This is a genomic window from Nonomuraea sp. NPDC050663 (genome assembly GCF_044456985.1).
Lineage (GTDB): Bacteria > Actinomycetota > Actinomycetes > Streptosporangiales > Streptosporangiaceae > Nonomuraea.
Window position 1 is genome coordinate 109,279 of the sequence record NZ_JBITGL010000015.1, and the last position, 55,612, is coordinate 164,890.

General features: G+C 69.7%; 53 protein-coding genes and 1 pseudogene (2 of these 54 running past the window's edge). 34 read left to right on the plus strand and 20 right to left on the minus strand.

The genetic code is table 11. The features are described 5' to 3' along the window. The 3 genes in view from ACIBH1_RS36015 to ACIBH1_RS36025 are tightly spaced (at most 10 nt apart) and all read right to left on the minus strand, a layout consistent with a single transcriptional unit that may run on beyond the window. On the minus strand, positions 1-194 hold the 5' end (the start) of the coding sequence (locus tag ACIBH1_RS36015; protein WP_397318490.1) for an aminoglycoside phosphotransferase family protein. 715 nt of this gene lie to the left of the window's left edge; the window shows 194 of its 909 coding nt (coding positions 1-194); the start codon lies at positions 192-194; the stop codon falls past the left edge of the window. Further along, positions 194-1,072, minus strand: a complete 879-nt coding sequence (locus tag ACIBH1_RS36020) for a 1,4-dihydroxy-2-naphthoyl-CoA synthase (protein ID WP_397318491.1) — start codon at positions 1,070-1,072, stop codon at positions 194-196. The genes ACIBH1_RS36015 and ACIBH1_RS36020 overlap by 1 nt, the downstream gene beginning before the upstream one ends. 10 nt (positions 1,073-1,082) lie before the next feature. Further along, the gene (locus ACIBH1_RS36025; protein WP_397318492.1) at positions 1,083-1,595 is read right to left on the minus strand and encodes a PadR family transcriptional regulator; all 513 of its coding nucleotides are present in this window, start codon (positions 1,593-1,595) and stop codon (positions 1,083-1,085) included. Positions 1,596-1,667: 72 nt separating this feature from the next. On the opposite strand from ACIBH1_RS36025, the gene ACIBH1_RS36030 reads away from it, so the two are divergent. After that, complete coding sequence (locus ACIBH1_RS36030; protein WP_397318493.1) at positions 1,668-2,939, plus strand: carotenoid oxygenase family protein; 1,272 nt, start codon at positions 1,668-1,670, stop codon at positions 2,937-2,939. A 3-nt stretch (positions 2,940-2,942) separates the two neighbouring features. On the opposite strand, the gene ACIBH1_RS36035 is transcribed toward ACIBH1_RS36030, so the two are convergent. After that, positions 2,943-3,278 (minus strand): helix-turn-helix transcriptional regulator, encoded by a 336-nt coding sequence (locus ACIBH1_RS36035; RefSeq protein ID WP_181610704.1) that lies wholly within the window; start codon positions 3,276-3,278, stop codon positions 2,943-2,945. 85 nt (positions 3,279-3,363) lie between these two features. Here ACIBH1_RS36035 and ACIBH1_RS36040 point away from each other — a divergent pair, with 85 nt between their 5' ends. After that, positions 3,364-3,534: a DUF3073 domain-containing protein gene (locus ACIBH1_RS36040; RefSeq protein ID WP_181610705.1), complete on the plus strand. Its 171-nt coding sequence runs from the start codon at positions 3,364-3,366 to the stop codon at positions 3,532-3,534. Positions 3,535-3,684: 150 nt separating this feature from the next. Continuing rightward, positions 3,685-5,451 carry a thiamine pyrophosphate-dependent enzyme gene (locus ACIBH1_RS36045; protein WP_397318494.1) on the plus strand — a complete coding sequence of 589 codons (1,767 nt, stop codon included), beginning with the start codon at positions 3,685-3,687 and terminating at the stop codon, positions 5,449-5,451. On the opposite strand, the gene ACIBH1_RS36050 is transcribed toward ACIBH1_RS36045, so the two are convergent. The 3 genes from ACIBH1_RS36050 to ACIBH1_RS36060 are packed head-to-tail and all read right to left on the minus strand — an operon-like array spanning position 5,442 to position 7,449. After that, the gene (locus ACIBH1_RS36050) at positions 5,442-5,948 is read right to left on the minus strand and encodes a DUF1269 domain-containing protein (RefSeq protein ID WP_397318495.1); all 507 of its coding nucleotides are present in this window, start codon (positions 5,946-5,948) and stop codon (positions 5,442-5,444) included. The two genes, ACIBH1_RS36045 and ACIBH1_RS36050, sit on opposite strands and share 10 nt — an antisense overlap. A 36-nt stretch (positions 5,949-5,984) precedes the next feature. After that, positions 5,985-6,383 (minus strand): hypothetical protein, encoded by a 399-nt coding sequence (locus tag ACIBH1_RS36055; protein WP_397318496.1) that lies wholly within the window; start codon positions 6,381-6,383, stop codon positions 5,985-5,987. 40 nt (positions 6,384-6,423) lie between these two features. Further along, positions 6,424-7,449, minus strand: coding sequence for an AI-2E family transporter (locus ACIBH1_RS36060; RefSeq protein ID WP_397318497.1), 1,026 nt, complete (start codon positions 7,447-7,449; stop codon positions 6,424-6,426). An 84-nt stretch (positions 7,450-7,533) separates the two neighbouring features. Here ACIBH1_RS36060 and ACIBH1_RS36065 point away from each other — a divergent pair, with 84 nt between their 5' ends. The 7 genes from ACIBH1_RS36065 to ACIBH1_RS36095 all read left to right on the plus strand — a co-directional run bounded on the left by ACIBH1_RS36065 (position 7,534) and on the right by ACIBH1_RS36095 (position 15,272). Continuing rightward, the gene (locus ACIBH1_RS36065; protein ID WP_397318498.1) at positions 7,534-7,707 is read left to right on the plus strand and encodes a hypothetical protein; all 174 of its coding nucleotides are present in this window, start codon (positions 7,534-7,536) and stop codon (positions 7,705-7,707) included. A gap of 151 nt (positions 7,708-7,858) precedes the next feature. Further along, entirely contained in the window at positions 7,859-8,185 is a 327-nt protein-coding gene (locus ACIBH1_RS36070) for a helix-turn-helix transcriptional regulator (RefSeq protein ID WP_181610711.1), read from the plus strand. After that, positions 8,182-9,033, plus strand: coding sequence for an SRPBCC domain-containing protein (locus tag ACIBH1_RS36075; RefSeq protein ID WP_397318499.1), 852 nt, complete (start codon positions 8,182-8,184; stop codon positions 9,031-9,033). Before ACIBH1_RS36070 ends, ACIBH1_RS36075 begins: the two co-directional genes overlap by 4 nt. Before the next feature lie 20 nt (positions 9,034-9,053). After that, positions 9,054-10,424 carry a TrkH family potassium uptake protein gene (locus tag ACIBH1_RS36080; protein WP_397318500.1) on the plus strand — a complete coding sequence of 457 codons (1,371 nt, stop codon included), beginning with the start codon at positions 9,054-9,056 and terminating at the stop codon, positions 10,422-10,424. Then, entirely contained in the window at positions 10,417-11,079 is a 663-nt protein-coding gene (locus ACIBH1_RS36085) for a potassium channel family protein (RefSeq protein ID WP_397318501.1), read from the plus strand. Before ACIBH1_RS36080 ends, ACIBH1_RS36085 begins: the two co-directional genes overlap by 8 nt. A 9-nt stretch (positions 11,080-11,088) precedes the next feature. Next, positions 11,089-12,930, plus strand: a complete 1,842-nt coding sequence (locus ACIBH1_RS36090) for a propionyl-CoA synthetase (protein WP_397318502.1) — start codon at positions 11,089-11,091, stop codon at positions 12,928-12,930. Further along, a complete protein-coding gene (locus ACIBH1_RS36095; RefSeq protein WP_397318503.1) occupies positions 12,927-15,272 on the plus strand; it encodes a LuxR C-terminal-related transcriptional regulator in 2,346 nt (781 codons plus the stop codon). Before ACIBH1_RS36090 ends, ACIBH1_RS36095 begins: the two co-directional genes overlap by 4 nt. On the opposite strand, the gene ACIBH1_RS36100 is transcribed toward ACIBH1_RS36095, so the two are convergent. After that, the gene (locus tag ACIBH1_RS36100; protein ID WP_397318504.1) at positions 15,269-15,793 is read right to left on the minus strand and encodes an LURP-one-related/scramblase family protein; all 525 of its coding nucleotides are present in this window, start codon (positions 15,791-15,793) and stop codon (positions 15,269-15,271) included. The genes ACIBH1_RS36095 and ACIBH1_RS36100 overlap by 4 nt on opposite strands. A gap of 72 nt (positions 15,794-15,865) precedes the next feature. Between ACIBH1_RS36100 and ACIBH1_RS36105 the strand changes: the two genes are divergently transcribed. From ACIBH1_RS36105 to ACIBH1_RS36115, 3 genes are read left to right on the plus strand one after another with little or no spacing between them, the layout of a single operon-like run. Further along, the gene (locus ACIBH1_RS36105) at positions 15,866-16,801 is read left to right on the plus strand and encodes a S8 family peptidase (protein WP_397318505.1); all 936 of its coding nucleotides are present in this window, start codon (positions 15,866-15,868) and stop codon (positions 16,799-16,801) included. Next, on the plus strand, positions 16,798-18,054 hold the full coding sequence (locus ACIBH1_RS36110) for an ion channel protein (protein WP_397318506.1): 1,257 nt from the start codon (positions 16,798-16,800) through the stop codon (positions 18,052-18,054). Before ACIBH1_RS36105 ends, ACIBH1_RS36110 begins: the two co-directional genes overlap by 4 nt. A gap of 10 nt (positions 18,055-18,064) precedes the next feature. Further along, on the plus strand, positions 18,065-20,068 hold the full coding sequence (locus ACIBH1_RS36115) for a polysaccharide lyase 8 family protein (RefSeq protein WP_397318508.1): 2,004 nt from the start codon (positions 18,065-18,067) through the stop codon (positions 20,066-20,068). On the opposite strand, the gene ACIBH1_RS36120 is transcribed toward ACIBH1_RS36115, so the two are convergent. Beyond that, positions 20,065-21,225, minus strand: coding sequence for an AI-2E family transporter (locus ACIBH1_RS36120; RefSeq protein ID WP_397318509.1), 1,161 nt, complete (start codon positions 21,223-21,225; stop codon positions 20,065-20,067). The genes ACIBH1_RS36115 and ACIBH1_RS36120 overlap by 4 nt on opposite strands. 58 nt (positions 21,226-21,283) lie before the next feature. On the opposite strand from ACIBH1_RS36120, the gene ACIBH1_RS36125 reads away from it, so the two are divergent. The 5 genes from ACIBH1_RS36125 to ACIBH1_RS36145 all read left to right on the plus strand — a co-directional run bounded on the left by ACIBH1_RS36125 (position 21,284) and on the right by ACIBH1_RS36145 (position 25,207). Beyond that, positions 21,284-22,051, plus strand: coding sequence for a hypothetical protein (locus ACIBH1_RS36125; RefSeq protein ID WP_397318510.1), 768 nt, complete (start codon positions 21,284-21,286; stop codon positions 22,049-22,051). Positions 22,052-22,069: 18 nt separating this feature from the next. Continuing rightward, a complete protein-coding gene (locus ACIBH1_RS36130) occupies positions 22,070-22,543 on the plus strand; it encodes a hemerythrin domain-containing protein (RefSeq protein ID WP_397318512.1) in 474 nt (157 codons plus the stop codon). 51 nt (positions 22,544-22,594) lie between these two features. Continuing rightward, on the plus strand, positions 22,595-23,011 hold the full coding sequence (locus ACIBH1_RS36135) for a CBS domain-containing protein (RefSeq protein ID WP_397318513.1): 417 nt from the start codon (positions 22,595-22,597) through the stop codon (positions 23,009-23,011). Between the two features lie 98 nt (positions 23,012-23,109). Beyond that, complete coding sequence (locus ACIBH1_RS36140; RefSeq protein WP_397318514.1) at positions 23,110-24,399, plus strand: alpha-glucosidase/alpha-galactosidase; 1,290 nt, start codon at positions 23,110-23,112, stop codon at positions 24,397-24,399. Between the two features lie 25 nt (positions 24,400-24,424). After that, positions 24,425-25,207: a DeoR/GlpR family DNA-binding transcription regulator gene (locus tag ACIBH1_RS36145; protein ID WP_397318515.1), complete on the plus strand. Its 783-nt coding sequence runs from the start codon at positions 24,425-24,427 to the stop codon at positions 25,205-25,207. Here the strand turns inward: ACIBH1_RS36145 and ACIBH1_RS36150 are convergent. Further along, a complete protein-coding gene (locus tag ACIBH1_RS36150) occupies positions 25,187-26,455 on the minus strand; it encodes an alpha-glucosidase/alpha-galactosidase (protein WP_397318516.1) in 1,269 nt (422 codons plus the stop codon). The two genes, ACIBH1_RS36145 and ACIBH1_RS36150, sit on opposite strands and share 21 nt — an antisense overlap. Further along, positions 26,452-27,351, minus strand: a complete 900-nt coding sequence (locus ACIBH1_RS36155) for a carbohydrate kinase family protein (protein ID WP_397318517.1) — start codon at positions 27,349-27,351, stop codon at positions 26,452-26,454. Before ACIBH1_RS36155 ends, ACIBH1_RS36150 begins: the two co-directional genes overlap by 4 nt. Positions 27,352-27,466: 115 nt before the next feature. Between ACIBH1_RS36155 and ACIBH1_RS36160 the strand changes: the two genes are divergently transcribed. From ACIBH1_RS36160 to ACIBH1_RS36170, 3 genes are read left to right on the plus strand one after another with little or no spacing between them, the layout of a single operon-like run. Then, a complete protein-coding gene (locus tag ACIBH1_RS36160; protein ID WP_397318518.1) occupies positions 27,467-28,357 on the plus strand; it encodes a carbohydrate ABC transporter permease in 891 nt (296 codons plus the stop codon). Continuing rightward, on the plus strand, positions 28,354-29,211 hold the full coding sequence (locus ACIBH1_RS36165) for a carbohydrate ABC transporter permease (RefSeq protein WP_397318519.1): 858 nt from the start codon (positions 28,354-28,356) through the stop codon (positions 29,209-29,211). Before ACIBH1_RS36160 ends, ACIBH1_RS36165 begins: the two co-directional genes overlap by 4 nt. Before the next feature lie 3 nt (positions 29,212-29,214). Then, positions 29,215-30,531 carry an ABC transporter substrate-binding protein gene (locus tag ACIBH1_RS36170; RefSeq protein WP_397318520.1) on the plus strand — a complete coding sequence of 439 codons (1,317 nt, stop codon included), beginning with the start codon at positions 29,215-29,217 and terminating at the stop codon, positions 30,529-30,531. A gap of 491 nt (positions 30,532-31,022) precedes the next feature. Here ACIBH1_RS36170 and ACIBH1_RS36175 read toward each other — a convergent pair whose 3' ends face one another. Both ACIBH1_RS36175 and ACIBH1_RS36180 read right to left on the minus strand, forming a co-directional pair. Beyond that, on the minus strand, positions 31,023-32,384 hold the full coding sequence (locus tag ACIBH1_RS36175; RefSeq protein ID WP_397318521.1) for a carotenoid oxygenase family protein: 1,362 nt from the start codon (positions 32,382-32,384) through the stop codon (positions 31,023-31,025). 144 nt (positions 32,385-32,528) lie between these two features. Then, positions 32,529-33,134, minus strand: coding sequence for a TetR/AcrR family transcriptional regulator (locus ACIBH1_RS36180; RefSeq protein WP_397318522.1), 606 nt, complete (start codon positions 33,132-33,134; stop codon positions 32,529-32,531). 82 nt (positions 33,135-33,216) lie between these two features. Between ACIBH1_RS36180 and ACIBH1_RS36185 the strand changes: the two genes are divergently transcribed. The 3 genes and pseudogenes from ACIBH1_RS36185 (at position 33,217) to ACIBH1_RS36195 (ending at position 35,248) form a co-directional block, all read left to right on the plus strand. Next, a complete protein-coding gene (locus tag ACIBH1_RS36185) occupies positions 33,217-33,954 on the plus strand; it encodes an SDR family oxidoreductase (RefSeq protein ID WP_397318524.1) in 738 nt (245 codons plus the stop codon). A 326-nt stretch (positions 33,955-34,280) separates the two neighbouring features. Next, complete coding sequence (locus ACIBH1_RS36190; protein WP_397318525.1) at positions 34,281-34,859, plus strand: TOPRIM nucleotidyl transferase/hydrolase domain-containing protein; 579 nt, start codon at positions 34,281-34,283, stop codon at positions 34,857-34,859. Continuing rightward, positions 34,856-35,248 (plus strand): annotated as a pseudogene (locus ACIBH1_RS36195) (hypothetical protein). Before ACIBH1_RS36190 ends, ACIBH1_RS36195 begins: the two are co-directional and overlap by 4 nt. Before the next feature lie 9 nt (positions 35,249-35,257). On the opposite strand, the gene ACIBH1_RS36200 reads toward ACIBH1_RS36195, so the two are convergent. The 4 genes from ACIBH1_RS36200 to ACIBH1_RS36215 form a co-directional block, all read right to left on the minus strand. Continuing rightward, positions 35,258-36,175 carry a glycosyltransferase family 2 protein gene (locus ACIBH1_RS36200; protein WP_397318526.1) on the minus strand — a complete coding sequence of 306 codons (918 nt, stop codon included), beginning with the start codon at positions 36,173-36,175 and terminating at the stop codon, positions 35,258-35,260. Positions 36,176-36,292: 117 nt separating this feature from the next. After that, entirely contained in the window at positions 36,293-37,450 is a 1,158-nt protein-coding gene (locus ACIBH1_RS36205) for a glycosyltransferase (protein ID WP_397318527.1), read from the minus strand. A gap of 137 nt (positions 37,451-37,587) precedes the next feature. Beyond that, positions 37,588-38,145, minus strand: coding sequence for a vitamin K epoxide reductase family protein (locus tag ACIBH1_RS36210; RefSeq protein ID WP_397318528.1), 558 nt, complete (start codon positions 38,143-38,145; stop codon positions 37,588-37,590). Next, positions 38,126-38,821 (minus strand): DsbA family protein, encoded by a 696-nt coding sequence (locus ACIBH1_RS36215; RefSeq protein ID WP_397318529.1) that lies wholly within the window; start codon positions 38,819-38,821, stop codon positions 38,126-38,128. Before ACIBH1_RS36215 ends, ACIBH1_RS36210 begins: the two co-directional genes overlap by 20 nt. Before the next feature lie 49 nt (positions 38,822-38,870). Between ACIBH1_RS36215 and ACIBH1_RS36220 the strand changes: the two genes are divergently transcribed. After that, positions 38,871-39,236 (plus strand): BlaI/MecI/CopY family transcriptional regulator, encoded by a 366-nt coding sequence (locus ACIBH1_RS36220; protein WP_397318530.1) that lies wholly within the window; start codon positions 38,871-38,873, stop codon positions 39,234-39,236. After that, positions 39,233-40,222: a M56 family metallopeptidase gene (locus tag ACIBH1_RS36225; RefSeq protein ID WP_397318531.1), complete on the plus strand. Its 990-nt coding sequence runs from the start codon at positions 39,233-39,235 to the stop codon at positions 40,220-40,222. Before ACIBH1_RS36220 ends, ACIBH1_RS36225 begins: the two co-directional genes overlap by 4 nt. 11 nt (positions 40,223-40,233) lie before the next feature. Here ACIBH1_RS36225 and ACIBH1_RS36230 read toward each other — a convergent pair whose 3' ends face one another. Continuing rightward, the gene (locus tag ACIBH1_RS36230; RefSeq protein ID WP_397318532.1) at positions 40,234-41,259 is read right to left on the minus strand and encodes a hypothetical protein; all 1,026 of its coding nucleotides are present in this window, start codon (positions 41,257-41,259) and stop codon (positions 40,234-40,236) included. Between the two features lie 134 nt (positions 41,260-41,393). Here ACIBH1_RS36230 and ACIBH1_RS36235 point away from each other — a divergent pair, with 134 nt between their 5' ends. Both ACIBH1_RS36235 and ACIBH1_RS36240 read left to right on the plus strand, forming a co-directional pair. Beyond that, positions 41,394-42,248 (plus strand): hypothetical protein, encoded by an 855-nt coding sequence (locus tag ACIBH1_RS36235; RefSeq protein ID WP_397318533.1) that lies wholly within the window; start codon positions 41,394-41,396, stop codon positions 42,246-42,248. Positions 42,249-42,251: 3 nt separating this feature from the next. Beyond that, positions 42,252-46,625 carry a hypothetical protein gene (locus tag ACIBH1_RS36240; protein ID WP_397318534.1) on the plus strand — a complete coding sequence of 1,458 codons (4,374 nt, stop codon included), beginning with the start codon at positions 42,252-42,254 and terminating at the stop codon, positions 46,623-46,625. On the opposite strand, the gene ACIBH1_RS36245 is transcribed toward ACIBH1_RS36240, so the two are convergent. Continuing rightward, positions 46,598-48,166, minus strand: a complete 1,569-nt coding sequence (locus ACIBH1_RS36245) for an ABC-F family ATP-binding cassette domain-containing protein (protein WP_397318535.1) — start codon at positions 48,164-48,166, stop codon at positions 46,598-46,600. The genes ACIBH1_RS36240 and ACIBH1_RS36245 overlap by 28 nt on opposite strands. A gap of 166 nt (positions 48,167-48,332) precedes the next feature. On the opposite strand from ACIBH1_RS36245, the gene ACIBH1_RS36250 reads away from it, so the two are divergent. Together ACIBH1_RS36250 and ACIBH1_RS36255 are read left to right on the plus strand one after the other, a co-directional pair. After that, entirely contained in the window at positions 48,333-49,280 is a 948-nt protein-coding gene (locus tag ACIBH1_RS36250; protein ID WP_397318536.1) for an ATP-binding cassette domain-containing protein, read from the plus strand. Further along, a complete protein-coding gene (locus ACIBH1_RS36255) occupies positions 49,277-50,110 on the plus strand; it encodes an ABC transporter permease (RefSeq protein ID WP_397318537.1) in 834 nt (277 codons plus the stop codon). The genes ACIBH1_RS36250 and ACIBH1_RS36255 overlap by 4 nt, the downstream gene beginning before the upstream one ends. A gap of 3 nt (positions 50,111-50,113) precedes the next feature. On the opposite strand, the gene ACIBH1_RS36260 is transcribed toward ACIBH1_RS36255, so the two are convergent. After that, positions 50,114-53,101 (minus strand): BTAD domain-containing putative transcriptional regulator, encoded by a 2,988-nt coding sequence (locus tag ACIBH1_RS36260; protein ID WP_397318538.1) that lies wholly within the window; start codon positions 53,099-53,101, stop codon positions 50,114-50,116. Between the two features lie 36 nt (positions 53,102-53,137). Between ACIBH1_RS36260 and ACIBH1_RS36265 the strand changes: the two genes are divergently transcribed. The 4 genes from ACIBH1_RS36265 to ACIBH1_RS36280 all read left to right on the plus strand — a co-directional run. Continuing rightward, complete coding sequence (locus tag ACIBH1_RS36265; protein WP_397318540.1) at positions 53,138-53,872, plus strand: LuxR C-terminal-related transcriptional regulator; 735 nt, start codon at positions 53,138-53,140, stop codon at positions 53,870-53,872. Positions 53,873-53,948: 76 nt separating this feature from the next. Further along, positions 53,949-54,518: a hypothetical protein gene (locus ACIBH1_RS36270; protein WP_397318541.1), complete on the plus strand. Its 570-nt coding sequence runs from the start codon at positions 53,949-53,951 to the stop codon at positions 54,516-54,518. Beyond that, positions 54,515-55,360 (plus strand): NAD-dependent epimerase/dehydratase family protein, encoded by an 846-nt coding sequence (locus ACIBH1_RS36275; RefSeq protein ID WP_397318542.1) that lies wholly within the window; start codon positions 54,515-54,517, stop codon positions 55,358-55,360. Before ACIBH1_RS36270 ends, ACIBH1_RS36275 begins: the two co-directional genes overlap by 4 nt. Positions 55,361-55,440: 80 nt before the next feature. Next, a protein-coding gene (locus ACIBH1_RS36280; RefSeq protein ID WP_397318543.1) for an NAD(P)/FAD-dependent oxidoreductase crosses the window boundary here: on the plus strand, positions 55,441-55,612 show its start. It continues 983 nt past the right edge of the window; only the first 172 of its 1,155 coding nucleotides appear in the window; its start codon is at positions 55,441-55,443; its stop codon lies beyond the right edge, outside the window.

Genomic DNA, 55,612 nt, shown 5'->3' on the forward strand with positions numbered 1-55,612 from the left:
GCCCGCGTGCCGTCGGCCTGGAGGACCGGGACGACCAGGGAGACCACGCCGTGCATGGGCTCGCCGTCGAGGCGCAGGTCCCACGCGGAGACGAACTCGGTGACGAGCCGTGGCAGCGCGGCGGTCCAGTCGGGCCCGGACTCGTGGGCGTACTTGAGGTGGTACTCCGCGAGCCGGGGCGGGACGACGATCATCAGAAGTGCCAGGGGTAGGGCGACCAGTCGGGCTCGCGCTTCTGCAGGAAGGAGTCGCGTCCCTCGGCCGCCTCGTCGGTCATGTAGGCCAGGCGGGTCGCCTCGCCGGCGAACACCTGCTGTCCGACGAGCCCGTCGTCGATGAGGTTGAAGGCGAACTTCAGCATGCGCTGGGCGGTGGGCGACTTGGCGTTGATCTTGCCTGCCCATTCCAGCGCGACCTTCTCCAGGTCGGCGTGGTCGACCACGGCGTTGACCATGCCCATGCGGTGGGCGTCGTCCGCGGAGTAGGTGTCGCCGAGGAAGAAGATCTCGCGGGCGAACTTCTGCCCGACCTGGCGGGCGAGGTAGGCCGAGCCGAAGCCGCCGTCGAAGGAGGCCACGTCGGCGTCGGTCTGCTTGAACTGCGCGTGCTCGCGCGAGGCCAGCGTCAGGTCGGCGACGACGTGCAGCGAGTGGCCGCCGCCCGCCGCCCAGCCCGGCACCACGCAGATGACGACCTTGCCCATGAACCGGATGAGCCGCTGCACCTCGAGGATGTGCAGGCGGCCGGTGGAGGCGGAGCCGTCGGCGTACTGGTAGCCGTCCTTGCCGCGGATGCGCTGGTCGCCGCCGGAGCAGAAGGCCCAGCCTCCGTCCTTCGGCGAGGGACCGTTGCCGGTCAGCAGCACGACGCCGACGTCGGTCTGCTGGCGCGCGTGGTCGAAGGCGCGATACAGCTCGTCGACGGTCTGGGGGCGGAAGGCGTTGCGCACCTCGGGCCGGTTGAAGGCGATGCGCACGGTCCCCTGGTCGACCGCCCGGTGGTAGGTGATGTCGGTGAAATCGAAGCCCTCGACGTCGGTCCAGGCCTTGGGGTCGAACAGCTCGGAAACCATGCGGAAGAGCCTAACGGATCTGCTCCTCGGCCCACTGGGCCCACTCCACCTGGGTTCTGTGCAGGCGAAGGCCGTACTCAAGCGCGAGCCTGCCGTAGACCGACAGGTTCTCCGTGCCCGACTCGACGAACTCCTGGATGCCCTCCAGCTCCTCGAGCCCCTTGGCCGCGACCTCGCCCAGGTGGCGCAGGTAGGAGCGGGCCGCCGGGCCGGTGATCTGGCCGAGGAAGAACACCCGCAGCAGCATGTCGCTGCGATGCACCTGCTGGGGCGGCACCTCGGTCATCCAGTGGCGCAGCTCCGCGAGTCCCGACTCGGTGATGCCGTACTCCTTGCGCCCGCGCGCGCCCTCGGCGACGACTTCGATCAGCCCGGAGCCGGCGAGCTTGTTCAGCTCGGTGTAGAGCTGGCTCTGCGTGGCCGGCCACACGTTGGCGAGGGAGATCTCGAAGCTCTTGAGGAGGTCGTAGCCGCTCGCGGGGCCTTCTGCCAGCAGCCCGAGCAGTCCGTGTCGGAGACTCATATTCCTATATTGACACATCGTCGGAGGACGTTCTAGTTTTGACATGTCTACATAGGAAGGTTGGTTCGTGTCGTGAACGCATACCTGGAAGGCCACCTCGCTCCCGTCCCCGACGAGATCAGCGCCGTCGACCTGACCGTCGAGGGCACGCTCCCCGAAGAGCTCTCGGGCCGCTACTTCCGCAACGGCCCCAACCCCCGGCCCGGTGAGGATCCGGGGCACTGGTTCACCGGCCACGGCATGATCCACGGCGTCCGCATCCGCGACGGCCGCGCCGAGTGGTACCGCAACCGCTGGGTCAGGACGAACCTGTTCACCGACGGCGCCGCCTTCCTCACCGACAAGGGCTTCGACCGGAGCGCCGTGCAGGCCAACACCCACGTCATCCACCACGCCGACAAGATCCTCGCCCTGGTCGAGGTCGGCCTGCCGTACGAGTTGGACCGCGAGCTGAACACGGTGGGCGCCTGCGACTTCGGCGGGCGCCTCACCACCAGCGGCATGACCGCCCACCCCAAGGAGCTCGACGGGGAGCTGCACTTCTTCGGGTACGGCTTCGGGCCGCCGTACCTGACCTACCACCGCCTTGACGCCAAGGGCGAGCTCGTGGAGAGCCGGGTCATCGACGTGCCGGGGCCGACGATGATGCACGACTTCGCGGTCACCGAGAACTACGTGATCTGGCTCGACCTGCCGGTCGTCTTCGACTTCGACAAAATCGGCAGGACCATGCCGTACAGCTGGAACGACTCCTACGGCGCGCGCCTGGGCGTCATGAAGCGCACCGGCGAGGTCACCTGGTTCGACGTCGACCCCTGCTACGTCTTCCACGTGGGCAACGCCCGCGAGGACGCCTCGGGGCGCGTCGTGCTCGACGGCGTGCGCTACACGCCCGAGTCGTTCAACAGCACCTGGGAGCAGATCGGCGGCGAGCGCAACCCGGCCGCGCACCTGGTCGGCGCGTCGCTCCACCGCTGGACCCTCGACCTGGCGACGGGCCGGGCCACCGAGCGGCAGCTCGACGACCGCGCCGTCGAGTTCCCGACCTTCAACGAGGACCGGCTGGGCCGCTCCAGCCGCTACCTGTACGCGGTCACCGAGGGAGAGGTCGTGAAGTACGACATCGAATCGGGCGCCAGCCTGGCCGCGCCGGTCGGCGGGCACGCCGGAGAGGCCGTGTTCGTGCCCGCGTTCGACGCGCGTGCCGAGGACGACGGCTGGCTGATGTCGATCGTCGACGACCGCCTGCTGGTGCAGGAGGCCGCGGGGTTGGAGACCGTCGCGACCGTACGGCTGCCGCGCAGGGTGCCGGCCGGTTTCCACGGCTCCTGGATCGCCGATTAACGATTAACTTCGGGCTTCCGCCCGCAACTCCGCCAACAGCTCTTCCTGGTCCACCAACATGTCGGTGAGTATCCGGCGCGCGTCCGTCAGGAGGTGGGCCACGTCTGGACTGGACAGGGCGTAGACGACGCTCCCGGCTTCACGGCTTGCGCTGACGATTCCCGCGCGGCGCAGGACGGCCAGTTGCTGGGAGAGGCTCGACGCCTCGATCTCGATCTCCGCCAGGAGATCCCGGACCGGCAGTGGCCCCTTCTGCAAGAGCTCCAGGACCTGAATCCGGGCTGGATGCCCGAGAGTCCTGAAGAAATCTGCCTTGGCCTGGTACAGCGGAACGGGCATGACGACAGTGTAATATAGCGACTTGCATAATTCTTCAAGTCGTAACGGCGTTGGCTAGGATGACGGACGGGACGAGGGAGTAGCCATGGGCCGAGGAAGAGCGAAGGCGAAGCAGACGAAGGTCGCTCGTGAGCTGAAGTATGCCCACCACGATCTCGACGTGGAGAGGCTGACCAAGGAGCTGGGAGGGTCTTCGTCGCGCGACGACATCCCCCCGGCCTCCTCGCACGAGCCGGAGTCCGAGCCCGCCCACTGACGACGGGGACAGCGGGGTCCGTACGACTCCGCTGGACGTCGGTAAAGCCGTAGGTCTGGGCCAGTTCCGCCACCCTGGCGGTCACTGGCCACCTGCGGGTCCTCCAGCGGGGGAGTCATGGCCGCGGGCCATGCGGGTAGGGGCCTGCCCATGTCTGGTATCGCCGCGGAAGTACTGATCGAACGGCTCGCCGCATGGGGAGTCGACACCGTCTTCGGCCTGCCCGGCGACGGCATCAACGGCATCATGGAAGGCCTGCGCAGGCATGCCGACAAGGTGCGCTTCGTGCTGGTCCACCACGAGGAGGCGGCCGCCTTCATGGCCGCGGGCCACGCCAAGGCGACCGGCACGATCGGCGTCTGCCTGGCCACGTCGGGGCCCGGCGGCATCCACCTGCTCAACGGCCTCTACGACGCCAAGCTCGACCACGTCCCCGTGCTCGCCATCACCGGCATGCAGGAGACCGCCGTGCTGGGCACCGCCTACCAGCAGGAGGTGCGCCTCGACCGGCTCTTCGACGACGTGGCCGAGTACAACCAGGTCGTCACGAACCCGGTGCAGCTGCCCTCGCTGGTCGACATCGCCATCCGCACGGCCCTGGCCAGGCGCGGGGTGGCCCACCTGACGATCCCCAACGACGTGCAGGTGGCCGACGCCGACGCCGATCCCTGGCAGCACGTGGCTCCCGCGCGCCCGCCGCAGACCGCGCCGGTCTACCTGCCGGCGCCCGGCCTGCCGCGCCAGGAGGACCTGGTGCGGGCGGCCGAGGTGCTCAACGCCGCCGAGCGGCCCGCCCTGCTCGTGGGCGCCGGTGCGCTGCACGCGCGCGAGGAGGTCCTGGCCGTCGCGGAGCGGCTCAAGGCGCCGGTGATCAAGACGTTGCCCGGCAAGGCCGTGGTCCCCGACGACTCGCCGTACACCACCGGTGGGCTCGGGCTCCTGGGCACCCGGCCGAGCGAGGAGCTCGTCGACGAGGTCGACGTGCTGTTCATGATCGGCACGAACTTCCCCTACACCAAGCACCTGCCGGAGCCGGGCAAGACGAGGTTCGTGCAGCTGGAGGCCGATCCGGCGCGGGCGGGGACCCGGGTGCCGACCGACGTGCCCGTGGTGGGCGACGCCCGTGAAGGGCTGCGGGCGCTGCTGCCGCTGCTCGACGAGCGGTCCGACGAGTCGTTCCTGCGGAAGTACCGTGAGAAGAGCGACAAGTGGCGTGGCGAGATGCTCGCCCTGGCCGGGGCCGACCGCGACCCGATCGCACCCCAGTACGCGGTCTCGGTCCTCGACGATCTGGCCGCCGACGACGCGATCCTGACCTGCGACAGCGGCACGGTCGCCACCTGGGCGGCCAGGCACTGGACCATCCGCGACGGGCGCGAGTTCTACCTGTCGGGCAACCTGGCCTCGATGGCGCCCGGCCTGCCGTACGGCATCGCCATGCAGCTGGCCTTCCCGGGGCGGCAGGTCATCGCCTACGTGGGCGACGGCGGGTTCGCGATGCTGATGGCGGAGTTCCTCACCGCCGTGCGTCACCACCTGCCGGTCAAGGTCGTGGTGAACAACAACAACTCGCTCGGCATGATCCTGTGGGAGCAGATGGTGCTGGGTTATCCCGAGCACGGGGTGCGCTTCGCCGAGCCGTACGCCGACTTCGCCGCCTGGGCGACGGCCTGCGGAGGGTTCGGGGCCAAGGTCACCAAGTCGGGCGACCTGCGACCGGCCGTGGAGCGGGCGCTCGCCTTCGACGGGCCTGCGCTGGTGGACGTCGAGGTGGACCCGCACGAACCTCCGATGCCGGGCAAGGTCGAATACGACCAGGCCAAGAAGTTCGCGCAGGCCTTCCTCAAAGGACAGCCGCACCGGGCGGCGATCGCCACGACCCTGTTCAAGGACAGGATCAGGAAATTTCAGGACTGAACGTGGCTTCCCCGCGCGGCCTGGACCGCCTCGCGGAGCTGCTCCTCCTGCTCGTGGGAGAGCGAGGTCTGCATGATGTCGCCGCCGAACGGGGCGATCTGCGGGATGACCTTGTCCGGGGTGCTCCTGGCGATCAGCAGGAAGAGGGCCGCGGAACCCGGCTCCAGCCGGTCGGCGACCTCCTTCATGAACTTGTCGTCGACGCCGATGTCGGTCATCGCGCCGCCCGCCGCGCCGCCCGCCGCGCCCAGTGCCATGCCCAGCAGGGGCATCAGGAAGATGAGGCCGATGAGGCCGCCCCAGAGCGCGCCGCTGGCCGCTCCGAAGCCGACCGTGCTGGTCATCTGGTGGAGCTTGATCTTGCCGTCCTGCTTGCGCTCGACGACGGCGGCGTCCTCGAGCGTGATGAGCTGCTGCTTCTGCAGTTCGAGGAGTTTGTCGCGGACCGAGCTGGCGGTGGCGACGTCGGGGTAGGAAATGGCGATGAGATTGCTCATGTCCGGCCCTGTCCCCTCCTTCAGGTATCCGGAAAGTCAGTATTCCCTCATGGCTTCGGCTTCCTTGCCGTGCACGATGAGGGCGTAGAGCACGAGTACGTCGACCGCGATGACGACCAGCGACCACCACGGGTTGACCATGATCCAGGTGAGCTGCGTCAGCGCGTTGAGCATGACGAGGATGACCGCGATCAGCCTGGCCCAGCCCTTGCCGACGCTGACCGCGATGCCGGTGACCAGCAGCAGGACGCCGAGGATCAGGTGGACCCAGCCCCAGCCGGTCAGGTCGAAGAGCAGCAGGCCCTTCCTGGTGGTGACGTAGAGCTCGTCGTCGATGATCGCGTAGATGCCGGAAACCAGATTGAAGAGGCCGGCGAGGATGATCATCATGCCCGCGAACCAGATCCAACCAACCCAGCCGGTGACCTTTGCCATGCCCCGGAGTTACCCCCGGCAGGTTCAAGATGATCTCAGCTCAGTCTGAAGACTTCCCCGACACCAGGGGTGTCGCCCACCTGGTGGCCGGGTCGGAGTCCAGCAGGATCGCCCTGACGAACGCGCTCAGCGGCACCGCCAGGATCGCGCCTAGCGCCCCCAGCGCCCACGTCCACACCAGCAGCGACAGGATCGTGATCGTGACGGACAGCCCGGCGGACTCGCCCACGAACTTCGGCTGGATAACCGACTGGATGACGAAGTTCAGCACGCAGTAGATGACGATCACCCAGACCATCGTGGCGAAGCCCGAGTCCAGCAGGGCCAGCAGCGCGGGCGGCACCAGGCCGATGATGAAGCCGACGTTCGGGATGTAGTTGGTGATGAAGGCCAGCAGCCCCCACAGGAGCGGCAGCGGCACGCCCAGGATCCACAACGCCCACGTGTCGAACACCGCGACGATGAGCCCGAAGAGCGTGGAGACCAGCAGGTACTTGCAGGTCTGCTGGGCGAAGGTGGTCAGCGCCTCGACGACCTGGCTGCGGGAGGCGACCAGGCCGCGCAGCTGCTCGGCCAGCGCGGGGGCGTCCATGCACATGCCGTACAGCAGCAGGACGATGACCACCACGGCCGAGGCGGTGCCCAGCAGGCCGGAGAGGAACTCGCCCGCGGCCCGCACCAGCTGGCCGGGGTCGATGCTGCTGAACAGCTGGGTGGCCTGCGTGGAGGTGATGCCCACCTTCTCCAGGTATCCCTGCACCTCGGCGACGAGCTGCTGGAACTGGGCGGCGTACTGCGGGATCAGGGCGGAGAACCGGACGACCGACACGACGACCGCCGCGCCCAGGGCGCCCAGCACCAGCAGGACGACCAGCAGGGGCACCAGGATCACCACCCAGGCCGGCGCGCCCCGGTCGGCCAGGCGCTTCCTGAGGGGGCCGACCGCGATGACCAGGGTCAGGGACAGGAAGGCGGGACCGACGATGTCGCTCAGCGCCTGGACTCCTGCCAGCACGATCAGCGCGGCTGCGAGCCCGACCAGGATGCGAAGGCCGCGGGAGAGCATGGCGGCCACGGTATCCAGGGGAGTGTGTGACAAACGGTCAAAGACGCATAAACTACGCGCAACCTTTGGTCAAGAGGAGGCGCCATGCACAAGGTCGTCCACGTCCGCCCGGTCGACGACATGATCGGCCATGAGGAGTCGGCCTTCTGCGTGTGCGGCCCCGTGGGGAAGCAGGCTCCGTCCGATCTCGGGCTGATCTTCCAGCATCACGCGCTGCTTCCCTGCCACGAGTGGGAGGCCTCTGGCCAGGCGGAGTGAGGTCGAGCGGCTGCCACTCGCCCACGGCTCGCGCCGGTCGAGCGTGCGTGGCGCGTGCCGTACCGACCATCGGGTAGCCGTGCATCCATGCCGGGGTAACTGCCCGCTGCTTGACGGGGTCTGCGGCGGCCCTATATAAAACTCACTGGTTATGAAACTAGAAGGTTATGAATTGGACAGCGTCTTCGCCGCGCTGGCCGACCCCACCCGCCGGGCGATCCTGACCCGGCTCAAGGCGGGCGAGGCCACCGTGACGGAGCTCGCCGAGCCGTTCCAGATGAGCCAGCCGGCCATCTCCAAGCATCTCAAGGTGCTGGAGCGCGCCGGGCTGATCACCCGGGGCCGCGACGCCCAGCGGCGGCCCTGCCGGCTGCGCGCCGAGCCGCTGAAGGCGGCCACCGACTGGCTGGAGCGCTACCGGCAGGACTGGGAGGTGAGTTTCCGACGTCTGGACGGCCTGCTCGACGAACTGAAGTGACGACCCCGACCGACCGGTCGATCGTCATCACGCGAGCCTTCGACGCGCCCAGGGCACTCGTCTTCGACGCCTGGACCAAGCCCGACCTGCTCATGCGGTGGTACGGCGCCGACGGCTGGCGCCTGGTGGAGTGTGAGATCGACCTGCGGCCCGGTGGGCGCTGGCGCTACTACTCGATCGGCCCCGGCGGCCAGGGTATGGGCAGCAGCGGCGTCTACCGCGAGGTGGTGCCCGGCGAGCGCCTGGTCACGACCGAGGTCTTCGACGAGCAGTCGTACCCCGGCGAGGCGCTCAACACCATCGAGTTCACCGAGGACACGATGGTGACCATCACTCTCCGATACGACTCGCGGGCGATCCGCGACATCCAGCTGCGCTACCCGATGGAGCGCGGCATCACCCAAGCCTTCAGACGATTGGACCGCGTCCTCATGAACTGGACCCTCGAAGTGGTCGTCGTCCCGGTCTCCGACGTGGACCGGGCCAAGGAGTTCTACGCCGGCACGCTCGGCTTCAAGGTCGACCACGACACCGACACCGGCACCGGTACCCGGTTCGTGCAGCTCACGCCGCCCGGCTCCGGCTGCTCGATCGTCATCGGCCAGGGGACGGGCAACACCATGGCGCCGGGCTCGCTCCAGGGCCTGCAACTGGTGGTCAACGACCTCCATGCGGCGCGGGCCGAACTGGTGGGGCGCGGGATGGAGCTGGGGGAGGTCCAGGTCTTCGGCGCCGAGGGCCCGCGAGCCGCCCAGGAGGGCGACGACCTCAACAACGTCGGCTTCCTCTTCTTCAGCGACCCCGACGGCAACGGCTGGGCGATCCAGCAGATCACCTCGCGACCCTAGGGAGTACGATTCCGTCCGGTATGAATCCCCTGACCGGGCGGACTCGCTGGACCACGGCGATCCTGTCACGCTTCCATCACCCGACCCAGATCGTGGTGGTCGCCTTCGCGCTGGCCGTCGCCCTGGGCACGGTCCTGCTGCTCCAGCCGGTCGCCACCGAGGGGCCCCAGACCGCGACCTTCACCGACGCCCTGTTCACGGCCACCTCGGCGGTGACCGTGACCGGGCTGGCGACCGTCGACACCAGCGCCCACTGGTCCACCTTCGGTGAGGTGACCATCGCGGTCCTGGTGCAGATCGGCGGTCTGGGAATCATGACCGTCGCCACGCTGCTGGCGATCCTGGTCGGCGGCAAGATGGGGCTGCGCTTCCGGCTGCTGGCCCAGGCCGAGACGAGCATGCTCAGCCTGGCCGACGTGCGCAACATCGCGCGGAAGGTCGTGGTCTTCAGCCTGGTCGGCGAGGCCATCGTGGCGGCCGTGCTGGCCGGCCGATTCATGATCGGCTACGGCTACGCGTTCGGCGAGGCCGTCTACTACGGCGTCTTCCACTCGATCATGGCCTTCAACCACGCCGGATTCGCGTTGTGGCCCGACAGCCTCATGCAGTTCGTCAGCGATCCGTGGATCAACCTGTCGATCGCCGCCGCCGTCATCTTCAGCGGCCTGGGCTTCCCGGTCGTCTTCGAGCAGGTGCGCAACTGGCGTCACCCGAGCCGCTGGTCGATCATGACCAAGCTCACGATGTGGGTCTCGCTCGTCCTGCTGGTGCTGGGGACGCTGCTGTTCCTGCTCACCGAGTGGCGCAACCCCGCCACCCTGGGGCCGCTCGACGACGGGCAGAAGTTGCTGGCCGCCTTCTTCGCCTCGGTCAACACCCGCTCGAGCGGCTTCAACGCGATCGACATCGCGCAGATGCACGAGTCGAGCTGGCTGGTCTCCGACCTGCTGATGTTCATCGGCGGCGGCAGCGCGAGCACCGCGGGCGGCATCAAGGTCACCACCTTCGGGATCCTGCTGTTCGTCATCCTGGCCGAGCTGCGCGGCGAGTCGCGCGTCAACATCGGCAACCGGCGCATCCCCGAGACCGTGCAGCGCCAGGCCCTCACGGTCGGGCTGCTCAGCGTCGCTCTCATCGCCGTCTCGACCTACGTGCTGCTGGTGATGACCGAGTTCACGCTCGACAAGATCCTTTTCGAGGCCATCTCGGCCTTCTCCACCACGGGCCTGTCCACGGGCATCCTCTACGAGATGCCGCCCGCCGGGCACGTCGTCCTGGTGGTCCTCATGTTCGTGGGCAGAATCGGACTGCTCACCTTCGGCTCTGCGCTCGCCCTGAAGGACCGCGGGCTGCGCTACGAACTACCCGAGGAGCGGATCATCGTTGGCTGACAAGAATCGCGACCCCGTCGTGGTCATCGGACTGGGCCGCTTCGGCACCGCGCTGGCGCTGGAGCTGACCAGGCGCGGCACGGAGGTCCTGGCCATCGACAACAGCCGCAAGACCGTGCAGCAGCTGTCGGGGCAGATCACCCACGTCGCCCAGGCCGACTCCACCGACATGGAGGCGCTGCGCCAGCTCGGCGTGCCCGACTTCTACCGCGCGGTGGTGGCCATCGGCACCGATCTGGAGGCCTCCATCCTGACCGCCGCCCTGCTGGCGGAGCTGGAGATCGAGGACATCTGGGCCAAGGCCATCAGCAAGCAGCACGGCCAGATCCTGAACCGCATCGGCGTGCACCACGTGGTCTTCCCCGAGCACGACATGGGCGAGCGCGTCGCGCACCTGGTCAGCGGGCGCATGCTCGACTACATGGAGGTCGAGGAGAACTTCGCGATGGCCAAGACGCGGCCGCCGAAGGAGTACGTCGGCGTGCCGCTGGGCCGCTCCAACCTGCGGCGCAAGCACGGCGTCACGATCGTCGCGGTCAAGAGCCCCGGCGTCGACTTCACCTACGCCACCGCCGACACCGAGCTGTCCTACGGCGACGTGATCATCGTGTCCGGCAGCGTCGAAGCTGTTGAACGTTTCGCCGAGCTGCCCTAAGAATCGAGCATGGCTCGATACGACGAGATCCACCGCCGCAGCCTCGACGACCCCGACGGCTTCTGGCGTGAGGCCGCGGAAGGCATCGACTGGCACACTCCCTTCGAGACGGTCTTCGACGGTTCGCGGTGGTTCGCCGGCGGTGAGCTCAACACCTGCCACAACGCGCTCGACCGGCACGACCCGGATCGGACCGCGCTGATCTACGTCAGTCCCGTGACGGGGACGGAGCGCGCCTACACCTACGGCGAGCTGCTCGACGAGACGGCCCGTACGGCGGGGCTGCTGCGTCAGCTCGGCGTGGGCAGGGGCGACACGGTCGTGATCTACATGCCGATGATCCCCGAGGCCGTGATCGCGATGCTGGCCTGCGCCCGCATCGGGGCGGTGCACTCGGTGGTCTTCGGCGGCTTCGCCGCGCCCGAGCTGGCCGCGCGCATCGACCACGCCCGGCCGAAGGTGGTCCTCAGCGCCTCGTGCGGCATCGAGCCGGGGCGGATCGTGGAGTACAAGCCGCTGCTGGACGCCGCGCTCGCCCAGGCCGGCCACCAGCCGTCCCGTTGCGTCATCGTGCAGCGCCCGCAGGCCGTGGCCGAGATGGGCGAGCGCGACCTCGACTGGGCGGAGCAGGTGGCCAAGGCGCCCTGGGCCGAGTGCGAGTGGGTGTCGGCCACCGACCCGCTCTACATCCTCTACACCTCGGGCACGACCGGTCTGCCCAAGGGCATCGTCCGCGACAACGGCGGGCACGCGGTGGCGTTGCACTGGTCGATGAAGAATATCTACGACATGTCGCCTGGCGAGGTCTTCTGGGCGGCCTCCGACGTCGGCTGGGTCGTCGGGCACTCCTACATCGTCTACGGCCCGCTGCTGGCCGGCTGCACCAGCGTGCTCTACGAGGGCAAGCCCGTAGGCACGCCCGACGCCGGCATGTTCTGGCGCGTGGCCGCCGACAACAACGTCAAGGCGCTGTTCACCGCGCCCACCGCGATCCGCGCGATCAAGAAGGAGGACCCCTCGGGCCGCCTGATGCAGGGGCACGGGCTGAAGTACCTCTTCCTCGCCGGGGAGCGCCTCGACCCCGACACCTACCACTGGGCGCGCGACCTGCTCGGCGTGCCCGTCATCGACCACTGGTGGCAGACCGAGACCGGCTGGCCCGTCGCCGCCAACTGCATGGGCATCGAGCCGCTGGCGACCAAGCCGGGCTCGCCCACGGTGCCCGTGCCCGGTTACGACGTGCGGGTCCTCGACGAGGACGGCGTCGAGTGCCCTCCCGGCGTCGACGGCAACATCGTCGTACGGCTGCCGCTGCCGCCCGGCTGCTCTCCCACCCTCTACCGCGACCACGCCCGCTACGAGCAGGCCTACCTGTCCCGCTTCCCCGGCCACTACCTCACCGGCGACGGCGGCCACCTCGACGACGACGGCTACCTGTTCGTCATGGGCCGCACCGACGACGTCATCAACGTCGCAGGTCATCGGCTGTCCACGGGTGCCATGGAGGAGGTCATCGCCACCCACCCCGACGTCGCCGAGTGCGCGGTCATCGGCGTCGCCGACGAGCTGAAGGGGCAGCTGCCCGCCGGGTTCGTCGTGCTCAAGAGCGGCGTGACCCGTTCCGCCGAGGAGATCTCCACCGACCTGGTCAGGCTCGTGCGCGAGCGCATCGGCCCGGTGGCGGCGTTCAAGCAGGTGAGCGTGGTGGCCAGGCTGCCCAAGACGCGGTCGGGCAAGATCCTTCGTTCCACGATGAGGGCGATCGCCGACGGCAAGGACTACCGGCCTCCCTCGACGATCGAGGATCCGGCCGCGCTCGACGAGATCGCCGAGGTCATCCGTCCCGCATGACGACACACTTCGACTCGATCGTCGCCGGCGCCAGGGAAGGGCGCAGCGCCGCCCTCGTCCTCAGGGGTGAGCGGGGAACCGGCGACTGTCCACAGCCTGTGGATATCTCCGTGTTGCGCTGCAGCGGCGTCGAGAGCGAGATGGAGCTGCCCTTCGCCGCGCTGCAACTGCTGCTCAGGCCGTTGACGAAGGACCTCGACCTGCTGCCCGAGCCGCAACGCGAGGCCATGAAGGCGGCGTTCGGGCTGGCCAGGGGAGCTGTGCCGGACCGGTTCCTGATCGGGCTGGCCACCCTGACCCTGCTGGCCGAGCACGGGCCGCTGCTGTGCCTGGTCGACGACGCGCAATGGCTGGACCGCGCCTCGACCGAGGCACTGGTCTTCGCGGCGCGGCGGCTCGACGCCGAGGGGGTGGTGCTGATCTTCGCGACCCGCTCGCTGGAGCGCGACCTGCTGTCGGTGCTGCCCGAGGTCCGCACCGACGAGGCGGGAGCGGATCCCGCTCGGCTGCGGGAGGGCTACGAGCGGCAGGTCGCGGGGCTGCCCGCGCCGACGCGGCGGGCGCTGCTGGCCCTGGCGGCCGAGGCCGACCTCGACGCCGTGCTCCGGGCGACCGGGCTGACGGCCGAGGCGCTGGCGCCCGCGGAACGGGCGGGACTGATCGAGGTGGGCGCCGCCCTGGCGGAGGACGGCAGGGGGCTGGCCTCGCCTCATCGAAGCGCCTATCGCAGCGTCGGCTTCCGTCACGCTCTCGTCAGGGCGGTCGCCTACGAGGGCGCGCCCTTCGCCGAGCGCGCCGCCGTCCACCTCGCGCTCGCCAAGACGGTCGACCCCGAGCGGCGGGCCTGGCATCTGGCGGCCGCCGCCACCGGCCCCGACGAATACGTGGCCGCGGAGCTCGAGAAGGCCGCGGGCCTCGCACGCGAGCAGGCCGGCTACGCGGAGGCGGGCGCCGCGCTCGAACGGGCGGCGCGGCTGTCCCCCGATCCAGGGGAGCGGGCCAGGCGCCTGGCGGGCGCGGCGGTGCTGGCGGCCGACTCGGGGCAGAGCGAGCGGGCGATGGCGCTGATCGAGCAGTCGGCGCGGCGCGGAGAGGTGAGCCCCGAGCTGGTGCGGCTGCGGGCGCGCATCGAGTTCGAGCACGGCTCGCCGCAGGAGGCCTGGCGGCTGCTGCTGGGCGCGGGCCCCGAGCTGGTGATCGAGGCGGCGAGGGTCGCCTGGCTGGTGGGCGACGTCGCCGGGCTGCGCGCCGCGCGGGAGCGGGTGAGCGGCGACGGACGCGAGCCCCTGCTGACCGGGGCGGTCGAGCTGCTGGCGGGAGACCCGGCACGCGGGCTGGAGCTGATCAGGGCCAACCACGCCGACGCCGGTGAGCGCGGGCTGCGGATCGGCGAGACCTCGCTGGCGCTGCTGGAGGGCGACTACCACCTGGCCAGGCAGGGACTGCTGGCGGTGGCGGCGGATCTGCGGGCACGCGGGGCCATCGGCTGGCTGCCGGGCGTGCTGGCGATCCTGGCCGAGACGGAGACGCTGCTGGGAGGCGACGCCCGGCCGTGGGCGAGCGAGGCGCTGCGCATGGCCGAGGACACCGGCCAGGTACGGCACGCGGCGCACGCCAGGGGGCTGCTGGCGTTCGACACGGCGATCAGGGGCGAGCACGTCACGGCGGACGGCGACTGGGCCGAGCGGGCCAGGGCGCTGCTCGACCTCGGCGACGGCCACTTCGACGCCGCGCTGGAACGGCTCGAAGCGCTCCAGCACCGCCCCTACGCGCTCCACTTCCTCCCCGACCAGATCGAGGCGGCCGTCAGGGCGGGACATCGTGACCGGGCGCCGCTCGGCCGGTTCGAGGCGTGGGCGCGGACGGCGAACCGGCCGTGGGCGCTCGCGGCCGCCCACCGGTGCAGGGCACTGCTGGCCGAGCAGCCCGAGGAGCACTTCGAGCAGGCCGTCCATTGTGCGGATCTGCCGTGGCAGCAGGCCAGGAGCCGGCTGGTCTACGGCGAGTGGCTGCGCAGGGAGCGGCGCAAGAACGAGGCGCGTGCGCAGTTGCGCGAGGCGTTGGAGTCGTTCGAGAAGGCGGGCGCCAGGCCCTGGGCCGACCACGCCAGGGCCGAGCTGCGGGCGGCGGGCGAGTCGGTGACGCCGGCCGCCGGAGACCTGCGGGCCGCGCTGACCCCGCAGGAGCTGCAGATCGTCAGGCTGGCGGCCACCGGCGCGACCAACAAGGAGATCGGGGCGCAGCTCTTCCTCAGCCCGAAGACCGTCGGGCACCACCTCTACCGGGCCTTCCCGAAGCTCGGGGTGTCGAACAGGACGGAGCTGGCGCGCCTGATGGGCTAACGCGTCTCGTGGCTCATCGCGTCGATGCAGACGCAGACCGCCAGGATGAGCGGGATGTCCGCGTCCTGCACGATCGAGATGCCGTAGGTGTCGCGCACCCGCATCCACCGCTTGGACACCTCGGCGAGCTCCACGTCGTCCCGCCAGATCTTGTACTCGTGGTCCAGGAAGTTGCCCCTGGCGAACATCTCGCCGCGTTCCCCGAGGTCGATGTCGAACCGGTCGCGGAAGCCGATCAGGTGCTTGTGCAGCGTCGCGACGGTCTCGTCGCCGCGCTCGATCACCATGGTGTCGCGCAGGCGCAGGACGCGGCCGGCGATCTTCAGCAGCTCGTTGCCCTGGGCGTCCTCCAGGACGAACGTCTTGCGGACGTGCAGCACCTTGCCGTCGACCTTGTAGACCTTCTGGCCCAGCCCGTTCTCGATCCAGAAGTCGTCGCCGAACGACACCATCTTCTGCTGCATCTGGAACATCGCCGTCGCGGGCGGAGCTTCGTCGTGCTTGTTGCGGAACAGACCCATGTCTGAGTCCTGCCCGGCCATGGTTCATATCAGGGGGTGCTCTTGACCTTCTTGGAGAAAAGAACCTCCAGTGTGAGGAAGACGTTCATCTGCGGCCTGGCACTCCTGATGACCGGATGCAGCTCGGCGGAGGTCGATCCGTTGCGTCCCCAGCAGTGGGGGGTCGACGCGCTCAAGCTCCCTTCGGCGTGGGAGCAGCAGAAGGGCGACGACGTGGTCATCGCCATCGTGGACACGGGGGTGGACACCGAGCACCCCGACCTCGAGGACAAGATCGTCGACGGGTACGACTTCGTCACCAACGACGACGACCCCAAGGACCAGAACGGCCACGGCACCCACGTGGCGGGCATCGCCGCGGCGGTCACCGACAACGGGGTCGGCATCGCGGGCGCCGCGCCCGGGGCGAAGATCATGCCGATCCGGGTGCTGAACACGGTCGGCTCCGGCGACCAGAACGTCATCGCCAAGGGCATCATCTGGGCCGCCGACCACGGCGCCAAAGTGATCAACCTGTCGCTCGGGGAGAGCGGGCTGCTCTCGCGCCTGCTCAAGGGCGGGGTGCTCAACCCGGCCATGCAGCACGCCTTCAGCAAGGGCGCCATCATCGTGGCCGCCGCCGGCAACGACGGCACGGCCAAGCAGAACTACCAGCCGCCCACCCAGGTCCTCGTTGTCGGGGCGAGCGACCGCCAGGGGCAGCCGGCGAGCTTCTCCAACTTCGGGGCGCAAGGGGCGGTCTGCGCGCCGGGCGTCAAGATCATCTCTACGCTGCCGACCTACGCCACTCCCGAGACGCTCAAGAACACCACCGGCTACGGAGTGCTCGACGGCACCTCGATGGCCTCGCCGTACGTCGCCGGGGTCGCCGCCCTGCTCATCGGCCAGGGCAAGACGCCCGCGCAGGCGATGGAGGCGATCAGGAGCACGGCGGTCAACCCGACCAAGGACCTGCGCCTCGGCCTGGGCAACGTCGATGCCAAGGCCGCGCTGGCCGCCGCCGGATGAGCGCACTGGTCGCGGGTCCGGCCCGCAGGCTGCTGCCCCTGGTCGTGCCCGCGCTCGTGGTCGGCGCGGCATGCAGCCTGATCCTCCTGGCGATCGACCTCGTCGCCGAGAAGCTGCAGGAAGTGTTGTGGGAAGGGCTGCCGGGCTCGCTCGGCGTGGAGCACGACACGTGGTGGTGGACGCTGCTGGTCCTGACGGTCGTCGGCGTGGCCGTCGGCCTGGTGATCTGGCTGATCCCGACAGGACCCGACCCGGCGACCGAGGGGCTGGTCGCCCCGCCCCTGCCGCCGCGGGTGGTGCCGGGCACGCTCCTGGCGGCGGTCCTGTGCCTGGCGGGCGGGGTGAGCCTGGGGCCCGAGAACCCGATCATCCTGGCCAACGTCGCGCTGGCCGTGGCGCTCGGCGCCCGGTTCCTCTCCGCCGTCCCGGCCCCGATGTGGGTGGGACTGGCGGTGGCGGGAACGGTCGGCGCGTTGTTCGGCACCCCCGTGGCCGCCGCCCTCCTGCTGTCGGAGGTGGCGATGGGGCCGAAGGACGTGCCGCTCTGGGACCGGCTCTTCGCCCCGCTCGTGGCCGCCGGCGCCGGGTCCGCGGTGACGGTGATCATCTCTCATCCGGTCTTCGCGCTGGACGTGCCCGACTACAGCCTGCACTGGGGCGACCTGATCATCGGTTCGTGCATCGCGGCCGTCGGCGCCCTGCTCGGCCTGGCGGCCGTCTACGCCTTCCCGCACTTCCACCGGATCTTCCGCCACGTCGGTCACCCCCTGGCCCGGCTGACACTCGGCGGACTGGTCCTCGGTGTCCTGGGCGCGATCGGCGGGCAGATCACCCTGTTCAAGGGGCTGGCCCAGATGAAGGAGCTGACCGCCGAGGCGGCCCTCTACACGGCGGCCGGGCTGCTGCTGATCGTCGTGGTGAAGGTGCTCGCGCTGCTCGTCTCGGCGACGTCGGGGTTCATCGGCGGGCGCATCTTCCCCGCGGTGTTCGTCGGCGCGGCCCTGGGCCTGCTGGCCCACTCGCTCTTCCCCGGCATCGCGCCCGCCCTGGCGATCGCCTCCGGCGTGCTCGGCGTCGTGCTGGCCATCACGCAGCAGGGCTGGATCAGCCTGTTCACCGCGGCGGCCATGATCGCCGACGCCGAGCTGCTGCCGGTGTTGTGCCTGGCCATCCTGCCCGCCTGGCTGCTGGTCACCGGCAAGCCGCCCATGCAGGTCGAGGAGGCGGAGGCGGGCACCGCGCGCGCCGGGTGATAATCCTGGCGTGATCTCGCGGCGGACTGCTCTGACGCTCGGCGCGGCGACGCTGGCCGGGCTGGCCGCCGGCGACGCGGTGCTGCCCGAGATCCGGCAGGCGGGTCCCCGGGTGACGGAGCACTTCGTGGCGCTGCGGCGGCGCTGGCGCGAGGTCACCGCCGTGCCGTACGGGATCGGGGTGGCGGCGCGGTACCGCGACAGCATGAGCCCGACGCGCGACGGGCTCTGGCCCGACCAGCCCTTCCCCTCCCACGTGCGGACGCCGGCCCGCCTGGTGACCATGGCCAGGGCGCACGCCCTGTCGGGCGAGCCGGGCCTGGCGGAGGCGGTGGCGGCCGGTGTCGAGCACTACCGCCGGCACGTCTACCACCGCGACGCCGACCAGGTCGGCAACTGGTGGCACTGGCAGATCGGGATGCCCAAGGCCCTGCTCGACGCCGCCACGCTGATCGGGCTCAGGGACGAGGCCCTGGCGGCGGCGGTCGACCGGTTCGTGCCCGCCAGACGGCTGCTCGTCTACAGCGGCAACAGCACCGCGGCCAACCGGGTGGACCTGTGCACGGTCATGCTCCTGCGCTCGCTGCTGACCGACGACCACCGCAGGGCGGAACTGGCCGCCTCGGCGCTCGCCCCGGTCTTCCGCCACGTCGACGAGGGCGACGGCTTCCACCGCGACGGCTCGTTCATCCAGCACACGACCATCCCGTACCAGGGCAGCTACGGCATCGTGCTCCTGTCGGGCCTGGCGACCCTCTTCGCGGTGCTCCAAGGCTCGATCTGGCAGGTCGACGACCCGATGGTCTACGAGGCGGTCGAGCGCACGTTCGCCCCGTTCGTGCACGACGGGTTCGTCATGGACCTGGTCCGCGGGCGCGCGGTGGACCGCCACCCCTTCGACGACCACCGCAAGGGCCAGGAACTGGCGAGCGCGATCCTGCTGCTGGGCCGTACGGCGGCGCCGGAGCAGCGGGAGCGGTGGCGCGGCATGGTCAAGGGCTGGCTGACCCGCAGCGCCGTGGAGCCGGAGGCGCGCTTCCGCCCGTTGCTGGAGGACCGTTCCGTCGAGGCGCTCGCCGAGCCGGTGGGGCACCGGCTGTTCCCGATGAGCGCGCGTGCCGTCCACCGGCGGCCCGGCTGGTGCGCGGCGCTCAGCATGGCCTCGCGCACGATCGGGCACTACGAGTACGGCAACGGCGAGAACCTCAAGGGCTGGCACACCGGGTCGGGCATGCTCTACTGGTGGGCCGACGGGCATGGCACGCAGTACTCCGACCGGACCGGGATGGACCCCTACCGGTTGCCAGGGACGACCGTCTCGACCGCGCGCCTGCCCGACGGGGCCGGGGGAGCGTGGGGTGACACGCGGGCGAAGTGGCGCTGGGTGGGCGGGGCGAGCGACGGCGTGCGCGCGACCGTCGGGCAGCACCTGAGCGGGCTGAAGAGCTCGCTGGAGGCGTTCAAGTCGTGGGTCTTCCTCGACGACGCGGTGATCTGCCTCGGGGCGGGGATCACCTGCGGCGACGGGGTCGCGGTCGAGACGATCGTCGACAACCGGCGGGCGTCGGGGCTGGTCGTGGGCGACGGCTGGGCGCACATCCCCGGGCACGGCGGCTATGCCGCCGCCTCCCTGAAGAGCCAGGAGTCAGGGGGATACGTGACCCTGTGGCTCGACCACGGCGTGGATCCCGAGAACGCGGGATACGTCTATGCCCTGCTTCCCGGAGCCTCGCCGGCCAGGACCCGGCTCACCGGATGGTTCACCGTCGTGGCCAACACCGGCGCGCAGCAGGGCGTGCACGTGCCCTCGCACGGGCTCACCGCGGTCAACTTCTGGCAGCCCGGCACCGTCGGCGACCTGTCGGCCTCGGCGCCCTGCGCGGTGCTGGTCACCGAGCGGGGGCTGAGCGTCTCCGACCCGCTCGACGAGGCCGAGGAGCTGATCGTCACCTGGCGGGGACGCCGGTTCGGCTTCTCCCGTCCGGGCGTGGAGACCACCACCGTGCTGCTCTAGTGCCGCTCCTGCCTCGGCAGGACCACCTCCTGCATGAGCAGCAGGATCGCCGCCGCCACGGGGATCGCCAGCAGCGCGCCGACCAGGCCCAGCAGCGCGCCGCCGACGAGCGCCGCCGCGACGGTGACGACCGCGGGCACCTGCACGTTGGCCTGCATCACGCGCGGTGCGATCCAGAAGTTCTCCACCTGCTGGTAGACGACGAAGAAGATCAGGCACGCGATGCCCACGGGCAGGCTGGTGAACAGGCCGACCAGGGTGACGATCGTCGCGCCGATGGCCGCGCCGACCAGCGGGATCAGGTCGGTGATCGCTACCAGCAACGCCAGCGCCAGCGCGTACGGCACGCCGGCGATGACCAGGAAGATGTAGGTCACCACACCCGCGATGAGCGAGACGATCAGGTTGCCGGCCACGTAGCCGCCGATGCGCTTGATCACCTCGTCGCCGAGCAGCTGCACCCGGTCGCGGCGCGAGCGCGGCACCAGGCGGTAGGTCCACGTCATGATCGAGGGCAGCGAGGCCAGGAAGTACAACGTCAGGATCAGCACGGTGAGCGCGGTGAACACGGCGTTGATGACCGTGGTCGCCACGCCCAGCAGGCCGCCGAACACCTGGCTGCCCATGCCGCCGCTGGTGATGTACTGCTGCAGCCGCTCGATCAGCTGGAACCGCTCGTCGAGCCCCCGGACGGTGGGGTTGTTCTGCAACTGCTGGAGGTAGTCGGGCAGCTTGGCGAAGAAGTCGCCCATCTGGGTGGTCAGCGGGGGCACGATCGCCAGGCCGAACAGCACGAAGAAGACGATCACGGCGATGAACACCACCGTGACCGACCACGTGCGGGACAGGCCGCGCCGTTCCAGCATCTCCACGCCGGGGTTGAGCCCGACCGCCAGGAAGAGGCTGACCACGATGATGATCAGCGCCGAGGCGACGGAGTTCAGGGCCTGCAGCAGGATCCAGGCGGTCAGCACGCCCAGCGCGGCGGTGAAGCCGAAGACGAAGGGATGCGAGCCGAACGAGCGGCCCGGGCGGCCGAAGGGCTGGAGGTCGGCGGTGTCCCGGTCCCGGCGCGGCCGGTCGAGAGCGGCGGTATCGGTAGAGCGCGTCGAATCCGCGCTTTCTTGATCTTTAACGTGAGGGGGGTGGTTTTCCACGAGCCCGCCACTACCCTGCACACCACGCGATAGACCAGGCATCTCGTAGGGTGTTCCCATGCGGCCCGAGCTGGAGATCGCGTGCGACGAGTCCGGCGCCGAGGGGGAGAACCTCATCGGAGGGGTGACCGACGTGTTCGCCCACGCGGGGGTCGTCCTCGATCTCGCCGTCGCGGAGGCGTGCGTCCTGGAGGTCCGTGACCGCATCCGCTCGCCCGCCTCGGAGTACAAAGCCGTCCACCTGCTGCGTGGCAAGCACCGCGCGGTCCTCGAATGGCTGCTCGGCACCGGCGGACCGCTGTACGGCAACGCCACGGTCTTCCTGGCCGAGAAGACCTACTACTTCATCGCCAAGCTGATGGGGGAGCAGGCCAGGACCGTCTACGACGAGGGCCCGGCCATCCTCGGCGAGGAGCGCTGGAACACCTTCCTGAGGTCCTACAACGAGCTGATGCGCGGCACCAGGCTCGTCCCCGAGCTCGACCCGCTCCTGCCCGCCATCGTGCGCCTGGTCGAACGCTGGAGCGAGGGCGGCCACGCCGTCTCCATCGTGCACGACCGGCAGACCGCGCTGAACGAGGAGCGTGTCGCCCGGCTGAAGGAGCTCTACGCCGACAGCGGCAAGCTCGCGGGGCTGCGCCTGGTCGCCGCCCGCTCCGACGTCCGCGTCCAGGTCGCCGACTTCCTCGCCGGGGTGGCCAGGAAGATCGCCTCCGACGAGCTCAACGGCCGCGGCGACGAGGTGCTCACCGGGCTGCTCAAGCCGTACGTCGATCCCGCCTCGGTCTGGGGTGACCTGCGCAGTTGGGGACTGCTGGGGCGTTAGCCGGGTAGAGAGGCCCGCATGGACGCCATCGTGTTGCTCAAAGAAGACCACAAGGTGGTCGAGAAGCTCTTCAAGAAGTTCGAGAAGGCCGGAGACAAGGCCTACAAGGACAAGCGCAAGCTCGTCGACAGGATCATCTTCGAGCTCACCACCCACACCTACATCGAAGAGGAGATCTTCTACCCGGCCGCGCGCAAGCGGGTCCCCGAGACCACCGACCACGTGCTCGAAAGCGTCGAGGAGCACCACGTGGTGGTCTGGATGCTCAACGAGCTCAAGAACCTCGACCCCAAGGACGAGCGCTTCGACGCCAAGGTGACCGTGCTGATGGAGAACGTGCGTCACCACGTCGAGGAGGAGGAGAAGGAGTGGTTCCCGCAGGTGCGCAAGTCCATGGGGCGCAAGCAGCTGCAGGAGCTCGGCGAGCGCATGGAGAAGGCCAAGACCGACGCGCCCGCCAGCCCGCTGGCCGTGAAGAGCGCCAAGCAGTAGTTTGCGGACGGGCGCTTGGGTAGCTGAGGTCTCCCAAGCGAAGGAGAGGCCATGCCGACCGCACGAGAGATCATGACCCCCCATGCCGAGTGCGTGAACGTCGACGAGAGCATCACCGAGGCCGCCGAGAAGATGGCCCGTCTCGACGTCGGCTCGCTGCCGATCTGCGGCACGGACAACAGGCTCAAGGGCATGCTCACCGACCGCGACATCGTGGTGAAGGTGCTGGCCAAGGGCAAGGATCCCAAGTCCTGCCTGGCCGGGGAGTTCGCCGAGGGCAAGCCCGTCACCATCGGGGCCGACGACGACGCCGCCGAGATCCTGCGCACCATGGGCCGCCACAAGGTCCGCCGGCTGCCGGTCATCGACGGCCATGACCTCATCGGCATCGTCGCCCTGGCCGAGGTGGCAAGGGCGCTGCCGGACTCGCGTGTCGGGGACCTGCTCGACGCCCTCACCACCGACTGACCGTGTGCGTGATGGTGTCCGGGGGGCGCGTATCCGTGGCTGAGTACGCGCCCCCTTCTCCGTTGAAGTAACCTTCCGGCACGTGCGGGAGGTGAAAAGTGCGGCGGATCGTCTTCATCGGGCTCGGTGACGTCGAGATCGTCCGCCGCGTGCTGTCCGACCTGCTGCTCAACCCGGCTCTCCACGGCACGCTGGAGATCCGCCTGCACGACACCGATCCAGGCCTCATGGCGACCGCCGAGGCGCTGGCCGGTTCGCTCGACGCGGAGGCGGGAGCGGGGTCGCGCGTGAGCGCCTGCCCCGACCTCAGACGCGCCCTCGACGGCGCCGAGTTCGTCGTCGCCAATATCGACGTCGGCGGCTTCGAGGCCACGCTCAAGGACTTCGAGATCCCGCATCGGTACGGCCTGCGCCAGACGATCGGCGACACGATCGGCATCGGCGGCATCTTCCGCGGCCTGCGCAGCATCCCCGTCTTCGTGGAGCTGGCCCGCGAGATGGCCAGGCTGTGCCCCGACGCCTGGCTGCTGAGCTGCAGCGACCCGATGGCGATGACCGGCATGGCCGTACGGCTCGGCACCGGCTTCCCGCGCTTCGCCGGCATGTGCCACGCGGTCTGCGACACCCACATCTACCTCGCCGACATGGTGGGCAGGGCGGTCTCCGAGATCGACTTCCTCACCGCCGGGCTGAACCACCAGTCGTTCGTGCTGCGCTTCGAGGCCGGGGGCCGCGACCTCTACCCCGAGCTCGAGGCGGCGCTGGCCGACGACCTGTCGCACGTGCGCGTCGAGATCTATCGCACCTTCGGCTACTTCCCGACGCAGTCCAGCGAGCACGCCGCCGAGTACGTGCCGTGGATCATGCGCCACAGCGGCGAGACCGCCAGACTCGGCGTCCAGGTGGAGGAGTACCTCCGTCGCAGTGGCCAGAACCTCCACCGCTACGAGGAGACCAGGCGCGCGTTGTCGTCGGGCCGCTCGCTGCTGATCCGCTGGCAGCACCAGGAGCCGGTCGCCGCCGCGCTCCAGGCGATGCTGACCGGCGAGCGCGGCGAGGTCTACGTCAACGTGCCCAACGCCGGGCTGATCGCCAACCTGCCGTCCGAGGCCTGCGTCGAGGTGCCCGCCGACGTCGACGCCACCGGCATCCACCCGCGCGAGGTCGGCGAGCTGCCGATCCAGCTCGTCGCCCTCAACCGCACCTTCCTCAACGTCGTCGAGCTCACCGTGCGCGCGGTGCTCGACGAGGACCCGCGACACGTGCTGCACGCCGCGCTGGTCGACCCGAACACCGCCGCCACGCTGCCGCTGCCCGCCATCCAGGCGTTGTGCGACGAACTGATCGCGGCCCACCGCCACCTGCTGCCCGAGGCCATAGCGCGATGATCTGCACACCGCCCGCCGAGGCGCGATGACCGAGTCGATGCCCACCGAGGTACGCCGCGAACGCATGCTCGGCCTGCTGATGGAGCAGGAGTTCGCCCGCGTGGCCGAGCTGGCCGAGGCCTTCGGCGTCTCCACGGTCACCGTCAGGGCCGACCTCGACGCGCTCGAGGAGCAGGGGCGGGTGCGCCGGGTGCGAGGCGGCGCCGTCGCGGCGGCCCCGGCCGGCGAGCCCTCCTACGAGCTGTCGCTGGGCAGCGCGGCCGTGGAGAAGGCACGCATCGCCAAGGTCGCCGCCGCGCTGATCCGGTCGGGGGAGAGCGTGCTCATGGGGGCGGGCAGCACCACCGGCTACGTCGCTCGCGAGCTCGTGGCCAGGCCCGAGCTGGCCGATGTCACCGTCTTCACCAACGGCCTGCGCACCGCGCTGGAGCTCGAACCCGCGCTGCCGCGCTTCGCCGTCGTGGTGACCGGCGGCAGCCTGCGCCGCGCCCAGCACTCCCTGGTCGACCCGCTCGGCGGCAAGCTGCTGGAGGGCATCAGGGCCAACACCGTCATCCTCGGATGCGGCGGCGTGCATCCCGAGGCCGGATTCACCAACGTCAACCTGCCCGACGCCGAGATGAAGCAGCGCATGCTCAGGGCGGCGACCAGGCGCATCATGGTCGCCGACTCCTCCAAGCTCGGCGTGATCGAGATGGCGCCCATCTGCGAGCTGGCCGGGATCGACCTGCTCGTCACCGGCGAGCAGGCCGACCCCGACACCGTCAAGGCGCTGAGGGACGGCGGGCTAGAGATCCAGCTGGCGTAGCGAGCGTGGCAGCAGGTCCCAGTGGGCCCTGGTCAGGTCGTCGGCCAGGCTCCAGATCTGCGGCAGCGTCAGCGAGGCCGAGGTGTTCGGATCCACCATGAGCGCGTGCCGTACATGCTCGGGCCTGCCCTCCAGCGCGGCCCTGACGGTCAGCTCGTTGACGCTGACGTAGGCCTGGTTGAGCGCGGCGCACTGCGGCGGCAGCGCGCCGACACGGGTCGGCTGCACGCCGTTGGCGTCGACGACGCACGGCACCTCGACCACGCAGCCCGCGGGCAGGTTGGAGATCAGGCCGTCGTTGACCACGTTGCCGTAGATCACGCGCGGGGTGCCGGTGACCATGCTGTGGATGATCTGCGGCGCGTACTCCCCGGTGCCCTGCGGGGCCAGGTCGCCGCCGTGCCGTACGGCGTCGCGGGTGCGCTTGTATTCGCGCAGGTTCTCCTCGCTGATGCGCACGTACTCGCCGACGGGGATGCGCAAGCGCTCGATCTCGCTGTCGTGGTGCATCAGCCAGGGGATGTACTCGGCCGAGTGCTCGCTGGTCTCGGTCGGGTAGTAGCCCAGGCGGCGGCACATGTCGACGCGCACGCGGCGGCTCAGCTCGGGATCGGCCAGGTCGAGCCGGTCGTAGAGGTTCTCGCCCTCGCGCTCGAAGCGCAGCACCCAGGCCTGGTGGTTGACGCCCGCCGCCAGGTAGGAGACCTCCTCGTACGGCACGCCGACCAGCGCCGCCAGGTCGTGCATGGTCCAGTAGACCGAGTGGCACAGCCCGACGACGTTGCGCACCTTGCCCGACAGGTACCAGACGTTCATGGCCATCGGGTTGGTGTAGTTGAGCAGCCAGGCGTCGGGGCACAGCTCGGCGATGTCGGCGGCCAGCGCGTCGAGCACCGGGAAGGTGCGCAGCGCGCGGAAGACGCCACCGGCGCCGATCGTGTCGGCGATCGTCTGGCGCAGCCCGTAGCGGGCCGGGATCTCGAAGTCGGTGACCGTGGCCTCGTACCCGCCCACCTGGATCATGTTGATCACGAAGTCGGCGCCGTCGAGGGCCTTCCTGCGGTCGAGCGTGGCGCTGACGTCGGCGACGCCGATGCGCCTGGCGACCGCCTCGGCGACCTCCAGCCGCTCGGCGGCGATGTCGTGCAGGGCGATGTGGGCGCCGCGCAGCTCGGGATAGGCCACCAGGTCGGTCAGCAGGCCCTGGGTGAACACGACGCTGCCGGCCCCGACGAACACGATCTTCATGAGGACGCTTCCTCCCACGTTGGCTGCGCCGCCGTACCCCCCGCGGCTCGGGTGGACAGGGTTCCGGCCGCGGCCGCGACCCGCAGGCTCTGCCGTACGGCGAGGCCACGGGACCGGGCGGCGAGGAAGCCCGCGTTGAAGCTGTCGCCCGCTCCGACGGTGTCGACGACCGTCGTCTCCCGGGCGGGCACCCTGACCGGGCCGTCGTCCGTCCAGGCGAGTGCGCCGTCGCCGCCGCGCTTGATCACGGGCGTGGTGCCCATGGCCCTGAGCCTGCGAGCGGCTTCCTCGACGTCGTCCGCGCCTGTGATGGCCAGCGCCTCCCTGTCGTTCGGGAGGAAGTAGGTCGTCCTGGCGAGCACCTCGTCGAGGCCCTTCCACGCCCCGGCGGGGTCGTCGTTGGTGTCGAGCGAGGTGGTGGCGTCGAGGCTTTCCAGATAGCCGGGCAGCCCGGCGGCCAGGCCCGGCTGGAGGAAGAACGACGCGACGTGCACGTGCGACGCGCGCAGGTGGGGCGGGATGTCGGCGACGGTCAGCCGGTCGAGGCAGCCGGTCGCGGTGAGGATCGCCCGGTCGGCGCCATCCTTGTCAGTGAGCACCACGGTCAGCGCGGTCCCCGCCTCGTGGTCGATGACGCAGCCGGAGACGTCGACGCCGCGGTTGACCAGCTCGTCCAGGACGAACCTGCCCGCGGCGTCGTCGCCCACCCGCCCCACGAAGGCGGTGCGCAGGCCCAGCCGGGCGGCGCCGCACGCGGTGATCGCTCCCGAACCACCGAGCGCCAGCTTTCCCGCCTCCACGAGCTCCTCGCGCTGGCCCCACGCGGGAGCTCTGGGCGCGCCTGCCACGATCACGTCCGGATTGGCGTCACCGAGGACGAGAAGGTCGAAATCCATGCCCTGGACGGTCGCAGGACCTTCGCTGTCTTGTCAATGCTTTCGTTTCTGGGGGGCATTGACAAGTTTTCGAAAGTCGCCAAGATTGGCTCCAACGCTCGACACGGAGGTGGGCATGACCGCGACGACGCGCAACCGCGGTGACGGCCGGGTGGCCCTGGTCTTCCTCGCGCCCGCGTTAGTGGGGTTCGGGGTGTTCTACCTCTACCCGGCGGCACGAGGCGCCTGGTTCTCGATGACCGACTGGAACATGCTCTCCGAGCCCGGCTTCGTCGGCCTCGACAACTACGAGCGGCTGGTCGCCGACCCGCTGTTCTGGAACGCCCTCAAGGTCACCGGGGCGTACGTGCTGATGTCGGTGGCTGTGCAGATGGGCGTCGGCCTGCTGCTGGCGGCCGTACTGCACCGGCTGACTCGCTCGCTGCTGGTCAGAACCCTGCTGGTGGTGCCGTGGCTGGTGCCGGGGGTGACCACCGCGCTGCTGTGGATGTGGCTGCTCGACGCCAACCTCGGCTTCGTCAACCACCTGCTGGTCGGGATGGGGCAGCCGAATCAGGGCTTCCTGACCTCGCCCGACCTGGCGCTGCCGAGCGTCTCGCTGATCAACTCCTGGAGCGGCACCGGCTACACCGCCCTGCTGCTGTACGCGGGGATGTTGCTGATCCCCAAACAGATCTACGAGGCGAGCGCCATCGACGGCGCGGGGGAACTGCGGCTGTTCTTCGGGGTCACCCTGCCCCTGCTGCGGCCGATCCTGGCGTTCGTCCTGGTCGTCTCGCTGATCTCGGCGGTGCAGCTCTTCGACACCGTCGCCGTCGCCACCAACCCGGCCGGCGGGCCCGTCAACGCCACCCGGGTGATCTACTTCTACATCTACCAGCGGGCCTTCACCAACTTCCAGATGGGCTACGCCTCGGCCATGGCGCTGACGCTCGTGCTCATCCTCGGTGTGCTGACCTTCATCCAGATGCGCCTGCTGCGCGCCTCCACCTCGGACCTGTCATGAGACGTGCACTCGCCTGGGCCTGCCTGATCGCGGCCGTCGTCATCTCGCTCTTCCCGCTCTACTGGATGGTCAGGACCGCCATGACCCCCGGGCGGGAGCTGGCGGGCGACAACGCCTCGCTGCTGCCTGCCAACCCCACCCTCCTGAACTTCGGCAGGGTCCTCGGCATCGAGGACTCCAGGGCCCACGGCGGGTCGGGCGCCAGCCTCGACTTCTTCCTCTACCTGCGCAACTCCATCGTCTACACCGGCCTGATCACCGTGTGCCAGACCGTGTTCTGCGCCATGGCCGGATACGCCTTCGCCCGGCTGCGCTTCTTCGGGCGCGACGTGCTGTTCGGGCTCTTCGTAGCCGCGCTCATGGTGCCGCCGATCTTCACGCTGCTGCCCAACTTCGTGCTGGTCAAGGAGCTCGGGCTGCTCGACACCATGGCGGGGCTGGTCGCGCCCAGCCTCCTCATGACGCCGTTCGCCGTCTTCTTCCTGCGGCAGTTCTTCCTGGGCTTCCCGCACGAGGTCGAGCAGGCGGCGCTGATCGACGGCGCGAGCAAATGGACGATCTTCTGGCGGGTGGTCCTTCCGATGACCAAGGGGCCGCTGTTCACCCTGGCCCTGACCACCGCGGTCTGGACCTGGAACGACTACCTGTGGCCGCTGCTGGTCGCACCGGGCGAGGAGACGCGCGTGCTGACGGCCGCGCTCGGGATCTTCCTGAAGCAGTCGCCCAACACCCACCCCGACTGGACCGGCCTGATGGCGGGCTCGGTGTTGTCGGTGATCCCCGTGCTGCTGCTGGTGATCTTCTTCGGCCGCCGCCTGGTGGATTCCATCCAGTTCTCCGGAATGAAGGGATAGATCATGAAGCGGGCCCTCTTGGTGCTTGCGCTGCTCGCGGCGGGCTGCGGGGGCGGCCAGACCGCCTCCTCGGGGAAGACGACCCTGACCTACGGGCTCTGGGACGACATCCAGCAGCCTGCCTATCAGAAGTGCGCGGACGCGTTCACCGCCGCAAATCCCGATATCTCCATCAAAATCACCCAGCACGCCTGGGACCAGTACTGGCAGAACCTCACCACCCAGATGGTCGCCGGCGGAGCACCCGACGTCATCACCATGCAGGCCTCCTACTACCCGCAGTTCGTCGCCAACGGACAACTCATGGACCTGCAGCCCATGATCGACGCCGACAAGGTCGACCTGTCGATCTACCGGCCCGGCCTGGCCGAATCGTGGGTGAAGGACGGCAAGAGGTACGGCCTGCCCAAGGACTGGGACACGATGGCGATCATCTACAACCAGACCCTGGCCGAGCACGCCGGAGTCGACCTGACGAACCTCACCTGGAACCCCGCCGACGGCGGCACCTTCGAAAAGGCCATCGCCCGGCTCACCGTCGACAAGAACGGCAAGCGCGGCGACGAAGCCGGATTCGACAAGACCAAGGTCGACGTCCACGGCATCGTGCCCGAACTCAACGACGGGTCACTGGGACAGAACAGCTGGGGCAACCTCGCCGTCTCCAACGGCTTCAGCTACATCGACAAGAACCCGTTCGGCACCAAGTACTCCTACGACAGCCCCAAGCTCGCCGAGACCGCCGCCTGGTTCAGGCGCCTCATCGAGAAGGGGTACGCCGCGCCCTACGACAAGACCAGCTCGCTGGGCACCGACGCCGTGCTCAACTCCGGCAAGGGCGCCCTCGGCATGACCGGCTCCTGGATGATCACCACCTACCTGGGCTCCACCGAGCAGAAATTCGCCTTCGCCCCCCTGCCCACCGGGCCCCAAGGCCGCAAATCCGCCTTCAACGGCCTGGCCGACGTGATCTACGCGGGGACCAAGCACAAGGACGCCGCCTGGAAGTGGGTCAAGTTCCTCGGCTCCGCCGCCTGCCAGGACATCGTCGCCGAATCCGCCGTGGTCTTCCCCGCCGTCACCACCTCGTCCGACAAGGCGCTCAAGGCCCACGAAGCCGCGGGCCGCGACGTGAAGCTCTTCGTCGACCAGGCCAACGCCGCCGACGGCACCTACCTCCTGCCCGTCAGCGACCACGGCGACCAGATCAACGAGATCGTCGGCACCGCGCTCGAGGAGGTGTGGCTCGGCAACAAGGACGCCCAAACCTCACTCACCGCCGCCAACACCCAGGTCAACGCCCTCTTCGGAACAAGCTGACCCGGCCCACCCATCACGGCTCGGTCCCCCCCGGCTAGCGGGCACTTCGTGCCGGGCGCGGTCGGGGCAGTGACACTGGGGCTCCGCCCCAGACCCCGCACGGGGGGCCTACCGGCCCCCCGGCACCCCCCGCCCACCCGTGACGCGCTTCCGGGGTCACCCGCTTGGATCCCACCCGGGTCAGTGGTCCTCGCGCTCCGCGCTCGGGCGCCCTGCCTTGGCCCGGGCTGCGCCCGGGCAACCCATGGTGGGGCGGTGTCGTGGCGTGGTGACGGGTGCTCGATGCGTCTTGGCGTGGAGGCTCGCGCCGATCTACGAACGCTCGTCGGTCTTTGGTCGGCGGTCCGCTCCGGCCTGCTGCTCCCGGACCCGCCAGCTGATCTCGTACATCAGCCGATCTTCGCTCCGCTGAGGCGGCCGCCCGGGCCCTCTGCTCCGGGCGGCTGCGGTTCCGGCCGCGTCCCTCGCCGCGAGTTCCCCGTTGAAGCCGCTCAGCTGTCAGGAACCCAGTTCCCGTGCAGCCCGATCGGAATGCGAGCAGGCAAGTGCACCCGCGCGACGGGTTCCCCGGCGAAGTCCTGCGCAGCCAAGATCACCAGGTCAGCGCTCCCACGCCCCGGATCATGCACGTAAGCCATGAGATACCCATCGTCCTCGGCCGAGTCCGGTCGCGATGGGACGAACACGGCCTCTCCAGCGGTCGCGTCGCGCCCGAAATCGTGCGACTCCTCGGCCCGGGTGAGAAAGTCGTACCGAAGCAGCACGTTCTTGAAGGCATCGTCTGACAGCTTGCCATCCAGCGTCGGCTGCATCCCGTCGTTGATGACCGCGCTGTAGCCGTACCGGTGGCGAGCCCCCACCAGGCGCTCGTCGATGCGCGGGAACTCCTGCAGCCGGTCGTTCAGCGGCTCGTGCCGTACGGTCCCGTCAGCAGGGTCGATCGTGTACCTGCTGAGCGTCAGCGCCCCGCCCCGCAGGCTCGCCAGGTCGTAGGCCCCGTCGTAGCGCACGACGTCCAGCACGACCTTCCCTGCTTCCTCGTAGGCGTTGAACGTGTGATACACGAAGCACGGCTCGATGCCGAACCATCGCACCTCGCCCCCGCCGTCGCGCGGCAGCAGGCCCAGGCGCGGCGGGTGGTCGGGGTTCCACCGGTAGGGCAGCGGATCTCCGGCCATGGCGCGGTCCATGGAGAAGGTGATCGGCAGGTCCATCAGCACCACGTACGACGGCGTGAGCGCGAAGTCGTGCATCATCGGGCCGTCGGGCACGGGCACGTCGGTGGTGCTCTTCACCTTGCCGTCGGTGCCGACGACTATGTGCTGGACGTGGTCGTTCCACGCCCAGTAGTAGGCCACGGCGTGCAGATCGCCGGTGGCGGTGTCGATCTTGGTGTGGGCGGCGAAGTCTCCCGGCAGCGTGCCCCCGAAGTCGCACGGGCCGACCGTCCGCAGATCCGGCGTTATTTCGTACGGCAAAGCGCCTGCCTCGACGGTCGCCAGCAGCTTCCCCGCGTGGTGCAGGATGTGCGTGTTGGCCGCGAAATCGTTGCCGTCGAAGTCGGGTCCGCCGGGCCAGGTCTCCTTCAGCTCCTGCGATACCGCACGTGAGCGCACCCAGCGGTTGCGATACCACTCGGCCTTGCCGTCGCGCAGCCTGACGCCGTGCAGCATCCCTGGCCCGGTGAACCAGTGGCCGTAGCCGGGGTCGTCGAGGTTGATCGGGTTCGGGCCGTTACGCAGGTACCTGCCGTTCAACTCCGGCGGGATCCTGCCGGTCACCGGCAGGTCGAAGACGGTGAGTTCCGCCTCCACCGGGGCGTAGGGGCCTTGCTGGAAAGCGTTTCCTGCCATCTCCCCTCCCATCGCGACGTAGGGGAATGAAGACGACGATATGCGGAGGTAGGAAAAGGGCGGTTCAAGCACACGCTTTCGATCGCCCGGACCCGCCCCCGCGCGCACCGGTCATGAGGGAGACGGTTGACACGATCCCGGCCCTCAGGCCGCCCGGGGCCACACGCTCAGCGCCAGCTCGGCCACCCGTGCCAGCTCCGCACTCCCCGCCCCGTCCCGCGCCTGCTGCGACATCCCCTGAATGACCGTCGCCACGAACGAAGCCAGCCCCGCCACATCGGCCCCCTCCGGCAGATCTCCCTCCTCCTGCCCTCTGCGCAGCCGCTCCTCCAGCGAGGCAAGGTTGGCGTTGCGCAGATCGCGCAGGAAGGTGGCGATCTCCACATCCTGCACGGTGACGTTGGTGGCCGCACTGATGGTCAGGCACCCTGCCGGATGCGCGGGATCCGGATAGATCCTCGCCGCCTCGCGCAGCATCCGGGCGACGACCTGGTACGCCGTCGGCTCCTCCTCCAGCGCCCGCCCCACGAAGCCGCCCACCTCGGTCCGGCCGTACGCCCCGACCGCCTCCTTGAACAGCGCCTTCTTGTCGCCGAAGGCGGCGTAAAGGCTGGCCGGGCGGATGCCCATGGCCTGCGTCAGGTCGCCCACCGAGGTCGCCTCGAAGCCGTGTTCCCAGAACAGGAGTACGGCGGTCCCCAGTGCTGCCTCCCGATCGAAGGTCCGTGGGCGGCCTCGTGTCTTGTCCATGGCCAACATTGTAGAGCGCTCGCTCAATAAAGCGTGCTACAGTCCTTTCTTGAGCGATCGATCAATAAAAAGGGGAAACGAGATGATTGCCTTGATCACCGGTGGTAGTAGAGGGATCGGCCGAGCGATCGCCGAGCGACTCGGCCGCGATGGTGTCACTGTGGCGAGCACCTACTCGCGCGACAAGGACGCCGCCGAAGACGTTGTCTCACGCATCGGCCACGATCGTGCGTTCGCCATCCAGGCGACGCTCGGAACCCACGGGGACGCCGCCGCATTGTGGTCGGCCTTCGACCGCCACCCCCTGACGGGCGGCGGCGCCGTCGACATCATCGTGAACAACGCGGCCATCGGCCGCAGCGCCGACCTGCAGCGGCTGACGGAAGCGCAGTTCGACGAGCTCTTCGCGGTGAACGTCAGAGCGCCGTTCTTCATCGTCGCCGAAGGGCTGCGCCGTCTGCGCGACGGCGGACGGATCATCAACATCTCCAGCGGCGCCGCCAGGCTGGCCATGCCGGATGCCATCGCCTACGGCTCCACCAAGGGCGCCCTGGACACCTTCACCCTGAACCTCGCCAAGTCCCTGGGAGGACGCGGTATCACGGCGAACTCCGTCGCCCCCGGCATCGTCGACACGGATGTCAACGCCGACTGGCTGCGCGACAACCCCGAGGCCCAGGCGCATGCCGCGTCACTGGCCGCCCTGGGCAGGGTCGGACAGCCCGACGACATCGCCGACATCGTCGGCTTTCTGGCTTCGGATGACGCGCGCTGGGTCACCGGCCGAGTGATCGACGCGACCGGAGGCGCAGGTCTGTAGGGACGAGGATGCGCGTCCCCGAGGGCAGCCCCCGCTCGAAGTCGGCCACGCTCCGCGCCGGTTTCCACCGTTCAGTAGAGACGGAGTCGTCTCGCACCACAGGCCCCTGGTCGAGGGCGACGTACGCCATCTCGCTGACGTGACCCTTGAGCCGATGTGTGATCCGTACGCGAAGAACAACGCGGTAGTCGAGCGGCCCGTTCTCGTAGGTCTCCGTGGCGCGTGGGGCCTCTCGCCGCACAAGGCCAGAGCCGCCGTCGCGAGGTGTAGACGATTGCGCACGAAAACAGGATGAACCCCAACCCTCCGGATGTCAGGCTGACCTTGTGAGTGACACGCATACCGTCGTCCTGGTCGAGGGCCTCAGTGACAAGGCGGCCGTCGAGGCGCTGGCCGGACGGCACGGGCGGGATCTGGCCGCGGAGGGCATCGCCGTCACGGCCATGGGCGGCGCCACCAACATCAGGACCTACCTCGGCACGTACGGCCCGGCGGGTCGTGGTCTCCGGGTGGCCGGGCTGTGCGATCTGGGGGAGGAGGGCGACTACCGGAGCGCTCTTGAACGCTCCGGTCTGGGCTCCGACCTTACCAGGGGCGACATGGAGGCCCTGGGCTTCTTCGTGTGCGTCGCCGACCTGGAGGACGAGCTGATCCGTGCCCTCGGCACCGACGGCGTCGAGGAGGTCGTCGACGCCGAGGGCGACCTGGGGTCGTTCCGCACACTCCAGAAGCAGCCCGCGTGGCGCGGCAACCCCACCCACGACCAGCTGCGGCGGTTCATGGGGTCGGGAAGCGGGCGCAAGATCCGCTACTCCTCGCTGCTCGTCGAGGCGATGGAGCTCGAACGCATGCCGAGGCCGCTCGACCTGCTCATGGAGCACCTGGACGGCCTGGTGAGGACATGATCCTCTTCGTCTGCTCGGGCAACACCTGCCGCTCCCCGATGGCCGAGCGCCTGTTCCCCGGTTCGGCGAGCGCGGGCACGCACGCGACGCCCGGGACGCCGATGACCCCGCATGCCGCCCAGGTGGTCAGGGAGCTCGGGGGCGATCCCTAGGGTTTCGCGTCACGGCGGCTCGACGCCGCTCTGCTGCGCGAGGCGGAGTGGGTGTTCACCATGACCGCCGCGCACCGGGAGTGGGCCAGGCAGCTGCTTCCCGAGGCCGCGGGCAGGATCGAGACCCTGGTGGTGGGCGCCGACGTCGCCGACCCGTACGGCCAGGGCCTGGACGTCTACCGCGACACCGCCCGCCAGATCCAGCAGGCCCTTCTGAGCCTGCGGTCGCGCCTGTAAGCCCGCCCTTCAGCGTCTGCGGTCGCGCCTGTAGAGCGCCCACGCCACCGGCCGCGTCAGCCCGACGAGCGCCCTGCTCGTCCGGGGAAGTTCGGGCATCGACTCCTTGCCGAGGTGGAGTACGGCACGGCGCAGGTGTACGGCGGAGCGCAGGAACCACAGGGGGCGCCGCCGCAGCCAGCGCAGGTCGTGGGTGAGGGCGAGGCCGTGCGACCGGGCCAGGCCGGTGGCCAGCTCGGCGAACGGGGTGTGCTCGGCCGGCCGGGGGAGCAGGACGGGCTCGTCGGCCAGCAGGTAGGGGTGGGTGATGCGCCGCCAGACCACGCTGTCGGGCACGTGGCCGCGCACGCGGGGGTAGGGGTGGGCGCGCATGAGGTCGGTGCGGACGAGCCCCCAGGTGCGGGCGAGCCGCGAAGTTCGGACGAGCCCCGAGGTGCGGGCGAGCCCCGAGGTGCGGGCGAGCCCCGAGGTGCCGCCGGGCCCCCAGGTGGCAGTGGTCCAGCGGTGGAGGTAGGTGAGCTCGTGCCAGGTGGCCTCGGCGACGGGGAAGGGCTTGGCGGTGGCGTCAGGCGTGCACGCCCCCAGCACGCCTGCGTACCGCGTCCCTCCGGGCCACCGCCCGAGCAGCCGCTCCAGCCCGCCTTCCGTCACCAGGTCACCCGCGTCCAGCAGTGCGATCAGCTCCCCGCGCGCCACGTCGACGCCCCGGTTGATCGCCACGTGCCGTCCCTCGTGCGGTTGCCGCAGGTAGCGCACACCGAACGCCGACTGCCACGCCAGCCATGACACCAGGTCGCTGGTCTCGTCGACCGATCCGTCGTCGACGATGATCCACTCCAGCTCCACCCCCTGCCCCAGCAGGTTGGCATGCATGAGGGGCAGCACGGACGCACGATCCAAGGTGGGCGTCACGACGCTGATCAACATGCCAGGAGCCCCCGTCTGCGATCACTCTCCGTGAGGTCGCCGATCGGAAGGGTAGCCTATCGAGCCAGGTCAGCGGCGGACGCCGTACTGGTGGCGGGCGCACTCGCCGCCCGGTTCTCACCGGAGGCGGAGGGCGGCCCTTCTGTGGTCCTCGCGGAGCTCGCCGGTCAGTCCCGAATACAGCCGGTCGATGCCGGCGACCAGGTTCGTGCGGCAGAAGCGGTCGGCGGTGTGCTGTTTGGCGCGGCGGCCGAGTCGCTTGCCGAGCAGTTCGTCGGTGAGCACGCGGATCGCGCGGGCGGCCAGGTCGGCGGGGTCGCGCCTGCCGAGCAGTCCGGTCTCGCCGTCGATGATCAATTCGGCGATGCTGCCGACGCGCGTGGAGACGACGGGCACGCCGTACTGTCCCGCCTCGATGAGGGCGGCGGGCATGCTCGTGTTGTCGGAGGTCATGAGCACGAGGTCGGCCGCGCTGAACACCAGGTGCGCGTCGGCGCGCCAGCCGAGCAGGTGCAGGTCGTGGGGGAGGGCGCGGCGCAGGACGCCGATCTGGTCGCCGTCGCCGCAGATCACGAAGTGGGTGGAGGGCAGGGTGCGGCGGATGATCCTGGCGGTCGCAGCGAACCGGTCGGGCCGGCGGATCCTGGTCACGCCGCCGACGTAGGCGACGACGGGCACGTCGGGGGGCAGCCCGAGCAGGCGGCGGGCGACGGCGCGGTCGGTGGCGGGCTGGGGTGGTTCGAGGCCGGGCGGCACCACGGTGTACTGCTCGCGCGCGCCGACGCCCGCGGCCAGCAGTTCGTGGCGCATCCGCTCGCTGACCGTGATCAGCCGGGCGGTGCGGCCCGCCAGCGCGCGCTCGGCCTGGATCATGGCCCTGATCTTCACCGGTGGCACGTGTCCGTGCGGGAAGTGGTCGTGGAAGCTGTGCACCCGGTACGGCACGCGCCCCGCGGCCAGGCGCCCGATGAGCCCGGCCTTGGTGGCGTGGGTGTGCACGATGTCGGGCCTGAACTCCTCGACGGCCTGCTTGAGGTCGCGGTAGGCGGTCAGGTCGTCCATGGGCCCGGCGCGCCTGCCGAGCTGCTCGATCCTGGTGGCGTCGACGTCGGGCGCGCACAGCTCCAGGTGGTCGGCCTCGCCCTGGGCGACGAAGCCGGTGTAGAGCCGTTGTTCGTAGCGTTCGGGGTCGAGATGGCGCATGAGGGCCGTGACCTGCTGGGCCGGTCCGCCTACGGTCATGCGGGAGATCACACGCAGCACACGGATCCTCATGTCCATCACTATCTGTGACGTCCTGCTCCGGTATCACGCCTCGCCGCCGCACTTTGATCATTTCATGGGTTAAGAGCAACCAGCGATCGGGCAGCCGAAGGGCATGCTCGGTCTCGTGACGATGATCGCCGCCTTCCTCAGAGCAGCCCGCTCCAGTACGACCAGAAGCGGATGAGGATCAGCGTGATGACCAGGAGGAACCACCCGACGAGCGGGAGCGTGTGGTAGACCATCGGCCGGGTGTTGCGCAGCGTGACGTACCAGAAGACGGGAACGGTGACCGCCCACACCACCATGCAGTAGGGGCACAGGGCGCCGATGACGTAGAGGCTCTGGTAGATCAGCCAGTGCACGAAGATCAGCCCGGCGGTGGCCCCGGCCTGCAGGCCGTACCAGAACCAGCGCGAGAAGCGTGCTCCGGCGAGCAGGGCCGCGCCAGCCGTGGCGACGACGGCGAAGCCGGCGACGCCGAGCAGCGGGTTGGGGAAGCCGAACAGTTCGGCCTGCCAGGTGCGCATGATCGAGCCGCACGACAGCACCGGGTTGATGCTGCACGTGGGCGTGTAGGAGGGGTCCTTGAGCAGGGCGATCTTCTCGACCGTCAGCACGAAGGAGGCGAGCACGCCGACCAGCCCGCCGGCCAGCAGCAGGCGCGGCAGGAGACGGGGGTAGGGCTCAGGCGTTGAGTGCGGCATCGATGGCGGCCTTGAACTCTTCCGCGGATCGGGGCTGGATCTTCTGGCCGTTGAGGAAGAACGTGGGGGTGCCCTCCACGCCGAGCGCGAGCCCGTCGTCGGCGTCCTGCTTGACCCTGGCCAGGGTGGCGGGGTCCTGGTAGGCCCTGTCCCAGGCCGCGACGTCGAGCTTGAGCTGCTCGGCGTAGCCGCGGAAGACGTGGTCGGCGGGCACCCGCTGCTCGGCCCAGTCGGTCTGCCGCTCGTACATGAGCTTGTACATGCCTTCGAACTGTCCCTGCCGGGCGGCGGCCTCGACGGCCCTGGCGGCGCGCTCGGCGTTGTAGTGGCTGGAGATCGGGAAGTAGCGGGCGATGAAGGTGACCTTGCCGGCGTACTCCTTGCGCAGTTCCTCGACGACCGGGAAGTAGGCGCGGCAGCCCTCGCACTCGAAGTCGAGGAACTCCACCAGCGTGACCTTGCCGTCGGCGGCCGTCTGCAGCCGGTGGCTGTCGGCGCGCACGAGCTGGGGGCCGCTGGGGCCCTCGCCCGGCCGGTTGATCAGGAAGAACGCGGCCAGGACGATCACGAACACGCCGATCACCGTCGTGGTCAGGGTGAGGTTCCTCTTGCGTGCCGCCCGCTGCTGTTGCTCGGCGCGCATGGCGGCGATCTTGTCGTGCCGGCTCTGCTTCATGCCCCTACTTCTACACCATGTAGAAGGACTTCTTCTATATGCTGTAGAAGTGAGGCTTGGCAATCTCGAACGTTCGATCATGGAGGTCCTCTGGGAGCACCCCGCGGGGTTGCTCGCCCAGGAGATCGCCGACCGGCTGCCCTCGGAGCCCGCCGTGACCACCGTGCTGACCGTCCTCGTACGGCTCACGCACAAGGGACTGGTCACCCGCGAGCAGGCCGGGCGAGCCCACCGCTACCTGGCCACGGGCGGCAAGGACTCCTTCGTCGCCGAGACCATGCGCGCCGCCCTCGACGAGGCGGGCAACGTCAGCGCGGCGGTCAACCGCTTCGTCGGCACCGTGTCGCCCGAGATAGCCGCGGCCCTGCGCGCCGCCCTGGAAGAACGACGTGACGACGGGAAGGCCTCACCGTGATCTGGTTCGTCGTCGCGGCACTCGGCGTGCTGCCCGCGCTCTTCTCCCGCCGCCTGGCCGCCGCCGCCTGGCCCCACCAGCACCCCCGCGCCGCCCTGGCCCTGTGGTTGTCCGTCGGCGTCTCCGCCGGGGTGGGCGCGATCAGCCTGGGCCTCATCGCCGCCGTCGCCCCGCTGGCCGCCGCCTTCCCGCACGGCATGCACGCCCTCACCCACCAGCTCCTCGACGGCCAGGGCCTGACCGGACTCGGCCCGCTCCACGTCGCCGCCCTCACCTGGTCGGCGGGGCTGCTGGCCTGGCTGCTCTGGCACACCGGCCGGGTCACCGCCCGCACCCTGGCCGAGCGCCGCCGCCAGCGCACCCTCATCGACCTGCTCGCCGTGCACTCCGCCGACCACGACGCCTACGTCCTGCCCGACGACGCGCCCGTCGCCTACTGCGTCTCCGGCCGGGTCGTGCTCAGCCGCGGCACCATCGACCTGCTCACCGAGCAGGAGCTGGCCGCGGTGCTCGCCCACGAGCGCGCCCACGCCCGCGGCCGCCACGACCTGCTCAGGCTGCCGTTCGTCGCGATCAGCCTCGCCTTCCCGCGGCTGAAGCCCGCCCGCGAGGCCGTCGAGGCGCTCCTGGAGATGCTCGCCGACGACCACGCCCGACGCCCGCACGGCGACCGGGTGCTCGCGGGCGCGATCGTCCAGATGATCAGCCCCGCCGCGAGCCCCGGCCTGGGCTTCGCCGACGGCGTGGTCGTGCAGCGCGTGGAGCGCCTGCTCACCGGCCTGGGCAAGAGCTCGCGCCTGATCCCCCTGGCCGCCTACACCGCCTCGGTCCTGCTGACCAGCGGCCCGGTCGCCGTCGCCGTGGCGCCGATCCTGTGCAGCGCCCGGATGCTCGACTGCGAGGGGCAGCGCACGATCGTCGTCGTCGGCTACCCCCCGCCCCACAGCCCGCGGCCAGCGTTGAGTCAGTTCAGGACGATCAGTTGACGTGACTCCGTTCAGAGTGGACCGGGCGCCAGCCCCCGCAACACCTGCCAGCGCAACAGGCGGGTGACGACCACGATGAGTAGCCACGCGGTGGGCATGTAGAGACAGAAGGCGCCCCACAACGGTCCCTGCTGCCCGGGCATGCCTAAGGAGGCAAACCAACCCAAGGCGACAGGAGACTCCTCGAAGAAGCCGAGGGCCGGCCCCGGCCACAGCCCTCTGAGCGCCGCGAGGTAGAGGATCAACCGGAAGAACCCGGGATGTCCGGCTGCCTTCAACTCGCAGGCGATCATCGCCAGTCCGGCCGCCAGGGGAAGATAGGCGGATTGAACGTAGGCGCCGGACAGTTCCTGGTCGATGGCCGGGTTGAGCAGGGTGTCCCGGACGGCCGCCGTCGTCCCGAGCACGGCCAGGAGGACCCCGGTGAAGGCGGCCGCGGTGAGCAGCCGGCTCAGCACTGAGAAGGCCATACGCGCTCTCGGTGGCAGCGACCGAGGCCTTGGCTGCTCATCCCAGGCTCCTGCCGAAACGCTGAGCATCCTGTTGCAGATCCCTATGACCACCACCAGCCACCAAGGGGTAGTGGACATCCATTCACCCGCTGCGACCAGCCACCGATGGGAGATTTCGGGCTGCGGAATGGTGGGTAGGCCCATTGCAGGTGTGGCGAACAAGCCGATCAAGAAGGCGCTGCGCATCCCGTGGGACCGCCTTCGGTCCCAGCGGATCGGCAGGACCGCCCTCAGAAGGCCGAACAGCGCGGCCAGCGGTGCGACAGCAGCGAAGAAGGCGCCGCCGTCAAGCCGCGTCCCCAATATGCTCGGGTCCAGCACCGGGACGGAAAGCCCGAATGCCGCGGAGACTTCCGGCACCCACTGCTGCACAGCGGTCTGCGATTGCGTCCCGATCCATCTCCAGACGAGCAGGCCAATCTGGCACCAGACGAGCAGCTCGGCAGTTGCCACCACCGTCAGGACGGCGCGTCGGCGCAACCAGGTGCCCGCGGTGAACAGTCGCGTCCTGATCCGCTCGTCCAAACGACTGAGTGGAAGTGGATCTAGCGGACTCGCCGGCCCTAATTGGGTCGGGTTGGAGGTCATCAGCCGCAGCTTCTCACGAATGCCAGCCCTCTGGCAGAATTTGTTCACCTCGGCAGGAAGGGGAGACGCTCGTGGCAGCGATCGTCGTCGTTCACGGCATCGCCCAAGAGCTCAAAGGCGAGCACCTCATGCGTGACCAGCTCCTCCCGGCGCTCCAGGATGGTGTCTCGCATGCCGGGGGGTCCATCGACGGTACGAGTGTGGCCTTTGCCGCTTACGGGCACCTGTTCCGACCGCCGGCCGAGGTCTTGGCGCCCGAGCCCTACTACACCGCTGCTGACGTCACCGAGGGTTACGAGCAGGAGTTGCTGCTCGCCTTGTGGAAGCACGGCGCCCAGGTAGACTTTCGAGTAGTGAGCCCCGATGACGAGGTGCTGGTCCGCACTCCGGTTTGGGCTCGAAGGGCCTTGGCAGCGCTGAGCCGCTCCCGGTTTCTCAGCGGCGTCGCCGAGCGTGCCTTTATCGGTGCGCTGAAGCAGGTGCGCGCCTATTTCGGGGATTTGACGGTGCGCGCGGCTGCACAGGAGTCGCTAGCCAAGCTCGTGGACGATGACACCCGCGTGGTTGTCGCGCATTCCCTTGGGTCCGTGGTTGCCTATGAGGCGCTCGCTGCTCACCCGGAATGGCCAGTGAAGAGCCTTGTCACCCTTGGTTCTCCGCTCGGCCTCCCTAACCTGATCTTCGACCGGCTGACCCCGGCACCCACTCCTGGCCCGCCCGTGCGCGGAGCCTGGCCTGGCGCTGTGGAGCAGTGGACCAATATTGCCGATCGCGGGGATATCGTCGCCGTAGTGGAAGATCTGCGCCTTGCCTTTGGTGAGCGGGTGCGACAGATCCGCGTGCACAACGGCCCTCATGCGCACGATGCGCAGCCTTACCTCAGCGACCGCGTCACGGGAGAAGCGATCCTCGCCGGGCTGGGATAGCCCATGGGAGTTACGAAACGACATTTCCTGATCGCCACGGGGGTAACCACCGGTCTCCAGCGAACCGCCGGCGACATCGTCAGGTCAGTCGATCGCATGGCTCAACTGTTCATCGACACGTTCGGCTACACCCGCATGGAGGGCCTGGGCATCGACCCCGAGGCGCAGGCCATGAGGCGTGAGCTACGCAGGTTCTGTAAGAGCCGGCGGCCGGACGATCTGGTCGTGCTCTACCACACGGGCCATGCGGACCTGGTACATGATCGCCAGCATCGGTTGTGGATGGGTGACACAGAGGACGATCTAGCTGACACGATCAGCACTTCCGACCTGGCCGAGCTCATGCTGTCAGGGACGCCGTTACAGCAGGCCTTGATCATCATCGACACATGTCACGCCGGGGCAGGTGGCGCCGAGGCGATGCTTGCTGCGATGCGAGCTATGGGACCCGACGACAAGACCCTGGCGGTCATCACTGCGGCTCACCCGGTAGAGCAGATCCGTGCAGGGGAGTTCGCCCGGCTTTTCGCTGACGCCGTAAACGGGCTGGCCTCAGGCGGCTACACACCCTCGCACCTGGCCATCGGCTCGGTAGTCGGCTGCATCAACAATGACCCAAGCAGGAAGCCGAGCCAGACTGTGGCGCACAGTGTGCTGCTCGACCGGTCGGACGAGGCTCCCTTCTTCCCGAATCCCCGTCACAACCCCGCGCTGAACGGTCTGGACCTGTTCACGCAGTACCGCCTCGAACAGCGTGAGCTACGTGTGCAGGATCTGCTGGGGCACTTTCTGCCCCGCGCTAGAGGCGTGGAACTGCCAACCGAACAGGCCTGGAGGTTTCAGGGGAGACGGAGCGCGCTCACCGAGCTGGTGAGCTGGCTGGGCAATTCAAATGATCACCGTGCTCGGATCGTCACCGGCCATCCTGGGTCGGGCAAGTCTGCACTCATCGGCAGACTGGTGGTCCTGAGCGATCCCGACTGGCGACGTAGCGTTCCTCTGGAGGGCGTCGCCGAGCCCTCGGTGCCTGAGTGCGGTGCGATCGGCGCTGCCATCCACGCGCGCGGACTGACGGGTGCCGAGGTGCTCGAGAGCATCTGCGCCGCGGTTGGGATCGCTCCGACGAGCGTGGAGAAGCTGGTCCAGACCGCCGCCGGGCGGCCGGGTCTGGTCGTTGTGGTCGACGCTGTAGACGAGGCGGTGGATCCCGCCCGGCTGGCAGACCTGGTCCTGCGCCCGATCATGGACTCCTCGGACGTCAATGGCATCCGATTGTTGCTGGGTACCCGCCGCCACCTGCTCGCCACCCTCGGCAGTTCAGCGGAGGTGATCGACTTGGATGGAGATCATGCCGATCCAGCAAGTCTGAAGCAGTATTCCGAATGCGTCCTCGTGGAGGCTCATCCGCTGTCGCCTTACCGCTTCGCCGACCCGGGTCTGGTGGGAGCGGTAGCCGAGGCGGTTGCGCAGGCGGCGGGTCACTCTTTCCTGGTCGCGCTCATCCTGTCGCGGACCCTCGCATCCTTGCCCGGATTGCCGGACCCAGCGGATCTGCGCTGGCGCGCCGCATTGCCAGGAAGCGCTGCCGAGGCCATGCGCCATGACCTGGAGATGCGACTGGGCCTTGACGCCAAGCGGGCGCGTGAGCTTCTGACCCCGTTGGCCTTCTCTCACGGCGCGGGTTTCCCATGGGAGGACCTGTGGGCGCCATTGGCTGCGCGGCTGAGCGGATACCCCTACAGCGACGCGGACCTCGTTTGGTTGCGTAAGACCGCCGGTGCCTACGTTGTCGAGACCGTGGATGCGGGCCGTTCGGTCTATCGGCTGTATCACATGGCACTGGCCGAATACCTGCGTCAGAGCTGCGACGAGATGCAGGTACGAGCGCGCTTTTTGGCCTTTCTGCTTGACCGGGTGCCGCGCGGGGAGGGTGGGGCACTCGACTGGGCTCGGGCGCACCCCTACATCCGCGCCCATCTGGCCACCCATGCGGTGGACACGGGAGGCGGAGCAATCGACAGCCTGCTCACTGACCCCGGTTACCTCGTCTCAGCCGCGCCCACGGCGGTACTGGCGGCACTGCCGCATGTGCGCTGGGCGCAGGGGGCCGCAGCCGCCTACCAGCGTGCGCTGCATCATCTGCGGTCCAAGACGCGCAGCGAGCACCTGTCCTACTTGGAGCTGGCGGCTCACCGGGCCGGCGCCACCGAGCTGGCGCGCCGCTGCGCTGAGACTTCAGGACAGCGCAACTGGTCGGCGCTCTGGGCTCAGTGGCCGGCTGAGCATCCACACCGTGTCCTCAGTGGTCACACCGGACCTGTCACCGACGTGCGCTGTATTGAGGGCTCGGAGGCGACCACGGAAGCTGTAACCGTCGGACTCGACGCCACGATCCGGCGCTGGAACCTTCTGACGTGCGAGCCGGTGGCCGAGTACGAGTTCGGCGTCCAGGCGCTCAGCGCCATGATCGACTCGAGCGCCCGCCGAGCCGTGGTCCTCGAGGACTCGTGCAATTTCTCTGTTTGGGATCTGGGCACTGGCAAGCGGCTGGTCCGAGTCGCCTCCGCCGCGATCTCACGAGGCCTGTTCGACCTCTGGCGTGTGTTGAGCCCGCGGATCGACCTCCTCAACCTGCCCGCAGGCGAGGCTGTAATCACCGCAGGCCGTGGGCTCAGACCGGCGGTGTGGGACCTGGAGACGGGGGCCAAACGCGCGAAACTCCCCTCCCGGGTACGAAGGGGTCGGATCGAGTCGCTCCAGCTAACCAGTGAACGTGCCGCGTTGCGCTGGTCGGAGGAGCACGGCCACGATCCCGAACTCTGGGATCCCGAGAGCGGGCGAACCCTACCTTCGGCATGGGCGCGCAAGCGTTGGTTAGCGCGCATCAAGTACTTCGGCCTGCCCGACGGCCCGCCCTTGATCGCGGTGATCATCGGTCGGTTCAGCATCACGACCTCGGCCGGCTTCTGGGAACTCGCCACTGATCGGTTGCTTTGGCGCCAGTCGCTCAGGAAGCCGGGTGAGCACGTTCTTACGGACGGCAGGCGTCTCAAGCTGATGGTCAGGGTTCCTCAGGAAGGCCATGAGACCAGAAGCCTCGACCGGTGGAGTCAGCTGAGGCTGACCGACGACGCCGTCGTCAGCCAGGAAGAGCGCAAAGCCGCCGAGAGGGAGGCGATCCTCCTCCTGGACGAGGTCGAGCTCGTAGACCTGAGCCAGCCCCAGCGGTCGCCACGACAGGCTCAGAACACCCTTCAATTGGATGATGTACGGCTCAGCGGTCACACCGACGTGGTCACCGCCTTTGACCGAGGCGTTCTCCCCGGAGGTCGGCGTATCGTAGTGACCAGCAGCAGGGACGGCACGGCCCGGCTGTGGGAGCTGGACGAGCAGGAGCCTGGCGAGAGCTCAGGCAACTACGCAGTCGGCACGAGCGTGATCGCCTACCGTCGATCGGACGGCTGGCAGGGTCTCGTCCATCTGCAAGACCAATTCGAGGACAGTGTTTTTGCCTCATGGCACCTCGACAGCGGGAAGCGCGGTACGCCCTTCTGGTTGAGGACGCTGGCCAGCTGTCATACGCTCGTTGGCGACTCCGTGTTGCTCACCTTCGGAATAGATCACGACGGGATGCTGCACAATCTCGCCAGCGGCGAGTTCGTAGCCTGGTTCTACGCCGATCCAGCGAACTGGCCGGTGGCGGCTGCCGCAGCCGAGGTGCCGGGCGTGACCACTCTGGCGGTGACAGGCGGTCATGAGTCCCGCGCCCTGGTGTGGGATATACGGACCGGCCAGTTGAAGAAGATCCTCAAGGGTCACTCCTCACGGGTGGGAGCTGTGGCTACGGGCCGGACTCCCGACGGTACGGTTGTGGCGGTGCTGGGTGGCGACGACTTTCGCTTGACCGTCTGGGACCTGGCTCGACTTGGTCGCAGGTCCTCCACACGCCTGCTGCGCCCCTGGCAGTGGATCAAGCGTGTTTGGTCGCACCGGGTTGGCATCGACCACGTTGCCATCGGTGTGCACCAGGGTGAGTCGTTGATCGCGGTGCTTGTTGGCGACCAGATCCGCCTGTTGCGAGGCAGGGCCGACGGCACGAGGTACAGGCAGGTTGGAGTCATCCCTGGAGCCGTCGCCTTCGACCTGACCGAACGCGACGGCACCTGCTGGGTGATTGTCGCCACGGCCGGCAAGCAGGTCGAGGCGTGGGAGCCGACAGGTAGCGAGCCGACGGTCAGGATCGATGTCGAGGCCGACATCCATGACATCGCTGCCACGCCCGCGGGGCATGTATTTCTGGCGACTGCCAATGGTCTGGCCACACTAGGCTTGCTACGGATCGGCCTGGCTCAGTCGAGCGCCACCAGCTCCCGGTAGTCGTCGTTCCACAGGTCCTCGAAGCCGTCGGGCAACATCAGCACCCCATCGGGACGCAACGCGTCGACCGCGCCCTCGTCGTGCGTGACCATCACCATCGCCCCCGGATAGGCGCCGATGGCGCCCAGCACCTCGTCGCGCGAGGCCGGGTCGAGGTTGTTGGTCGGCTCGTCGAGCAGCAGCACGTTGGCCGCCGAGTGCACCAGGCCGGCCAGCGCCAGCCGGGTCTTCTCGCCGCCCGACAGCACCCCCACCGGCTTGTCGGCGTCGTCGCCGCTGAACAGGAACGCGCCGAGCACGCTGCGCACCTCGGCGTCGGTCAGGTGGGCAGCACCCGCCGCCAGGCTCTGCCGTACGGTGTGGGCCGGGTCGAGGGTCTCGTGCTCCTGGGCGAAGTAGCCCAGGCGCAGGCCGTGGCCGTGCACGACGCGCCCGCTGTCGGGCTGCTCGTGACCGGCCAGCAGCCTGAGCAGGGTGGTCTTGCCCGCGCCGTTGAGCCCGAGGATGACCAGGCGGCTGCCGCGGTCGACGGCGAGGTCGACGCCCGACAGCACCTGGCGCGAGCCATACGACTTGTGCAGGCTGACCGCGCCGAGCGGCATGCGGCCGCATGGAGCCGGGTCGGGCAGCCGCACGCGGGCGACCTTCTGGGTGCGGCGCGCGGGCTCGACCGACGCGAGCATGCGGTCGGCGCGGCGGGCCATGTCGCGCGCCCGCGTCGCGGTCGACACCCTGGCGCGCATCTTGCCGGCCTGGGCGTGCAGCGAGGCCGCCTTCCGCTCGGCGTTGACGCGCTCCCTGGTGCGGCGGCGCTCGTCGGCGTCGCGCTGCTCCAGGTAGGTGCTCCAACCGGTGTTGTGGATGTCGATGGCGGCCCGTGACGGGTCGAGGTGGAAGACCCGGTTGACCACCTCGCCGAGCAGCGAGACGTCGTGGCTGATGACGATGAGCCCGCCCTGGTGGCCCTTGAGGAACGACTTCAGCCACGACACCGAGTCGGCGTCGAGGTGGTTGGTGGGCTCGTCGAGCAGCAGCGTGCCGTGGCCGCCGAACAGGATGCGGGCCAGCTCGACCCGGCGCCGCTGGCCGCCCGACAGGGTGCCGACCGGCTGGTCGAGGGCGTGCGCGGGCAGGCCGACGCCGTCGGCGACGCGCGCCGCCTCGGCCTCGGCCGCGTAGCCGCCCGCGGCCTGGAAGGCGGCCTCGGCGCGGACGTAGGCGCCCATGTCCATGTCGCGCTCGGCCCGCCGCATGGCGCGGACGGCCGTGTCCATGCCGCGGGCCGACAGGATGCGGTCGGTGACGGACTGGGCCGGGTCGGCGGCCTTGGGGTCCTGCGGCAGGTAGCCGACGTCGGTGGTGGCCACGACGCTGCCCTCGGCGGGCTGCAGCAGGCCGGCGAGGGTGGCCATGAGGGTGGTCTTGCCCGCTCCGTTGCGGCCCACGAGGCCGATGCGGTCACCCGGGGAGACGTGGAAGTCGAGGCCGGAGAGGAGGAGACGGGCGCCGACGCGAATGCCGGCACCGCGAACGGTGATCATGATGTGACGCTCCGTGAAGTCTTGGGGACACAGGTCTGGCGCGAAGGCGGGTGACCTGGGTCAAGACATCAGGGGCGTAGACATGTCAGCCAGCTTACGTGGCGCTGTCGGCCGCTGTCAGCTCGATATCTGCCTGCTGTCAGCGGCCCCCGCCACAGTAAGGGACATGACGAACGCGATCACAGCCGAAGGGCTGGTCAAGAGGTACGGCGACATGACAGCGCTGGCCGGGGTGGATCTGGAGGTCCCCGCCGGCAAGGTGATCGGGGTCCTGGGCCCGAACGGCGCGGGCAAGACCACGATGGTCAGGATCCTGGGGACGCTGCTGCGGCCCGACGCGGGCCGCGCGACGGTCTACGGGCACGACGTGGTGAAGGACCCGGTGCGGGTCCGCCAGCTGATCGGCCTCACCGGTCAGTACGCCTCGGTGGACGAGACCCTGACCGGCACCGAGAACCTGATCCTGCTGGGCCGGTTGCTGAACCTGTCGAAGCGGCAGGCCAAGGCCCGCGCCGGGGAGCTGCTTGAGAGGTTCGAGCTGACCGAGGCGGCCACCCGCCCGATCGCCACCTTCTCGGGAGGCATGCGCCGCCGCCTGGACCTGGCGGCCAGCCTGGTGGGCAGCCCCAAGGTGCTCTACCTGGACGAGCCGACCACCGGCCTGGACCCGCACACCCGCAACGAGTTGTGGCAGGTGGTCCGCGACCTGGTCGCCGGCGGCGCCACGGTCCTGCTGACCACGCAGTACCTGGAGGAGGCCGACCAGCTGGCCGACCGCATCACCGTGATCGACAAGGGCAAGGTGGTGGCCGAGGGCCGCCCCGGCGAGCTGAAGCGCCGCATCGGCGGCCAGATCCTCCAGGTGCGTCCCACGCTCCCGAGCGACATCGACGCCGTCGCCGGGATCCTCGCCGAACTGACCGGCCACACGCCGCAGCGCGACGAGAACACCGGAGTCCTGAGCGTCCCCGCGGCCGACCAGCTGCTGGTCTCCGCGCTGGTCCGCCGCCTGGACGGGGCCGCCATCGCCGCCGACGAACTGGGCCTGCGCCTGCCCAGCCTCGACGAAGTCTTCCTGGCGCTGACCAACGTCGCCGAGAGGAAAGTGGCATGAGCACCCAGACGATCGACACCCCCGTGACCTCCCACCGCCTGCCGACCGCGCCCCTGCGCCTGGGTCTGGTCCAGGGAGTACGGCACAGCCTGGCCCTGGCGGGCCGTAACGTCACCAAGTTCGTCAGGTCGCCCATCTCCGTGGTGGACGTGGTCCTGACCCCCGTCATCTCCCTGCTGATGTTCGTCTACCTCTTCGGAGGCGCGATCGCCGGCGGTGACACCGACGGCTACGTCCAGATGATCGTCCCCGGCGTCATGGTGATGGCGGTCTTCCAGGCCAGCATCGGCATCGGCGTCTCGCTCACCACCGACGCGAGCACCGGGATGTTCGACCGCTTCCGCAGCATGCCGATCGGCCGGTCGGTGCCGCTCATCGGCGCTGTGCTCGCGGACGTGGTGCGCTACGTGATCTGCCTGGCGACCCTGCTGATCCTTGCCTACATCATGGGCTACCGCATCGACACCAACCCGATCGCCACCCTGGCCGCCATCGCCTTCCTGGTCGGCTTCGCGCTCAGCTTCGCCTGGATGTCGGTCTTCCTCGGCATGCTGGTCAAGTCGCCCACCACCGTGCAGGGCCTGATGACCATCGTGGTGCTGCCGCTGACCTTCGCCAGCAACGTGTTCGTGCCCACCCAGACCATGCCCGGCTGGCTGCAGGCCTGGTCGAGCGTCAACCCGGTCAGCCTGGTGGCCGACGTGTCCCGCGGCCTGCTCAACGGCGGCGACGTCGCCGGACCGGCGCTCGGCTCGCTGGCCTGGATGGCCGGCATGATCGTGGTCTTCTTCCCCCTGGCCATGCGGGCCTACCGGAGGAACAACGGATGACCCTCAGACGATGGAACCGGCTGACACCGTCAGCCGGTCTATCGCTGTCTGGCGGGGCATCTCGGTGCCGCGCCTGAACGCCTCCTCGAACCCCGCCAGCCGTTCCAGCAGCCCGGTCAGCTCCGGCTCGCCGTAGTCGAAGGCGCCGCGGATGGCCGCGCTCATCCCCAGCGACTCGGCCGCCTCCTCGGGCCTGTCCTCCAGGGCCAGCACCCCGGCCTGCAGTTCGGCCGCCCAGGCCAGCCCGTTGCTGTATCCGCCTTCGATCTGCGGGGCGACCGCGAGCGGCAGCAGCCGCCTGGCCTCCTCCGCTTCGCCCTCGGCCAGCCGGTTCTCCAGCCGGGTGCTCACGATCAGGTCGCCGGTCAGCTCTTTCGGCAGCGACTCCAACCGGTCCAGGGTCTGGTTGGCCAGGTCCAGCTCACCCGAGAGCCGCTGGACGTTGGCCAGGCCGACCAGGATGTTGACCTCCAGCCGCCGGTGGCCGCGTTCGGTGGCCTGACGGTAGGCGGACTGGATGTCGCGCAGCGCCCCTTCCAGGTCGCCGCTTCGCCTGCGCTCCCTGGCCAGCCTCGCCCGGCACAGGTACAGGTAGTCCTCGGTGCCCAGCTCGGTGCTGAGCATCGCCGCCCGTTCGAGCAGCGCGAGGGCCGGGCCGTACTCCGCCTTGAGCGAGTGGTTGCGCGCCACCGGCAGCAGGCTCATCACCAGCCCCCAGCGGTCGCCCGCCTCCTCGAAGCCGCGCAGCGCCTCCAGCCCGCTGCGGAGCACGCCCTGCTCGGCCAGGACGAAGTCCTGCTCCCAGTGCGCGCTGGCCCGCACCCACGGGTCCTGCGATCGCAGCGCCTGCTCCAGGTCGGCGTGGTCGTCCGACAACGCCAGCTCGGCCATGCGCATCAGCGGCCGCGCGGGGTGGAACTCCCGTGCGCCGGCCGAGTCCAGGCCTGCCCTGGCGCCGACGACGCCGAACGCCTCTCGCACCTGCGACGGCAGGGCGTGGCCGTACTCCAGGAAGCTCTCGAACTGGCTGCTCAGCCCGCGAAGGCCCCAGTACCAGAACATCGCGCCGACGAAGCGCGCGCTCGGAGCGGTGCGCAGCGCGTGGATCAGGTTGTCGTACTCCGCCTCGAAGAAGGAGATCGCCCGCAGCTGCTCGCCGGTGCGCAGCAGCGGCTCGTGTTCCTCCGCGAGCGCCAGGAAGTGGTCGTGGAAGCGGGCTGTCAGATCCTCGGTGCGCTTGGTCGCGCAGAACGCCCTGACCGTCTCCAGCATGCGATAACGCTCGCCGTCGTGCGTGACCAGCGATTTCTCCACCAGCGAGCCCGCGACGTAGAGCACGTCGTCGGCGGGGAGCCGCTCGTCGGCGCAGACGGCTTCGAGGCTCTCCAGGGTCGCGCCGCCGGGGAAGGCCGAGAGCCTGCTCGCGAGGAGCTGTTCGAGGTCGTCGAGCAGGTCCCAGCTCCATTCGACCACAGCCAGCAGGGTGCGCTGGCGGGGGAGCGCGGTGCGGCTGCCCGAGGTCAGCAGGCGGAAGCGGTCGTCGAGGCGGCGGGCGATCTGCCCCACGTTCATGGCGCGCAGCTTGGCGGCGGCCAGTTCCAGGGCCAGCGGCAGCCCGTCGAGCCGCCAGCAGATCTCCACCACCGGTTCGACGGTCTCCGCGTCGAGCGTGAAGTCGGGCCGCACCCCGGCGGCGCGTTCCACGAAGAGGCGGACGGCCGCCGACTGCGCCGCCTCGGCGGGCGTGCTCGGCAGCTCCAGCGGGCCCAGGTGGCACAGCGCCTCGCCGATGATGGCCAGCGGCTCCCGGCTGGTGGCCAGGATGCGCAGTTCCGGCCGTCTGGCCAGGAGCTGCTCGGCCAGCTCGGCGGCGGCCTCGACCAGGTGCTCGCAGTTGTCCAGGACCAGGACGGCCTCGCCGACGTCGAGCAGCTGGGCGATGCGGTCGGCATGGGTGCCGCCGGCGGAGCCGCTTTCGTCCAGGGAGCTGAGCGCGCTCAGCACGGTGTCGCCGAGCTGGTCGGGCGCGCCGACGCCGGCCAGGCCGACGAACCACACACGGCCGCGCTCGTGGGCGGGGTGCCGGCCGGCCGCCTCCAGCGCCAGCCTGGTCTTGCCCGCTCCGCCGGGGCCGACCACGGTCACCAGGCGCGACGAGCCCAGGAGCCCGGCCAGCTGCCCGAGCTCGCGCTCACGGCCGACGAAGCTGGTGAGCCGGGCGGGGAGCCTGCTGGGCACCGCCTGGGCCTGGGCGACGGGCCGTTCCAGCTCGCCGCGCAGCAGGGCCAGGTGGACCTCCTGGATGGCGGGCGAGGGGTCGACGCCCAGCTCGTCGCCCAGCCGGTCGCGGATCTCGGCATAGGCGGTCAGGGCGTCGGACTGCCGTCCGGCCGCCGCCAGGGCGCGCATGCGCAGCTCGGCCAGGCGTTCGCTCAGTGGGTGCTCGATCGCGGCGGCGTTCAGGTCGGGCAGCACCTCCGCGTGCCTGCCCAGCCTGACCTCGGCGTCGAAGCTGTCCTCCAGTGCGGAGGCGCGCAGGTCGGCGAGCCGGGTGGCGACGGGTCCGGCGAAGGGCGCCTCCTGGACGTCGGCCAGCGCCGGTCCGCGCCACAACCCGAGGGCCTGGGCCAGCGTGGCGGCCGCTTCCTGGGGCCGCCCGGCCGCCAGGTCGCGTCGCCCGCGCGCGGCCAGCTCCTCGAACCGCCGCACGTCGCTCTCGCCCAGCACCCGGTAGCCGCCCGCGACCAGCTCGACGGCGCCCGCGCCGCCCAGGGCCCTGCGCAGCCGGGAGACCAGGCCCTGCAACGCGCTGACGGCCCCGGCCGGTGCTTCCTCGCCCCACAGATCGTCGATCAGCGACTCCGCGGACACGGGACGGCCGGCCTCCAGGACCAGCCGGGCCAGCAGCATGCGCAGCCGTGCCCCGCCGATGTCGATCGGGGTGGTGTCGTCCGAGAGAGCCTGAACCGGGCCAAGAAGGGAGAACCGCACCGAGAAAGCCTCGCATAATGGGGCATACTTCTTGAGGTGGAGTATGAGGATGACCTGGCCAGACGCCTCGAGGAGATGCTGGAGGAGCTGCGCGGCATCACGACGATCCACCGCGAGGTCCAGCTGGTCTCCGACAACCTGGCCGTCGGGAAACTCGCCGTGGACCTGGCGCAGACCGCGCAGGAACTGCGCGCCATGCACGCGGGCGGCCCCACGCACCAGGGCCGGGTCGAGCGGGCCAACCGGGGCCAGGTGCTCGACGCGCTGCGCCGCGGCATGAAGATGCGCACCATCGTGCACGAGAGCCTGCTGCGCGACCCCGTGCGGCTCGACCGCGTCCGCACCCTGCACGCCGCCGGCGACGAGCACCGGGTCATCGCCGAGCAGGTCCAGCAGATGCTGATCTTCGATTGCGCCGTGGCGATCCTGCGCCTGGCCCCCGTGGCGGGATCGCCCGGAGCCCTGGTCATCCGGCAGCAGGGCATCCTGGCCGCCCTCATCGACCTGTTCGAGCAGACCTGGGCCAGGTCGACGGAGGTCACCGAGATGCTCAAGCCGGTCCAGCGGCTCAGCGCCCGCGAGCTGGAAGTGCTGGCCCTCATCGCGGAGGGCCGCTCCAACGGCGCGATCGGGCGCGCGTTGTCGATCTCCGAGGCGGCCGTCGGCAAGCACGTGGCGAGCATCTTCACCAAGCTGGAGATCCCCGCCACCCCTGACGACAACCGGCGGGTGCTGGCCGCGGCGGCCTTCCTCAAGGGCGTCGCGGGGTAGGGCCAGGCCTACCCGGACCTCGCCCCAGCCCCCGCGCGACGGAAGATTCGGCCCGGCTTCAATGGGCGGTATGCACATGAACGGAATGTTGGTGGGCGCCGTGTTCGGCGCGGTCTTCGTCGTCGTGAACGCGGGTGAGCCCCTGGACCCTGCGGTGGTGACCGTCCTGCGGATCGCCGCCATCGCGGCCGCGGCGAGCGTCCTGGTGATGTGGTTCCTGGCCGTACGGCAGGCGCGCACGGGAGCGGCACCCTCGCAGCCGCGGCGCACCTTCTTCACCAAGGGCTACTGGTGGGCCGTCATCGCCGAGGTGATCCTGCTGATCGGCGGCATCAGGGTGCTCGGCGCCATGGGCGTGCCCGCCGAGGTGAACGTGGCCTGGGTAGCGCTCGTTGTGGGCCTGCACTTCGTGCCCATCGCGATCTCCTGGAAGGAGCCGCGCCTGTACGTGCCGGCGGCGGTTCTCAGCCTCCTCGGCGTGGCCGGGTTCGCCGTGGCGGCCCTGGGTGCGGTGGCCTGGGTGCCTGTCGTCAGCGGCGTGTTGTCGGGGGTGATCATGCTGGCCGCCACCGTGGGCGTCTCGGTGCGCGGCCTTCGCCCGGCGGTTGTCACATCCGGGGAGGCCCGCTCGTCAGGTCCACTATGAGAATTCTGCTCGCGGGCGCCACGGGGGCCATCGGCCGTCCGCTCACCAGGTTGCTGTCCACCGCCGGGCACGAGGTGCTCGCCCTCTCCCGCAGCGACAGGTCGGCCGCGGCCGCCCGTGACCTGGGTGCCCGGCCGGTCATGGCCGACGCCATGGACCGCGACGGGCTCCTGCGAGCCGTCGACGGCATGAGCGCCGACGCGGTCATCCACGAGCTGACCGCGCTGAAGGCGCCCAAGCGCACGCTGACCCCCGACGACCCCAGCACCCGGCTGCGTGTGGAGGGCACCGCCCACCTGCTGGAGGCCGCCAAGGTACTCGGCGCCGACCGGTTCCTCACGCAGTCGCTGGTCCTGGGGTACGGCTACGCCGACCACGGCTCCCGCGTCTTCACCGAGGACGACCCGTTCGGCGTCAAGCACGGCAACCCCGGCGACATCGTCGTCGACGGGCTGGTCTCGACCGAGGAGCAGGCTCTCGCCGCGGGCGGCATCGCGCTGCGCTACGGCGTCTTCCACGGTCCGGGCACGTGGTTCGACCCCGCCCCTGGCGCCAGGCCGACGCCGGTGCCGCGCGGCGGTGGCGGGACGGTCCCGTGGGTCCACGTCGACGACGCGGCGGCGGCCACCGTGGCGGCCCTGGAACGCGGGCGCGGCGGGCAGGCCTACAACATCGTCGACCGCCGCCACGCGACGTGGGGGGAGCGCGAGCGGGCGTTGCGGTTGCCCGGTTGGATGCTCCGCCTCATGGTCCCCTACCTGGGCACCCTGATGATCGACACCACCCTGCGGGTCTCAGGGAAGAAGGCGGAACGCGAACTGGACTGGACGCCACGCCTGTGACGTAGCTCACATCGAGGCCATGTCACTTTCGCCGTCACACGTTACGTCCTCTGGGTCAAACACCTAGAAGGGACAGGACGATGGCACAGCGGATTGTGATCCTGGGAGCGGGCTACACCGGCATGACGGCCGCGATGGCCACGGCCCGGCGGCTGCGCCGGAAGGACGTCCAGATCACCCTGGTCAACCCCGAGACGCGCTTCACCGAGCGGCTGCGGCTGCACCAGACGGCCGCGGGCCAGGAGCTGAAGA

Excerpts from the sequence above, each read along its gene's own strand:
- ACIBH1_RS36185 (WP_397318524.1), top strand. The coding sequence starts at position 33,217 with ATGATTGCCTTGATCACCGGTGGTAGTAGAGGGATCGGCCGAGCGATC.
- ACIBH1_RS36240 (WP_397318534.1), top strand. The coding sequence starts at position 42,252 with ATGGGAGTTACGAAACGACATTTCCTGATCGCCACGGGGGTAACCACC.
- ACIBH1_RS36095 (WP_397318503.1), top strand. The coding sequence starts at position 12,927 with ATGACGACACACTTCGACTCGATCGTCGCCGGCGCCAGGGAAGGGCGC.
- ACIBH1_RS36205 (WP_397318527.1), bottom strand. The coding sequence starts at position 37,450 with ATGAGGATCCGTGTGCTGCGTGTGATCTCCCGCATGACCGTAGGCGGA.
- ACIBH1_RS36215 (WP_397318529.1), bottom strand. The coding sequence starts at position 38,821 with ATGAAGCAGAGCCGGCACGACAAGATCGCCGCCATGCGCGCCGAGCAA.
- ACIBH1_RS36255 (WP_397318537.1), top strand. The coding sequence starts at position 49,277 with ATGAGCACCCAGACGATCGACACCCCCGTGACCTCCCACCGCCTGCCG.
- ACIBH1_RS36170 (WP_397318520.1), top strand. The coding sequence starts at position 29,215 with ATGAAGCGGGCCCTCTTGGTGCTTGCGCTGCTCGCGGCGGGCTGCGGG.
- ACIBH1_RS36050 (WP_397318495.1), bottom strand. The coding sequence starts at position 5,948 with ATGAGCAATCTCATCGCCATTTCCTACCCCGACGTCGCCACCGCCAGC.
- ACIBH1_RS36070 (WP_181610711.1), top strand. The coding sequence starts at position 7,859 with ATGAAACTAGAAGGTTATGAATTGGACAGCGTCTTCGCCGCGCTGGCC.
- ACIBH1_RS36080 (WP_397318500.1), top strand. The coding sequence starts at position 9,054 with ATGAATCCCCTGACCGGGCGGACTCGCTGGACCACGGCGATCCTGTCA.
- ACIBH1_RS36045 (WP_397318494.1), top strand. The coding sequence starts at position 3,685 with ATGTCTGGTATCGCCGCGGAAGTACTGATCGAACGGCTCGCCGCATGG.
- ACIBH1_RS36245 (WP_397318535.1), bottom strand. The coding sequence starts at position 48,166 with ATGATCACCGTTCGCGGTGCCGGCATTCGCGTCGGCGCCCGTCTCCTC.
- ACIBH1_RS36040 (WP_181610705.1), top strand. The coding sequence starts at position 3,364 with ATGGGCCGAGGAAGAGCGAAGGCGAAGCAGACGAAGGTCGCTCGTGAG.
- ACIBH1_RS36165 (WP_397318519.1), top strand. The coding sequence starts at position 28,354 with ATGAGACGTGCACTCGCCTGGGCCTGCCTGATCGCGGCCGTCGTCATC.
- ACIBH1_RS36100 (WP_397318504.1), bottom strand. The coding sequence starts at position 15,793 with ATGGGTCTGTTCCGCAACAAGCACGACGAAGCTCCGCCCGCGACGGCG.
- ACIBH1_RS36110 (WP_397318506.1), top strand. The coding sequence starts at position 16,798 with ATGAGCGCACTGGTCGCGGGTCCGGCCCGCAGGCTGCTGCCCCTGGTC.
- ACIBH1_RS36090 (WP_397318502.1), top strand. The coding sequence starts at position 11,089 with ATGGCTCGATACGACGAGATCCACCGCCGCAGCCTCGACGACCCCGAC.
- ACIBH1_RS36065 (WP_397318498.1), top strand. The coding sequence starts at position 7,534 with ATGCACAAGGTCGTCCACGTCCGCCCGGTCGACGACATGATCGGCCAT.
- ACIBH1_RS36150 (WP_397318516.1), bottom strand. The coding sequence starts at position 26,455 with ATGAAGATCGTGTTCGTCGGGGCCGGCAGCGTCGTGTTCACCCAGGGC.
- ACIBH1_RS36035 (WP_181610704.1), bottom strand. The coding sequence starts at position 3,278 with ATGCCCGTTCCGCTGTACCAGGCCAAGGCAGATTTCTTCAGGACTCTC.
- ACIBH1_RS36145 (WP_397318515.1), top strand. The coding sequence starts at position 24,425 with ATGACCGAGTCGATGCCCACCGAGGTACGCCGCGAACGCATGCTCGGC.
- ACIBH1_RS36130 (WP_397318512.1), top strand. The coding sequence starts at position 22,070 with ATGGACGCCATCGTGTTGCTCAAAGAAGACCACAAGGTGGTCGAGAAG.
- ACIBH1_RS36155 (WP_397318517.1), bottom strand. The coding sequence starts at position 27,351 with ATGGATTTCGACCTTCTCGTCCTCGGTGACGCCAATCCGGACGTGATC.
- ACIBH1_RS36055 (WP_397318496.1), bottom strand. The coding sequence starts at position 6,383 with ATGGCAAAGGTCACCGGCTGGGTTGGTTGGATCTGGTTCGCGGGCATG.
- ACIBH1_RS36025 (WP_397318492.1), bottom strand. The coding sequence starts at position 1,595 with ATGAGTCTCCGACACGGACTGCTCGGGCTGCTGGCAGAAGGCCCCGCG.
- ACIBH1_RS36135 (WP_397318513.1), top strand. The coding sequence starts at position 22,595 with ATGCCGACCGCACGAGAGATCATGACCCCCCATGCCGAGTGCGTGAAC.
- ACIBH1_RS36160 (WP_397318518.1), top strand. The coding sequence starts at position 27,467 with ATGACCGCGACGACGCGCAACCGCGGTGACGGCCGGGTGGCCCTGGTC.
- ACIBH1_RS36180 (WP_397318522.1), bottom strand. The coding sequence starts at position 33,134 with ATGGACAAGACACGAGGCCGCCCACGGACCTTCGATCGGGAGGCAGCA.
- ACIBH1_RS36270 (WP_397318541.1), top strand. The coding sequence starts at position 53,949 with ATGAACGGAATGTTGGTGGGCGCCGTGTTCGGCGCGGTCTTCGTCGTC.
- ACIBH1_RS36175 (WP_397318521.1), bottom strand. The coding sequence starts at position 32,384 with ATGGCAGGAAACGCTTTCCAGCAAGGCCCCTACGCCCCGGTGGAGGCG.
- ACIBH1_RS36210 (WP_397318528.1), bottom strand. The coding sequence starts at position 38,145 with ATGCCGCACTCAACGCCTGAGCCCTACCCCCGTCTCCTGCCGCGCCTG.
- ACIBH1_RS36200 (WP_397318526.1), bottom strand. The coding sequence starts at position 36,175 with ATGTTGATCAGCGTCGTGACGCCCACCTTGGATCGTGCGTCCGTGCTG.
- ACIBH1_RS36250 (WP_397318536.1), top strand. The coding sequence starts at position 48,333 with ATGACGAACGCGATCACAGCCGAAGGGCTGGTCAAGAGGTACGGCGAC.
- ACIBH1_RS36125 (WP_397318510.1), top strand. The coding sequence starts at position 21,284 with ATGCGGCCCGAGCTGGAGATCGCGTGCGACGAGTCCGGCGCCGAGGGG.
- ACIBH1_RS36060 (WP_397318497.1), bottom strand. The coding sequence starts at position 7,449 with ATGCTCTCCCGCGGCCTTCGCATCCTGGTCGGGCTCGCAGCCGCGCTG.
- ACIBH1_RS36275 (WP_397318542.1), top strand. The coding sequence starts at position 54,515 with ATGAGAATTCTGCTCGCGGGCGCCACGGGGGCCATCGGCCGTCCGCTC.
- ACIBH1_RS36020 (WP_397318491.1), bottom strand. The coding sequence starts at position 1,072 with ATGGTTTCCGAGCTGTTCGACCCCAAGGCCTGGACCGACGTCGAGGGC.